At 42.3% G+C, this 57,671-nt stretch carries 47 protein-coding genes and 1 pseudogene (1 of these 48 cut by a window edge); 17 read left to right on the plus strand and 31 right to left on the minus strand.

From position 1 onward, the window contains the following. From A4V03_RS10455 to A4V03_RS10475, 5 genes are all read left to right on the plus strand, one after another. Nucleotides 1-99, plus strand: the 3' end of a protein-coding gene (locus tag A4V03_RS10455; RefSeq protein ID WP_065538855.1) for a hypothetical protein. Its footprint begins 663 nt before the window's first position; the window shows 99 of its 762 coding nt (coding positions 664-762); the start codon falls outside the window, past its left edge; the stop codon is at nucleotides 97-99. 148 nt (nucleotides 100-247) lie between these two features. After that, the gene (locus A4V03_RS10460; RefSeq protein ID WP_004303701.1) at nucleotides 248-604 is read left to right on the plus strand and encodes a P-II family nitrogen regulator; all 357 of its coding nucleotides are present in this window, start codon (nucleotides 248-250) and stop codon (nucleotides 602-604) included. A gap of 16 nt (nucleotides 605-620) precedes the next feature. Beyond that, the gene (locus A4V03_RS10465; RefSeq protein WP_065538856.1) at nucleotides 621-2,060 is read left to right on the plus strand and encodes an ammonium transporter; all 1,440 of its coding nucleotides are present in this window, start codon (nucleotides 621-623) and stop codon (nucleotides 2,058-2,060) included. Nucleotides 2,061-2,236: 176 nt separating this feature from the next. After that, complete coding sequence (locus tag A4V03_RS10470; protein ID WP_065538857.1) at nucleotides 2,237-4,426, plus strand: glutamine synthetase III family protein; 2,190 nt, start codon at nucleotides 2,237-2,239, stop codon at nucleotides 4,424-4,426. Between the two features lie 274 nt (nucleotides 4,427-4,700). Continuing rightward, entirely contained in the window at nucleotides 4,701-6,392 is a 1,692-nt protein-coding gene (locus A4V03_RS10475) for a transposase (protein ID WP_065537976.1), read from the plus strand. A 235-nt stretch (nucleotides 6,393-6,627) separates the two neighbouring features. Here the strand turns inward: A4V03_RS10475 and A4V03_RS10480 are convergent, their stop codons facing one another. Further along, nucleotides 6,628-7,206, minus strand: coding sequence for an HdeD family acid-resistance protein (locus A4V03_RS10480; RefSeq protein WP_065540372.1), 579 nt, complete (start codon nucleotides 7,204-7,206; stop codon nucleotides 6,628-6,630). A 1,218-nt stretch (nucleotides 7,207-8,424) separates the two neighbouring features. On the opposite strand from A4V03_RS10480, the gene trpB reads away from it, so the two are divergent. The 8 genes from trpB (at nucleotide 8,425) to A4V03_RS10525 (ending at nucleotide 16,205) form a co-directional block, all read left to right on the plus strand. Continuing rightward, complete coding sequence (gene trpB, locus A4V03_RS10490; RefSeq protein WP_065538858.1) at nucleotides 8,425-9,612, plus strand: tryptophan synthase subunit beta; 1,188 nt, start codon at nucleotides 8,425-8,427, stop codon at nucleotides 9,610-9,612. A 48-nt stretch (nucleotides 9,613-9,660) separates the two neighbouring features. Then, nucleotides 9,661-11,067, plus strand: coding sequence for an anthranilate synthase component I family protein (locus A4V03_RS10495; RefSeq protein ID WP_065538859.1), 1,407 nt, complete (start codon nucleotides 9,661-9,663; stop codon nucleotides 11,065-11,067). 50 nt (nucleotides 11,068-11,117) lie between these two features. Next, nucleotides 11,118-11,684, plus strand: a complete 567-nt coding sequence (locus tag A4V03_RS10500; RefSeq protein WP_089280792.1) for an anthranilate synthase component II — start codon at nucleotides 11,118-11,120, stop codon at nucleotides 11,682-11,684. A gap of 4 nt (nucleotides 11,685-11,688) precedes the next feature. Then, nucleotides 11,689-12,684 (plus strand): anthranilate phosphoribosyltransferase, encoded by a 996-nt coding sequence (trpD, locus tag A4V03_RS10505; RefSeq protein WP_065538861.1) that lies wholly within the window; start codon nucleotides 11,689-11,691, stop codon nucleotides 12,682-12,684. A 69-nt stretch (nucleotides 12,685-12,753) separates the two neighbouring features. Then, on the plus strand, nucleotides 12,754-13,536 hold the full coding sequence (trpC, locus tag A4V03_RS10510; protein ID WP_065538862.1) for an indole-3-glycerol phosphate synthase TrpC: 783 nt from the start codon (nucleotides 12,754-12,756) through the stop codon (nucleotides 13,534-13,536). 26 nt (nucleotides 13,537-13,562) lie between these two features. Beyond that, nucleotides 13,563-14,192: a phosphoribosylanthranilate isomerase gene (locus tag A4V03_RS10515; RefSeq protein ID WP_065538863.1), complete on the plus strand. Its 630-nt coding sequence runs from the start codon at nucleotides 13,563-13,565 to the stop codon at nucleotides 14,190-14,192. A 12-nt stretch (nucleotides 14,193-14,204) separates the two neighbouring features. Beyond that, nucleotides 14,205-14,975, plus strand: coding sequence for a tryptophan synthase subunit alpha (gene trpA, locus A4V03_RS10520; RefSeq protein ID WP_065538864.1), 771 nt, complete (start codon nucleotides 14,205-14,207; stop codon nucleotides 14,973-14,975). A 189-nt stretch (nucleotides 14,976-15,164) separates the two neighbouring features. Continuing rightward, nucleotides 15,165-16,205: an asparaginase gene (locus A4V03_RS10525; RefSeq protein WP_065538865.1), complete on the plus strand. Its 1,041-nt coding sequence runs from the start codon at nucleotides 15,165-15,167 to the stop codon at nucleotides 16,203-16,205. Between the two features lie 314 nt (nucleotides 16,206-16,519). On the opposite strand, the gene A4V03_RS10530 is transcribed toward A4V03_RS10525, so the two are convergent. The 3 genes from A4V03_RS10530 to A4V03_RS10540 all read right to left on the minus strand — a co-directional run bounded on the left by A4V03_RS10530 (nucleotide 16,520) and on the right by A4V03_RS10540 (nucleotide 19,012). After that, on the minus strand, nucleotides 16,520-16,699 hold the full coding sequence (locus A4V03_RS10530) for a transposase (protein WP_071807670.1): 180 nt from the start codon (nucleotides 16,697-16,699) through the stop codon (nucleotides 16,520-16,522). Between the two features lie 1,010 nt (nucleotides 16,700-17,709). Next, the gene (locus tag A4V03_RS10535; RefSeq protein WP_065538866.1) at nucleotides 17,710-18,318 is read right to left on the minus strand and encodes a helix-turn-helix transcriptional regulator; all 609 of its coding nucleotides are present in this window, start codon (nucleotides 18,316-18,318) and stop codon (nucleotides 17,710-17,712) included. Then, complete coding sequence (locus A4V03_RS10540; protein ID WP_065540373.1) at nucleotides 18,308-19,012, minus strand: hemerythrin domain-containing protein; 705 nt, start codon at nucleotides 19,010-19,012, stop codon at nucleotides 18,308-18,310. The genes A4V03_RS10535 and A4V03_RS10540 overlap by 11 nt, the downstream gene beginning before the upstream one ends. A 210-nt stretch (nucleotides 19,013-19,222) precedes the next feature. Between A4V03_RS10540 and A4V03_RS10545 the strand changes: the two genes are divergently transcribed. Continuing rightward, complete coding sequence (locus A4V03_RS10545) at nucleotides 19,223-20,398, plus strand: phosphoribosylaminoimidazolecarboxamide formyltransferase (RefSeq protein ID WP_065538867.1); 1,176 nt, start codon at nucleotides 19,223-19,225, stop codon at nucleotides 20,396-20,398. A gap of 230 nt (nucleotides 20,399-20,628) precedes the next feature. Further along, the gene (locus A4V03_RS10550; protein WP_065538868.1) at nucleotides 20,629-21,543 is read left to right on the plus strand and encodes a cation diffusion facilitator family transporter; all 915 of its coding nucleotides are present in this window, start codon (nucleotides 20,629-20,631) and stop codon (nucleotides 21,541-21,543) included. Nucleotides 21,544-21,836: 293 nt separating this feature from the next. Here A4V03_RS10550 and A4V03_RS10555 read toward each other — a convergent pair whose 3' ends face one another. From A4V03_RS10555 to A4V03_RS10580, 6 genes are all read right to left on the minus strand, one after another. Next, nucleotides 21,837-24,158: a TonB-dependent receptor gene (locus tag A4V03_RS10555; protein WP_065540374.1), complete on the minus strand. Its 2,322-nt coding sequence runs from the start codon at nucleotides 24,156-24,158 to the stop codon at nucleotides 21,837-21,839. 86 nt (nucleotides 24,159-24,244) lie between these two features. Further along, nucleotides 24,245-24,625 carry a hypothetical protein gene (locus tag A4V03_RS10560; RefSeq protein WP_065538869.1) on the minus strand — a complete coding sequence of 127 codons (381 nt, stop codon included), beginning with the start codon at nucleotides 24,623-24,625 and terminating at the stop codon, nucleotides 24,245-24,247. A gap of 46 nt (nucleotides 24,626-24,671) precedes the next feature. Next, the gene (locus A4V03_RS10565; protein WP_065538870.1) at nucleotides 24,672-26,270 is read right to left on the minus strand and encodes an aspartate:alanine exchanger family transporter; all 1,599 of its coding nucleotides are present in this window, start codon (nucleotides 26,268-26,270) and stop codon (nucleotides 24,672-24,674) included. Nucleotides 26,271-26,575: 305 nt separating this feature from the next. Then, nucleotides 26,576-27,244, minus strand: a complete 669-nt coding sequence (locus A4V03_RS10570) for a bifunctional 4-hydroxy-2-oxoglutarate aldolase/2-dehydro-3-deoxy-phosphogluconate aldolase (protein WP_024988008.1) — start codon at nucleotides 27,242-27,244, stop codon at nucleotides 26,576-26,578. A 49-nt stretch (nucleotides 27,245-27,293) separates the two neighbouring features. Then, on the minus strand, nucleotides 27,294-27,656 hold the full coding sequence (locus A4V03_RS10575; RefSeq protein ID WP_065538871.1) for a four helix bundle protein: 363 nt from the start codon (nucleotides 27,654-27,656) through the stop codon (nucleotides 27,294-27,296). A gap of 51 nt (nucleotides 27,657-27,707) precedes the next feature. Continuing rightward, a complete protein-coding gene (locus A4V03_RS10580) occupies nucleotides 27,708-28,733 on the minus strand; it encodes a sugar kinase (RefSeq protein ID WP_024988009.1) in 1,026 nt (341 codons plus the stop codon). Between the two features lie 252 nt (nucleotides 28,734-28,985). On the opposite strand from A4V03_RS10580, the gene A4V03_RS10585 reads away from it, so the two are divergent. After that, nucleotides 28,986-30,050: a LacI family DNA-binding transcriptional regulator gene (locus A4V03_RS10585; RefSeq protein WP_065538872.1), complete on the plus strand. Its 1,065-nt coding sequence runs from the start codon at nucleotides 28,986-28,988 to the stop codon at nucleotides 30,048-30,050. Between the two features lie 30 nt (nucleotides 30,051-30,080). Further along, a complete protein-coding gene (locus A4V03_RS10590; protein ID WP_065538873.1) occupies nucleotides 30,081-31,571 on the plus strand; it encodes a UxaA family hydrolase in 1,491 nt (496 codons plus the stop codon). 141 nt (nucleotides 31,572-31,712) lie between these two features. On the opposite strand, the gene A4V03_RS10595 is transcribed toward A4V03_RS10590, so the two are convergent. The 21 genes and pseudogenes from A4V03_RS10595 to A4V03_RS10695 all read right to left on the minus strand — a co-directional run bounded on the left by A4V03_RS10595 (nucleotide 31,713) and on the right by A4V03_RS10695 (nucleotide 57,615). After that, nucleotides 31,713-35,003 carry an efflux RND transporter permease subunit gene (locus A4V03_RS10595; RefSeq protein ID WP_065540375.1) on the minus strand — a complete coding sequence of 1,097 codons (3,291 nt, stop codon included), beginning with the start codon at nucleotides 35,001-35,003 and terminating at the stop codon, nucleotides 31,713-31,715. A 166-nt stretch (nucleotides 35,004-35,169) separates the two neighbouring features. Then, a complete protein-coding gene (locus A4V03_RS10600; protein WP_065538720.1) occupies nucleotides 35,170-36,684 on the minus strand; it encodes a TolC family protein in 1,515 nt (504 codons plus the stop codon). 123 nt (nucleotides 36,685-36,807) lie between these two features. Then, nucleotides 36,808-39,894, minus strand: a complete 3,087-nt coding sequence (locus tag A4V03_RS10605; RefSeq protein WP_065538721.1) for an efflux RND transporter permease subunit — start codon at nucleotides 39,892-39,894, stop codon at nucleotides 36,808-36,810. A 91-nt stretch (nucleotides 39,895-39,985) separates the two neighbouring features. After that, nucleotides 39,986-41,077 carry an efflux RND transporter periplasmic adaptor subunit gene (locus A4V03_RS10610; RefSeq protein ID WP_089280793.1) on the minus strand — a complete coding sequence of 364 codons (1,092 nt, stop codon included), beginning with the start codon at nucleotides 41,075-41,077 and terminating at the stop codon, nucleotides 39,986-39,988. Between the two features lie 8 nt (nucleotides 41,078-41,085). Then, on the minus strand, nucleotides 41,086-41,520 hold the full coding sequence (locus A4V03_RS10615) for a hypothetical protein (protein WP_065538874.1): 435 nt from the start codon (nucleotides 41,518-41,520) through the stop codon (nucleotides 41,086-41,088). Next, the gene (locus A4V03_RS10620; RefSeq protein WP_065538875.1) at nucleotides 41,510-42,691 is read right to left on the minus strand and encodes a DUF4221 family protein; all 1,182 of its coding nucleotides are present in this window, start codon (nucleotides 42,689-42,691) and stop codon (nucleotides 41,510-41,512) included. Before A4V03_RS10620 ends, A4V03_RS10615 begins: the two co-directional genes overlap by 11 nt. Nucleotides 42,692-42,760: 69 nt before the next feature. Further along, nucleotides 42,761-43,015 carry a hypothetical protein gene (locus A4V03_RS10625; protein WP_141243590.1) on the minus strand — a complete coding sequence of 85 codons (255 nt, stop codon included), beginning with the start codon at nucleotides 43,013-43,015 and terminating at the stop codon, nucleotides 42,761-42,763. 119 nt (nucleotides 43,016-43,134) lie between these two features. Continuing rightward, entirely contained in the window at nucleotides 43,135-44,781 is a 1,647-nt protein-coding gene (locus A4V03_RS10630) for an O-antigen ligase family protein (RefSeq protein WP_065540377.1), read from the minus strand. A gap of 24 nt (nucleotides 44,782-44,805) precedes the next feature. Further along, a complete protein-coding gene (gene lepB, locus A4V03_RS10635) occupies nucleotides 44,806-45,681 on the minus strand; it encodes a signal peptidase I (protein ID WP_065538726.1) in 876 nt (291 codons plus the stop codon). Further along, nucleotides 45,678-47,570 carry a glutaminase domain-containing protein gene (locus A4V03_RS10640; RefSeq protein WP_065538727.1) on the minus strand — a complete coding sequence of 631 codons (1,893 nt, stop codon included), beginning with the start codon at nucleotides 47,568-47,570 and terminating at the stop codon, nucleotides 45,678-45,680. Before A4V03_RS10640 ends, lepB begins: the two co-directional genes overlap by 4 nt. After that, entirely contained in the window at nucleotides 47,561-49,570 is a 2,010-nt protein-coding gene (locus tag A4V03_RS10645; RefSeq protein WP_065540363.1) for a transglutaminase domain-containing protein, read from the minus strand. The genes A4V03_RS10640 and A4V03_RS10645 overlap by 10 nt, the downstream gene beginning before the upstream one ends. A 154-nt stretch (nucleotides 49,571-49,724) precedes the next feature. Continuing rightward, nucleotides 49,725-49,919: pseudogene (locus A4V03_RS21325) on the minus strand (6-bladed beta-propeller); the annotation flags it as partial. 268 nt (nucleotides 49,920-50,187) lie between these two features. Next, nucleotides 50,188-51,240 carry a BF3164 family lipoprotein gene (locus A4V03_RS10655; RefSeq protein ID WP_071807662.1) on the minus strand — a complete coding sequence of 351 codons (1,053 nt, stop codon included), beginning with the start codon at nucleotides 51,238-51,240 and terminating at the stop codon, nucleotides 50,188-50,190. A 167-nt stretch (nucleotides 51,241-51,407) separates the two neighbouring features. Continuing rightward, a complete protein-coding gene (locus A4V03_RS10660) occupies nucleotides 51,408-52,277 on the minus strand; it encodes a DUF1573 domain-containing protein (RefSeq protein WP_065538729.1) in 870 nt (289 codons plus the stop codon). A gap of 125 nt (nucleotides 52,278-52,402) precedes the next feature. Continuing rightward, entirely contained in the window at nucleotides 52,403-53,422 is a 1,020-nt protein-coding gene (locus tag A4V03_RS10665) for a 6-bladed beta-propeller (protein WP_065538730.1), read from the minus strand. Nucleotides 53,423-53,573: 151 nt separating this feature from the next. Continuing rightward, a complete protein-coding gene (locus A4V03_RS10670; protein ID WP_065538877.1) occupies nucleotides 53,574-53,816 on the minus strand; it encodes an NVEALA domain-containing protein in 243 nt (80 codons plus the stop codon). Nucleotides 53,817-54,172: 356 nt separating this feature from the next. Beyond that, complete coding sequence (locus tag A4V03_RS10675; protein WP_065538878.1) at nucleotides 54,173-54,748, minus strand: redoxin domain-containing protein; 576 nt, start codon at nucleotides 54,746-54,748, stop codon at nucleotides 54,173-54,175. After that, nucleotides 54,738-55,811 carry a 6-bladed beta-propeller gene (locus A4V03_RS10680; RefSeq protein WP_065538879.1) on the minus strand — a complete coding sequence of 358 codons (1,074 nt, stop codon included), beginning with the start codon at nucleotides 55,809-55,811 and terminating at the stop codon, nucleotides 54,738-54,740. The genes A4V03_RS10675 and A4V03_RS10680 overlap by 11 nt, the downstream gene beginning before the upstream one ends. A 62-nt stretch (nucleotides 55,812-55,873) precedes the next feature. Continuing rightward, the gene (locus tag A4V03_RS10685; protein ID WP_065538880.1) at nucleotides 55,874-56,128 is read right to left on the minus strand and encodes an NVEALA domain-containing protein; all 255 of its coding nucleotides are present in this window, start codon (nucleotides 56,126-56,128) and stop codon (nucleotides 55,874-55,876) included. A gap of 202 nt (nucleotides 56,129-56,330) precedes the next feature. Further along, nucleotides 56,331-57,413 (minus strand): BF3164 family lipoprotein, encoded by a 1,083-nt coding sequence (locus A4V03_RS10690; protein ID WP_084081139.1) that lies wholly within the window; start codon nucleotides 57,411-57,413, stop codon nucleotides 56,331-56,333. Then, the gene (locus A4V03_RS10695) at nucleotides 57,385-57,615 is read right to left on the minus strand and encodes an NVEALA domain-containing protein (RefSeq protein ID WP_065540378.1); all 231 of its coding nucleotides are present in this window, start codon (nucleotides 57,613-57,615) and stop codon (nucleotides 57,385-57,387) included. Before A4V03_RS10695 ends, A4V03_RS10690 begins: the two co-directional genes overlap by 29 nt. Nucleotides 57,616-57,671 lie beyond the last annotated feature (56 nt).

Genomic DNA, 57,671 nt, shown 5'->3' on the forward strand with positions numbered 1-57,671 from the left:
ATTAAAATCACAGATTCCTTCTCTGTACCGACATTTGCCAAAGTAACAGTGAACCCACGCACTGAAGGAGCCTACTTTGCTTTCGGACTAAGTTTTTAAGAGAGAGAATTCACAATACAAAGAGCGTATAGGGATTAGAAAAGGTAGTTAGAGTTTAGATTTTATCGGTTTGTTGTATGGTAACCTGCTATGGCTGCCGCTACCCTATACCTCTTTCTTTTACAGGACACACTAATATTTAAGGTATATGAAAAAGATTGAAGCTATTATCCGTAAAACCAAATTCGAGGACGTAAAAGACGCCCTACTCGAAGCGGACATCGAATGGTTCTCTTATTACGATGTAAGAGGCATTGGAAAAGCACGGCAAGGACGTATCTACCGTGGCGTAGTATATGACACCAGCACCATTGAACGAATTTTGATCTCTATTGTCGTACGCGACAAGAATACCGAGAAAACAGTGCAGGCTATCATCAAAGCTGCACAAACCGGAGAAATCGGTGACGGACGTATTTTCGTCATTCCTATCGAAGACGCTATCCGCATACGCACTGCCGAACGTGGTGACATAGCCCTCTACAATGCAGAACAAGAACGTTAAATAAGATTATACTATTATGGATACAAAATATAAAAGCCATAGCTTCGTAAAGCTGTGGATAGCCACTACTATATTCATTTTGTGCTGTTTTACTGCTGATATGTCGGCACAAAACACGGCCGCTGCCGATACAGTTGCAGCAGTTACAGAAACAATTACCGAAGTCGTTACCGCTCCTGCCGAAGAAGCATCAGCAGCTCCCGATACGGTTGGTGAATTAGCTCTTGGATTGAATACTGTATGGATGTTGCTTGCAGCAATGCTCGTGTTCTTCATGCAGCCGGGATTTGCATTAGTAGAAGCAGGTTTTACCAGAGTGAAAAATACTGCCAACATTCTGATGAAGAACTTTGTAGACTTCATGTTCGGCTCTTTACTATACTGGTTTATCGGTTTCGGATTGATGTTCGGCGCAGGCGGATTCATCGGGATGCCCCACTTCTTCGACCTTTCTTTCATTGACAATGGTTTGCCAACCGAAGGATTCCTCATATTCCAAACCGTATTCTGTGCGACAGCAGCTACAATTGTATCAGGAGCCATGGCAGAACGTACCAAATTCTCCATGTATATCGTCTACAGCATCTTTATCAGTGTACTGATTTATCCGATATCCGGCCACTGGACATGGGGCGGAGGCTGGTTGATGAACAGTGAAGAAGGTTCTTTCATGATGAGTCTCTTCGGAACTACCTTCCATGACTTTGCCGGTTCTACGGTCGTTCACTCTGTAGGTGGATGGATTGCTTTGGTAGGTGCTGCCATTCTTGGTCCCCGTATCGGTAAATATAGTAAAGACGGCAAATCAAAAGCTATCCCAGGCCATAGCCTGACTATTGCCGCACTAGGCGTATTCATTCTTTGGTTCGGATGGTTCGGATTCAACCCCGGTTCTCAATTGGCAGCAGCAACCGAAGCCGATGCTATCGCCATCTCCCACGTATTCCTGACAACGAATCTGGCTGCTTGTGCCGGTGGTTTCTTCGCTTTGTTGGTGAGCTGGATGAAATATGGAAAACCTTCCCTGTCATTGACGCTGAATGGTATCTTGGCAGGGCTGGTAGGCATCACAGCTGGATGTGACGCAGTATCCCCCGCAGGAGCAGCCTTAATAGGTGCAATATGTGGTGTCGTAATGATATTCTCCGTTGACTTCATTGACAAGGTGTTAAAGATAGACGATCCGGTAGGTGCATCTTCTGTACATGGTGTTTGTGGCTTTTTAGGAACTATCCTTACAGGTTTGTTCTCCACCAGTGAAGGTTTATTCTATGGCTACGGTTTCGGATTCCTCGGTGCACAAATATTCGGAGCATTGGTAGTAGGTGCATGGGCAGCAGGCATGGGATTCATCATTTTCAAAACGCTTGATAAGATTCACGGACTTCGCGTTCCGGCACGTATCGAAGAAGAAGGTCTTGATATTTACGAACACGGAGAATCTGCTTACAACTAATTTAGTGATGAACGGTCTAGTGATTAGTGAAAGACAGCTACACACAACTTACTACTAATCACTACCCCGCTAATCACAGAAAAAACTTCCGGACAGGTTTGATCGCCTTTCCGGGAACCACATAACAAAGTAATTATTTACTCTAACATATTTAACAACAAATCAAATCAGGTATTATGTCAAAACTTAGATTCAGAGTAGTAGAGACAGCTTTCAAAAAGAAAGCTGTTGAGGTAGCAACACCTGCCGAACGTCCTTCGGAGTATTTCGCCAAGTATGTATTCAACAAGGAGAAAATGTTCAAATACCTTCCCAGCAAGGTATACAATGCACTGATTGACGCCATTGACAACGGTGCCCCGCTAGACCGCAGTATTGCCGACGAGGTAGCTGCCGGCATGAAGAAATGGGCCATCGAAATGGGTGTTACTCATTATACGCACTGGTTCGCACCGCTGACCGAAGGCACAGCTGAAAAACATGATGCTTTCGTTGAACATGACGGCAAAGGCGGTATGATGGAAGAATTTACTGGTAAACTGCTTGTACAGCAGGAACCGGATGCTTCTTCTTTTCCGAATGGCGGTATCCGTAATACATTCGAAGCCCGTGGTTACAGCGCATGGGACCCCTCATCACCTGCTTTCATTGTAGATGATACGCTTTGCATCCCAACTGTGTTTATCGCATATACCGGCGAAGCTCTCGACTATAAAGCTCCCTTGCTGAAAGCATTGCGGGCTGTAGATAAAGCTGCTGTAGACGTATGCCGTTACTTCAACCCGGAAGTGAAAAAAGTAGTTGCTTACTTAGGCTGGGAACAGGAATACTTCCTCGTAGACGAAGGATTGTATGCTGCACGTCCAGACTTGCTAATGACCGGTCGTACTTTGATGGGACATGACAGTGCCAAAAACCAGCAGTTGGAGGACCACTACTTCGGTGCTATCCCCACCCGCGTAGCCGCTTTCATGAAAGACCTCGAAATTGAAGCGTTAAAGCTGGGTATTCCTGTTAAGACCCGTCACAACGAAGTTGCCCCGAACCAGTTCGAGTTAGCCCCTATCTTTGAAGAGTGTAACCTTGCTAATGACCATAACTTGCTGATTATGTCACTAATGCGTAAGGTAAGCCGCCGTCATGGTTTCCGCGTACTACTTCATGAAAAACCTTTTAAGGGCGTCAACGGATCGGGTAAACACAACAACTGGTCGTTGGGAACTGACACGGGCATTTTATTAATGGCACCGGGTAAGACTCCGGAAGATAACCTGCGTTTTGTTACCTTCGTCGTAAACACATTGATGGCAGTTTATCATCATAACGGATTGCTGAAAGCTTCTATCTCCAGCGCTACCAACGCCCACCGTTTGGGAGCTAATGAGGCACCCCCTGCCATCATCTCCTCTTTCCTAGGGAAGCAATTATCGCAGGTATTGGATCACATTGAAAACAGTACGAAAGATGATTTGATTAGTCTTAGCGGCAAACAGGGAATGAAGTTGGATATTCCGCAGATTCCCGAATTGCTGATTGACAATACTGACCGCAACCGTACCTCTCCTTTTGCTTTCACCGGAAACCGTTTTGAGTTCCGTGCCGTAGGTTCCGAGGCAAACTGTGCGTCTGCCATGATTGCATTGAACTCTGCCGTAGCAGACCAATTGGTGAAGTTTAAAAAAGATGTGGATGCTTTGACTGAAAAAGGAGAACCTAAAGTGTCCGCCATTCTTGAAATTATCCGTGGATATATCAAGGAATGTAAAGCGATTCATTTTGACGGCAATGGTTACAGCGACGAATGGAAGAAAGAAGCAGCCCGCCGTGGACTGGATTGCGAAACCAGTGTTCCTGTTATCTTCGATAACTACCTGAAACCGGAAACAATTGCCATGTTCGAAGCTACCGGCGTAATGACAAAGAAAGAACTGGAAGCCCGCAACGAAGTGAAATGGGAAACGTATACGAAGAAGATTCAGATCGAGGCGCGTGTATTGGGTGACTTGGCTATGAACCATATCATTCCGGTGGCCACTCAATATCAGACGGATTTAATTAATAATGTCTATAAGATGCAATCTCTTTTCCCGGCAGAAAAGGCAGCGAAATTGTCTGCTAAAAACCTGGAGCTTATTGAAGAGATTGCCGACCGAACAGCCTTCATCAAGGAGCATGTAGATGCAATGATTGAAGCTCGTAAGATTGCGAACAAGATAGAAAGCGAACGGGAAAAAGCCATTGCCTACCACGACACGATCGTTCCGGCACTGGAAGAAATCCGCTACCACATCGATAAGTTGGAACTCATTGTTGACAACCAGATGTGGACGCTTCCGAAATACAGGGAACTGTTATTTGTGAGATAGAAAAAAAGAACGGTGAACGATAAACGGTGAACAGCAAACAAGTTGCATTGCAACACATTTACCGTTTACCACTCACAGTTCACCGTTATGAAATTATCTATTTCTTTTGTTGGTTGTTTTAAGTTTGCGGGGGAGACTGTCCGAGAACTCCTCTTTAAACAGAGGTTTGTCGTTGTCCCTCCGCAATAGCCCCTGTTTGTAGCATGGTTTAACATTAGATATTCATGCTTCTCATTCATTTTTCTTATCTTTACCTAAGCTAAGAAACAGAGTTATGGCATATAAGAAAGGTGAAGAACGACAACAGAAAGTACTTTTCCCCGATTGCATAGACGACTATGTTGAGGAGGATGCTCCGGTTCGTTTGTTTGATGCATTCGTTGATAGTTTGGATATGGGCAAGTTAGAGTTTATACGGAACATTCCCAAAGCCACGGGAAGTCCCGGGTACGACCCTCGTGACCTGTTAAAACTGTATATTTATGGTTACTTTTACCAAGTGCGTTCATCGCGCAAGTTGGCCCGTGAGTGCAAATGCAACGTGGAGGTGATGTGGCTACTGGGCAAATTATATCCTGATTTTCGCACCATTTCCGATTTTCGCAAGGATAATAAGGATAGCATAACTAAAGTATTCAAGGAGTTCAATAAGTTCTGCATGGGGTTGAAGCTCTTCTCCAAGTCATACATATCTATTGACGGAAGCAAGTTCAAGGCTGTAAATGCCAAGGATAACAATTTTACGCTCAACAAACTTGACGACCGTATCAAACGTTTGGATGAACATATCACTTTATACATGGAAGAGCTTGACTCATGCGATCGGGAAGAAGGTCGCAAACTTTCCAGAGAAGAACTTGAGCACAAACTGAATGTCTGTAAAGAACGCAAAGCCCGTTACGAAGCATACCGCACTACATTAGAGGAGTCTAATGAAAAACAGATATCGCTTACTGACCCGGATGCAAGACTGATGAAAGCGAATGAAGGTTTCTGCGTAGGCTATAACATGCAGACGGCTGTTGACGCGGACAGCCACATGATTGCCGGCTTCCGGGTCACTAACAGTCCTACTGACCATGGCCAAATAACAAACGTAGCTACAGATGTGAAAAAAGACTATGGGATTGACATCCTTGAGACTACAGCAGACAAGGGCTATGAATGCCCCGAAGACCATACCGACGCACTTGCATCGGGCATTGTACCCAATGTCATCCGGCGTGACGGTGGCTGCACCGAGCAGGTTGAGTTTGAGTACATTGGAAACACCATAACCGATGAACAGAAAGTTAGTACCAACCCCGAGGACTTGAAGGCATGTCTTCAAGCCGGAGTAATTCCCGATGTCTACAACGGAATCTTAACTGATATGGAAATTGTTGAGGTAAAAAAGCGTACATTGCCGACATCCGATTCAGCAGTGCTGGACATGACTTCCGAACAAATGCGTGCCAAAGCTCTTGAAGGCTTCTTCGTTAGGGATGCCGAACGTAACCTTGTCTATTGTCCGCAAGGTGAGATTCTTAGACAGAAATCCATTAAACGAAACGGCAATATACGTTACTGCAACAAGTTGGCCTGCAAGAAATGCAAATGCAAGTGTACCATATCCAAGTTCAAGGAAGCGGACTTTAGTAAGGATGATCTAATAAAGGTTGCTGATACCCGAAGGAAACAAGATGCAGCAAATGACGGCAATGCGAATCTGAAACCAACAAGAATAACCGTTATGAAAAAGGTGGTACGCTATGTGCTACATCTTGACCAAAAGAAAATGGATAATCGCAAATGTTTGTCGGAACATCCGTTCGGGACAATTAAAAGAACGCTCGGATACTACTATTTTTTACTAAAAGGTTTTGCAAAAGTAGGTGCAGAGATGGGATTGCTCTGTCTATCCTATAACCTACGTCGTGCTATAAGTCTCAAAGGTGTACCCGCACTGCTTGCCGCACTCCGATAAAAGACTTGCCGAGGTGCACATCCTTACGAATATAGGTAATAACCACATTTTAAAGTGCATTTTAAGCTTCTAAAACCGATTATCATGAGAGAATTTATTCTTTCAATTGAAAAACAAATTCCACCAGATAGTCTCTACGACCTCAAATCCGCTGCAAGAATGCCATCCTACAGCGAAAATCAGAGTTCTCGGACGGTCTGGGGGAGGGGTGCTGTGAAGCAGTCCTCTTCTTTATTTATTCGATTATCTTTGCATCCTCAATATCATCATCGTCATGTACCACCGGAGTCTTCGGACGACAGCGGTCAAACTTGAACCAGTTGATTAATTCGGTAAGCGAATAAACCAAACTACTCACACCAATAATTATAAATGCAGTATTACGTACTCCTGTCGGATTGAACAAAGCGATGATACCTGCAATAAGAATCAATGAAGGAACCAGGTAAAACACTCCCGGAACAGGCATCCACCGACGTGCCATTGATAAAGAAGCAATCTGTTGCACTCCTCCCATTATCAGGATAAATCCCAATAAAAACATCAAAACATCTGCAAAGAATTCAGGCATCACAATCAGCCAGAGTCCAAATAACAAACTACCGATCCCTTCTATCGGGAAACGGGGATCCGCTTCACCTTCCTGTCTTTTCCGGCCGAAATAGCCCAAAAGGCCGATAACACCGGGAATCAAAAAGGCAACGCCAACTGTAATGACAATGTAGCTGGCAGCCGCATTTGGCCAAATAACGAGCACCAATCCTATCACAAGTGCAAAGAGAATACGAATAAGAGAATAATTCATTGTTTTCATAAATTCTATATTTTTTAACCGGTTCTGTTCCAATACTTTTGCGAATATAAGTGTTTCTACTGATATATAAAAATAACAAATAAACATTGTAATAAGTTCGTAATAATATCGTTATGACGCTTACATTCCGCATTGATATTTTTGAATGAAAAAAAGAAATTGCATTTATAAACATTATACAGATTACGTTGAACTTTCCGAATACTACTATACAAAAAAAAGAATTGCATACTCTATACAACTCTTCATAAAAAAAACATGATTTATTCGAAGCCTGTCAGAATCAAGCAAATAACTGCTGTGCAACGGAGAACAATTCAAGTTGAAAATTGTTCTATATCAGAAAAATGAATGTTCAAGATTGAATATGTAAGAAAGTAATAACGGAAGCAAGTATAGATATGCTGTCTACCGTATATCATAAAAAAAGACGCGCGCTTCTTGCAAACGATTTTTCATTTTCGTTTCTCATATTCTCATGATCTTTAGATAAATATAAGATTATCAAGTAGATATCTTATGAGAACTACTTTCTAAAAACAGCATTTCTCATAAAACATCCCCTATTTTTGCTAAAAACAGACCTTATTCTCATAGTGTTTCGGGGTATTTCTCATAGTGTAGTGTGCCGGAAGCCGGCATTGGATAATATAGAACCATGTATTCCTTTTGCTTGTTTCCATATACAGTATATTAGTTCCACATATTGTGGGAAAAGATTCCCAACTGTTTGGGAAAGTATTCCCTCATATTGTGGGAATACTTTCCCACAATATATGGGACAATTGAAACCAATAAGTATCTTCAAGCAAAAACCATTATTTTATCTAAATAGCAGAGCTTTATTTCCTGATAAAAATAAGGTAAGTAGAAAGAAAAAAGAAAAGATGAATGGCTTTTGGCTATGAGAATTTCTTAAATGAAAAAGCCGTGGAGGCAAAAGAGAAAAAAGTCATATTTTGTTTGCTATTTCAAATAAAATGTCTATATTTGCCCACATAAAATTACAAAAGACAATGAGAACAATGTTAGTAAATACATATTGGTGGTGGCGCCCGTTACAACTCCGACAGTCGTAAGGGAGCAGTGCTCGTATGTATATACCTCATTAAAGATATAACAAATTTGAAAGAGCCCTGTCGCAACCTGCGACAGGGCTCTTTTTATTTACCCGTTTCAATACAGATTCAATAATAACATAAAAATACAGATAGGATTATGAAAAGTTTTTTAGTTGACCAGGATGGCTATTACGGAGAATTCGGCGGTGCTTACGTACCGGAAATCCTCCACAAATGTGTTGAGGAATTAACTAGTAAGTACCTCGAAGTAATTGAAAGTAAAGAATTTAAAAAAGAATTCGACCAGTTGCTACGTGACTACGTAGGACGTCCTTCCCCACTCTATCCAGCCCAACGCCTTTCTGAAAAATACGGTTGCAAATTGTATCTGAAGCGGGAAGACCTGAATCATACAGGTGCTCACAAAATCAACAATACCATCGGACAAATCTTACTGGCACGCCGCATGGGAAAGAAGCGCATCATCGCCGAAACCGGAGCCGGACAACATGGAGTAGCAACAGCTACCGTCTGTGCATTGATGAATATGGAATGTATCGTTTATATGGGAAAAACGGACGTAGAACGCCAGCACATCAATGTAGAGAAAATGAAAATGTTGGGAGCCACCGTTATCCCCGTTACTTCCGGCAACATGACGCTGAAAGACTCAACCAACGAAGCGATCCGCGACTGGTGCTGTCATCCTGCCGACACTTATTATATCATCGGCTCTACCGTAGGTCCTCATCCCTACCCTGACATGGTGGCACGCCTGCAATCTGTCATCAGTGAAGAAATCAAAAAGCAACTGCAAGAAAAAGAAGGACGTGATTATCCGGATTATCTGATAGCCTGCGTGGGAGGAGGAAGCAATGCTGCCGGAACGATTTATCATTATATCAACGACGAACGGGTAGGCATTATCCTGGCAGAAGCGGGAGGTAAAGGAATAGAAACCGGAATGACCGCCGCTACCATCCAACTCGGCAAAATGGGCATTATCCACGGAGCACGTACCTACGTCATCCAAAACGAAGACGGACAGATAGAGGAACCATACTCCATTTCCGCCGGACTGGATTATCCGGGCATTGGTCCGATACACGCTAACCTTGCCGCCCAAAGCCGTGCCAATGTGTTGGCAATCAACGACGACGAAGCGATAGAGGCTGCCTACGAACTGACCAAATTCGAAGGTATTATCCCAGCATTGGAATCTGCCCACGCATTGGGAGCTTTGAAAAAATTGAAGTTCAAGCCGGAAGATATCGTTGTATTGACTGTTTCGGGACGAGGAGACAAAGATATTGAAACCTATTTGTCGTTTAACGAACAGCTATAAATAATTAGTCAACCATCATTCGCAATCAATAATCAAGCAATTATAGAAATGAAAACATTCAATTATACTACCCATAGCAAACAAGTGCTCGGAGATATGCATACTCCTGTCAGCATTTATCTGAAAGTGCGCGACATGTATCCTCAATCCGCATTAATGGAAAGTTCCGATTATCATGCCGGAGAAAATTCCCTGTCATTTATAGCCCTTTGTCCCTTGGCAAGCATCGGTGTAAACGGTGGCATTGTCACTGCCAACTATCCCGATAATAGCCGTACGGAAGAACCGCTGACAAAAACATTCAATGTAGAAAAGGCCATGAACCGGTTTATCAATCAGTTTCAGGTGACCGGAGATAATAAGAATGTATGCGGACTTTACGGATACACGACGTTTAATGCCGTGAAGTACTTCGAGCACATCCCGGTGAAAGAAAGTCATGATGAGCAAAACGATGCTCCGGATTTACTATACATATTATATAAGTATGTCATTGTTTTCAATCATTTCAAAAATGAGCTGACATTAGTTGAAATGTTGTCCGAAGGAGAAGAAAGCGGTTTGCCGGAACTGGAAGCAGCCATCGAAAACCGGAATTATGCTTCCTACAATTTCTCTGTAACAGGCCCCGTAACCAGCCCCATCACCGACGAAGAACACAAAGCAAATGTGCGCAAAGGAATCGCACACTGTATGCGCGGAGATGTTTTTCAAATTGTGCTTTCCAGAAGATTTATCCAACCATACGCCGGAGATGATTTCAAAGTTTATCGCGCACTCCGCAGCATCAATCCTTCTCCTTATCTTTTCTACTTCGACTTCGGAGGATATCGTATCTTTGGTTCTTCACCGGAAACACATTGCAAAATCGAAAACGGCCGTGCCTACATTGATCCGATTGCAGGAACCACCCGTCGCACGGGAGACACAGTAAAAGACCGCGAATTGACAGAAGCTTTACTGGCCGACCCTAAAGAAAATGCAGAGCATGTCATGCTGGTTGATCTTGCAAGAAACGACCTTTCACGTAATTGCCATGACGTACGAGTGGTATTCTATAAGGAACCGCAATATTATAGCCATGTTATTCACTTGGTAAGCCGTGTCAGCGGTATGCTGGGTGAAGGCGCAGACAAAATAAAAACGTTTATTGACACGTTTCCGGCCGGTACGTTAAGCGGTGCCCCCAAAGTACGCGCTATGCAGTTAATCAGTGAAATCGAGCCACATAATCGTGGAGCCTACGGTGGTTGTATCGGTTTTATCGGATTGAATGGCGAATTAAACCAAGCAATCACCATCCGTACTTTTGTAAGCCGCAACAACGAACTCTGGTTCCAGGCCGGAGGAGGTATCGTAGCACGCAGCCAAGATGAATACGAACTGCAAGAGGTGAACAATAAACTGGGAGCGCTGAAAAAAGCAATTGATTTAGCTGTCAAATTAAAAAATTAACCGTCCAACAGAGATAGTATTTGAACAACCATTTTACAATGACCATAAAAATGAAAATATTACTTTTAGATAACTACGACTCTTTCACTTATAACCTGCTGCATGTAGTGAAAGAATTAGGGGCTACAGATGTAGAAGTAGTCCGCAACGACCAAATAGAGCTTGATGAGGTAGATCGTTTTGATAAAATCATCCTGTCTCCCGGACCGGGCATACCCGAAGAAGCCGGCTTGTTACTACCTATTATTAAGAGATACGCTCCAGCCAAAAGCATTCTAGGGGTTTGCCTGGGTCATCAGGCTATCGGCGAAGCTTTCGGAGCACGTCTGGAAAACCTCAAAGAAGTATATCATGGTGTACAAACTCCGGTTAGTATCATTCGTCGGGACCTGCTTTTTGAAGGATTAGGAAAAGAAATCCCTGTCGGAAGATATCATTCGTGGGTAGTCAGCCGGGAAGGCTTTCCTGACTGTCTGGAAATAACAGCAGAAAGCCAGGAGGGACAAATCATGGCCATCCGCCATAAAACGTATGATGTACATGGCATTCAGTTCCATCCCGAATCAGTATTAACTCCGCAAGGAAAAGAAATGATCAAAAACTTCTTAAACGATTGAACTTATGAAACAGATTCTATACAAACTTTTCGAACATCAATATTTGGGACGCGATGAAGCGCGCACCATTCTACAGAACATCGCGCAAGGGAAATATAACGATGTGCAAGTGGCCTCACTCATCACCGTCTTTCTGATGCGTAATATTTCCGTAGAGGAATTATGCGGTTTCCGTGACGCACTGCTGGAAATGCGTATTCCAGTCGATTTGAGTGATTTCGCTCCAATTGATATCGTAGGAACCGGAGGTGACGGAAAAAACACATTCAATATTTCTACAGCTTCCTGCTTTACAGTTGCCGGAGCCGGCTTCCCGGTTGTGAAACATGGCAACTATGGAGCAACGTCGGTCAGTGGTGCCAGTAATGTAATGGAGCAACACGGTGTCAAATTCACCAGTGATGTAGACCAACTGCGTCGCAGCATGGAAAAATGCAATCTTGCTTATCTGCATGCCCCTTTATTCAATCCGGCATTAAAAGCAGTAGCTCCGGTTCGCAAAGGATTGGCAGTGCGCACTTTCTTCAATATGCTCGGTCCATTGGTAAATCCGGTATTACCTGCTTACCAACTGCTAGGAGTTTACAATCTACCGTTACTTCGCCTTTACACCTATACTTATCAGGAAAGCAAGACAAGCTTTGCCGTTGTTCATAGCCTCGACGGATATGATGAGATTTCTCTGACCAATGAGTTTAAAGTGGCAACCAGCGATCATGAAAAGATTTACACTCCCGAAAGCCTAGGCTTCTCCCGTTATAAAGAGACTGACTTGGATGGCGGACAAACACCGGAAGATGCAGCTAAGATTTTCGATCATATCATGAATAATACAGCTACGGAAGCTCAAAAAAATGTAGTGATAGTCAACTCCGCTTTCGCTATCCATGTGATTCGTCCGGAAAAGACAATTGAAGAATGTATCGCTCTTGCCAAAGAATCATTGGAAAGCGGACGAGCATTAGCAACTTTGAAGAAATTCATTGAATTAAATAGTTAATTTGATTTACGATTAGACGATTTACAATGTACGATTGAAGTTAGTATTACTAAAAAAAACAACGAACTGATGAAAGATATATTATCCGAAATTATAGCAAACAAACGACTTGAAATTGACCTGCAAAAGCAGGCTATTTCTATCGAACAACTACAGGAAGGTATCAGCGGATCTCCGACTCCCCGCTCTATGAAGCAGGCATTAGCCTCTTCCGCATCAGGTATTATCGCCGAGTTCAAGCGGCGCTCTCCTTCCAAAGGATGGATAAAGGAAGAAGCATGTCCGGAAGAGATCGTTCCCTCCTATGCAGCGGCAGGTGCCTCCGCCCTTTCCATCCTTACTGATGAGAAGTTTTTCGGAGGAAGCCTGAAAGATATCCGCGCCGCACGCCCTTTGGTGGAAATTCCCATTCTTAGAAAGGACTTCATCATTGACGAATACCAGCTTTACCAAACTAAAATTGTCGGTGCAGATGCCGTACTTCTCATCGCAGCCGCACTAGAACTGGAGGAATGCAATGAACTGGCAGAAAAAGCCCATGAATTAGGACTGGAGGTCTTATTAGAGATTCATAGTTCCGAGGAACTGGCATACATTAACAAAGGAACAGATATGATAGGTATCAACAACCGTAATCTGGGTACTTTCTTCACCGATGTGGAAAACTCTTTCCGCCTGGCCGGACAACTTCCTCAAGATGCGGTACTGGTATCTGAAAGCGGCATCTCCGATCCGGAAATAGTTAAACGCCTTCGGGCAGCCGGATTCCGGGGATTCCTGATCGGCGAAACATTTATGAAAACACAGCGACCGGGAGAAACCTTACAGAATTTCCTGCAAGCCATTCAATAAACTAATTATTCAAAACGGACAGCCCTATGATTAACGGAAAAATTATCAAAGTATGCGGCATGCGAGAAGCTGAAAACATACAGGACATAGAGTCTATCGAAGGCATAGATATGCTGGGATTCATCTTTTATCCTAAATCTCCCCGATGTGTCTACGAGCTTCCGGCTTACCTACCCACTCATGCCCGGCGTGTCGGCGTCTTTGTCAATGAAGACAAGCAAGTGGTCAGCATGTATGCTGATCGTTTCGGACTGAATGATGTGCAACTCCACGGAAATGAATCGCCGGAATACTGCCGGTCTTTACATTCTACCGGATTGAAAATCATCAAGGCCTTTTCCGTAGACCGCCCCAAAGACTTGAAAAAGGTGTATGACTACGAAAAAGTCTGTGATCTTTTTCTGTTCGATACCCAATGCGAGCAATATGGTGGTTCGGGAAATCAATTTGATTGGAGCATATTACATACATACAACGGACATGTACCTTTCCTCTTGAGCGGAGGTATCAACTCATACAGTGCCAATGCCCTGAAAGAATTCAAGCATCCCCGGCTTGCCGGATATGATCTCAACAGCCGTTTTGAAACCAAACCGGGAGAAAAAGATCCGAAGCGTATCCGGACATTTTTAGACGAATTAAAATCATCACTTTAAAATTCCAGCGTCATGAATAGAATTAATCAACTTTTCAGTAGCAACAAGAAAGACATACTTTCTATTTATTTTTGTGCCGGCACCCCCACTTTAGATGGTACTGCCCATGTAATCCGCACACTCGAAAAACATGGAGTAAGCATGATTGAAATCGGTATTCCCTTCAGTGATCCGATGGCAGACGGCATTGTTATCCAAAATGCCGCTACCCAAGCATTGCGCAACGGCATGTCTTTAAAACTTCTTTTTGAACAATTGCGGGATATTCGCAAGGTCGTAAAAATACCACTCGTATTCATGGGATACTTAAATCCAATCATGCAGTTCGGATTTGAAAACTTCTGCCGCAAATGCGTGGAATGCGGTATTGATGGCGTCATCATCCCCGATCTCCCTTTCCGTGATTATCAAGAACATTATCGTATCATTGCCGAACGCTACAACATCAAAGTGATTATGCTCATCACACCGGAGACCAGCGAAGAACGGGTATGCGAAATAGATACACATACCGACGGATTCATTTACATGGTTTCCTCAGCAGCAACTACCGGAGCACAACAGAATTTCAACGAACAAAAACAGGCATACTTCAAGAGAATAAAAGATATGCATCTGAACAATCCGTTGATGGTGGGATTTGGCATCTCCAATAAAGCAACCTTCCAGGCAGCTTGCGAACACGCTTCCGGAGCTATCGTCGGCAGTAAATTCGTCACTCTGCTCGAAGAAGAAAAAGACCCGGAAAAAGCCATCCTCAAATTAAAAGAAGCGGTGAAATGAATTATGATTTGTGATTTATGATTTATAATTTATGAATTATGAATTATGATTTGTGATTTGTGATTTATGAATCATGATTTATGCAAATCAGCAGTTAAATCATTCGAAAATTCATAAATCATAATTCATACACCATAAATCACAATTATTTCGTATCTTTGCCAACGTTTTAAAAGCAATTCAACAATTATGAGAGCAGAAACCCCTTCCGTTTTGTTAATTTACACGGGTGGAACTATCGGAATGATAGAGAATCCGGAAACAGGTGCCTTAGAAAACTTCAACTTCGACCATTTGCTTAAGCATGTACCCGAACTAAAAAGATTCAACTACCGCATCTCTTCCTACCAATTCGATCCCCCTCTCGACTCTTCGGATATGGAACCTGCTTACTGGGCAAAGCTAGTAAAAATCATCAATTACAATTACGATTATTTTGATGGCTTTGTCATCCTTCACGGAACAGATACAATGGCTTACACAGCCTCCGCATTAAGTTTTATGCTCGAAAACCTAAGCAAGCCCGTCATCCTCACCGGTTCCCAGCTGCCGATTGGGACTTTGCGCACAGACGGAAAAGAAAATCTCATCACAGCCATTGAAATCGCTGCCGCTAAAAACCCGGATGGTACGGCCGTCGTTCCTGAAGTTTGTATTTTCTTTGAAAATCATTTGATGCGTGGCAACCGTACCACCAAAATTAATGCGGAAAACTTCAATGCTTTCCGCTCTTTCAATTATCCCCCCTTGGCACGGGTAGGCATCCACATTAGATATGAGCCCCATCTTATCCGGAAACCGGATCCGACAAAGCCCCTAAAGCCGCATTATCTATTTGACACTAATGTGGTTATTCTGACCCTCTTCCCTGGTATTCAGGAGAGTATCGTAACTTCCCTGCTTCATGTTCCCGGATTAAAGGCAGTTGTCATGAAAACCTTCGGTTCAGGAAATGCCCCGCAAAAGGAATGGTTCATCCGCCAACTAAAGGAAGCCACCGATCGCGGAATTATCATTGTCAACATCACTCAATGTGCCTCCGGAGCAGTAGAAATGGGACGTTATGAAACAGGGATGCATCTTTTGGAAGCAGGCGTAATCAGTGGATATGACAGCACTCCCGAATGCGCCATCACAAAGCTCATGTTTTTACTGGGACATGGATTATCCAATAAAGATATCCGATATAAAATGAACTCCTGCTTAATAGGAGAAATTACCAAGTCTTAAGTAAAATCCACCCTGGAGATTAGGATATGACATAAAAGCATACGACTTCGAGGCTAAAGGATGGAAAAAAGTAGAGAAAACGCCTGCCGCTAACCATAAATAGTGAGAACTACTACATAATATACCTCATAAAGGTGATTGTGACTCATACTGAAACGCATTATCTTTGCAACATCAGAATTGAATTAATTAGTCATAATTTTATTACGTAGCCACATTTAAGTAAAAGATGAAATAGAATCCTGCCGAAGCGATTTCGTCAGGATTTTGTTTTTATGGGCTCACCTGTAAAACCCTGTGGGTATAGCCCGAATTTACACCGTTAGTCTGCATAATCCAAACATAAAGAGAGGTATATTTCCTACTCCCCTGGGCTGTATTCCGAATGCTTTAATTTTTGCATCGAATGATTCTGCAAATGCATTCGTCTCCCTATTGACGAAATAGTTCAGTATGGTTTCATAATGGTTCTGCATGGTTTCATAGTTCTGCATGGTATTTGTGATGGTTCTGCATAGTATTTGTGATGGCTCTGCAACATCCGTACCCAAAGTTCTCCATTCGGCGGTTCACTCCGGACGCTTAATCTTGGTTAACAGACTGATAAAAAAACGAAAAAACAAACTCCTTCCGGAGCCTTCCCGAAGATTCTGATTTTTTGTCTTTTCCTCGCTTCTCCGCTGCTTTTTCGTCACTTCTCCGTATCACCTCCGTATCACCTCCGTTTCAAGTCCGTTTCACCTCCGTTCTAAAATTGAATAAATATTTACTTAATATCCGTGAAGAAACGAAAATGAATGCTTCATAAAGCGAGGATAAAGCGGAACTTGATGCTTAACCGTTAAATGATGTAAATCAGCAGGCGACTTGTTGCGTTTTTCAAAATGCGGACAAACTCTCTTCTATTGCGTTTGCATCCGTTAACAGAACGGGGCGCCTGTCGGAAAACTTTCTCCCGCCGGTGATTGTTGACTGCATTGAAGCATGATTACAGCGCGGTTGAGCCCATTTAATCAAGAACGGCATCGGATGGAAACAAACAGGTCAGTCTGAAAACCCTGCGGGTATGTTGTGTTAATTCAAGTCTCGCAAGTGCTCTGCATAGCTCCTCCTTCTAGAAGGTTGCTCTCCCCCAATAACGGGGGAGTCGGAGAAGGTTAAACTTACAGCTATATAAATAAAAAAACGAGCTAATCCTTTTTACAGAATCACTCGCCACCGCGTCAGAAAAGCCCAAAGGCTTTTCTATAGTACCTCAAATTTCCTGAAAACTAATCTTCTTTTTACCTAAAAACCTCTTACCTATTGTTATCCTTTTACCTTCTATTAAAAACTTTCCTATTGAACTAAACTAATAATACCTTAAATTCTCTATTCTAATACCTTTTTAATATTTTCTTTATACCTTTTTATAAACTATTCAGCAATTTCCCAACTGCACTGCAAAGGTACGAATATTTTTCGTGTGCGCAAACGATTTTATGTTTTATAACACTTTTGCAGGCTACAATCCCTTCACTTCATTCAATGTAACCAACTTATTTACAATAGCATAAATAGTCAAACCAGCAGCACTATGTATTTGCAATTTTTTGCTAATATTCCTCCGATGCGTAATAACCGTATGAATCGACAAGAACAGCTTTTCCGCAATTTCCTTATTCGTCATCCCCTTCACCACACAGACGACGATCTCTTTTTCCCGCTGACTAAGTGTATCCTGGTTATCCGTCTCTTCTTCCTCAGAAGCTACATTCAATAAACCGGCAATTTTCCTAGAAAGAATATCCAAATCATCGAATATTGAAATAGACTCATCATACTTACCTAATAATGAAGCATCTACAAAAGAAGTGACCAAAGCTATTAAACGTATCCTATTCGAAATTTCCTCCCGGAATTTAGCAACATCAAAATAATTACCAAAAGCAGGATTGACAATCAGCATCTCGGGACATTGCGTTCGAACACAATCGTGTAAAGCCTCAACCGACAACAATTCTATCGGTTGCACTTTTACGTTGGGAAGACGCTTCAACGCAGCAGTCAATCCACCACGAACAATCACAGAGGTTTCTGCAATAGCAATTCGAACGACTTCATTACTTTTCATTTTCCCTCATCCTCCTTTCCAAATTCAGAATAGCAGGAACAAAAATATAATCCTCCACCTTGCAATGAAATTCCAATCCGGCTTCGCAAGCATATATATCAAAAAGAGCCGCATTCAAAAGATTCTCATTTGCCTTGGCGGGACAATATTTTATAATGATATTTTTTAGTTCTGTCAACTTCTCCCCTACCTGATCGTGATGTTTGGAAAAGGTACTGATCTGGTAGTTTGTGGGAGCATTTCCTTTAAGCAATGAATCGACATACTTAAAGACGGTTTTCTCTTCATAATCCATGTGCTTACGCACTTCCCGTGTATACTCGTCAAAAAACTTGAGAATAAGAAAAGCCACATCGTCCTGCGAACAGTCGATTGCCTCGATCAGCTTACGACGAATAGCCGGAAGAGAAAAATCAAGAAAATAAATATGCGCCTGCCGCAGATAATCAATCAATGCAGGTATGGAAATATCATCTTTATCCCCATCGAGCCGGGAAAAGCCTTCGGCCATAAAGTTGACTACAATCAGAAAGGTCCGACAGTCCACCCCATTCAGTTCACAAACTTCTTTGACTGTTTTGTCACCAAACCCCAACGAAAGTCCAAAACGACTCATCACTTGCAATAAAGAATAATTATCGCTGATGAGATCAATCATCTTATCAGTTGGCTTGTATTTCTGTAAATTATCCATCATACCTATGTATATTAGCGATTGCAAAGGAACGGAATATTTTGCTGAAATACAATCATCATTTATAGGTATTTTACCTCCTCATTCGTTGGCAAATACCAATTATATGCTACTATTTTGTGGCACAACTTTAGGCAAGCTAGTCTTTTTTTCGTAATTTTGTCGCTATCAACTTTGTAATTAGTAACTCGTAATTTTATATTTAATAAAATGGCAAACGAACTCGAGCTGAAATACGGCTGCAACCCTAATCAAAAGCCTGCCCGTATCTTCATGAAAGAAGGAGAACTCCCCATCGAAGTATTGAACGGACGTCCCGGTTATATCAATCTGCTGGATGCGTTCAACAGTTGGCAATTAGTGAAAGAACTGAAAGAAGCTACCGGACTGCCGGCTGCCGCTTCTTTTAAACATGTCAGCCCTGCGGGTGCTGCCGTTGCGGTAGAAATGAGCGACACGCTGAAAAAGATTTATTTCGTAGACGACATGAAACTGTCTCCATTGGCCACAGCATACGCACGTGCACGTGGTGCAGACCGTATGTCATCTTACGGAGATTTCATTGCATTGTCCGACACTTGCGACGAAGAAACAGCACGCATCATCAACCGTGAAGTGTCCGACGGCGTAATTGCCCCCGACTACACACCCGAAGCGCTGGAAATTCTGAAGAATAAAAGAAAAGGGACTTATAATGTAATAAAGATAGATCCTGCATACCGTCCGGCTCCTATCGAACACAAAGATGTATTCGGTGTGACTTTCGAACAAGGAAGAAACGAATTGAAAATCGATGAAAGTCTTTTGAAAGAAATGCCTACGCAGAACAAAGAAATCCCGGCTGATGCAAAACGTGACTTAATCATTGCCTTAATCACTTTAAAATATACACAATCCAATTCGGTATGTTATGCCAAAGACGGACAGGCAATCGGTATTGGCGCAGGTCAGCAGTCGCGTATCCACTGTACGCGCCTGGCAGGAAACAAAGCAGATATCTGGTATTTACGCCAACATCCGAAAGTGATGAACTTGCCATGGATTGAGAAAATCCGTCGTGCCGACCGCGACAACACCATTGACGTTTACATCTCGGAGGATTATGACGATGTATTGGCAGACGGCGTTTGGCAACAGTTCTTCACCGAAAAGCCGGAGGTGCTGACACGTGAAGAAAAACGGGCATGGCTGGATACAATGACAGGTGTAGCTTTAGGATCGGACGCTTTCTTCCCATTCGGAGATAATATAGAACGCGCACATAAGAGCGGTGTCAGCTACATTGCACAACCGGGTGGCTCCGTACGTGATGACCATGTGATTGGAACTTGCGACAAATACAATATGGCAATGGCATTTACAGGCATCCGTTTGTTCCACCATTAAAAAACAGCGATTATTTTTATTCCATACATCCCCATTTATAATGAGAAGGAAACAAATCTTCCATTATAAATGGGGATTTCCTATCTCTTCAAGCCGCTCCATCTTTGGTACGTCACATTTAGTGTCAGCCCGAAAAAAGTTTTTTCGCGACTAGCCACCACAGACTCTTATAAATGTTTATCTTTGCCCGCCAATCCCAATCAAACAATTAATTATAAAGAGTCACTTCAATGTCAAGAGAGAATATCTTAATCAAAACCTCATGGATTAGCACCATTGGCAATGCAATTCTGTCCGCATCAAAAATCATCATCGGTTTATGGACCGGTAGTTTGGCGGTAGTGGGCGACGGTATCGACTCGGCAACCGACGTCGTAATCTCTATCGTCATGATTTTTACGGCACGCCTCATCAACCGCCCTCCTTCAAAGAAATATGTATTCGGTTACGAGAAAGCGGAAGGCATTGCGACAAAGATTCTGTCACTGGTGATATTTTATGCCGGTGTACAAATGTTGATATCGTCCATTCAAAGCATTTTCTCAGATGAAGTGAAAGAGATACCATCGTCTATCGCTATCTATGTCACCGTGTTTTCTATTATCGGTAAGCTCTTGCTGGCTTTATACCAATACAAACAGGGAAAGAAGATCAACAGCTCCATGCTCACGGCAAACGCTATCAATATGCGCAATGATGTCGTCATTTCAACCGGTGTTTTGCTGGGATTGATATTCACTTTCATCTTCAAATCACCCATACTCGATTCGGTTACGGGATTGATAATCAGCCTCTTTATCATCAAATCTTCCATCAGCATTTTTATTGATTCCAATGTGGAGCTAATGGACGGGGTGAAAGATGTCAATGTATATAATAAGATATTCGAGGCGGTAGAGAAAGTGCCCGGTGCCAGCAATCCACATCGCGTCCGGTCACGAATGATAGGAAATCTCTATATGATTACCCTTGATATAGAAGTGAATCCGCAAATTACCATCACACAGGCACATGAGATTGCAGGTGCGGTGGAGAAGAGCATCATTAATTCGGTGGATAACGTATATGATATTCTGGTACACGTGGAACCTGCCGGTGAGTGTCAGACAGGAGAAAAATTCGGGGTCGATAAAGATATGGTTTGATTTATCTCTACACAGATTTTTTTTCACTTTCCTCTATCACCTATCACCCTGCCTGATAAATCAATTATCAATAAAGAAAAAGAATGAATCTCTATACGATACATTCGTTTCAACTGCTTGAAACTTTAGTTTCATTAGTGTGAAACCATAGTTTCCCCATAAGGAAACTTTAGTTTCACCTACGGTGGAACTATGGTTTCTCTATGGAGAAACTAAAGTTTCAAGGCAGGAAACAAACAGTTTCAAGGCTTGAAACTGAAAATGCCGTGCCGGGAGACTATTTTTTTGACCGGTTAATAGCTGATCTTTACCCCTGCAAAGAAACTTCTTGGCAGTGACGGACCATAGATATAGCCGGAGTCACGGTCAGCTCCTTTATCGAAGTCGTTCTGGTAAGCATTGAAAATATTCTGTATGCCGGCATTCACCTGGAGATTCATCGACTTGTAAAGTTTGAAGTCATAAGCAGCTTTCAAACCGATGTCGAAAAAGTCTCTGGTATTCACCGTTATCGGATTTTCAAGGAATCCCGGAACCGGTTCGTGGGGAACCAGCATCGAACCGGTATAGGTACCGGAAAGAGCGATAGATAACGGTTTTATCGGGGTGTAGGTTGCTGTAAAATAGCCGTAAGTATTTGGCGTACGCATCATTTTCTTCACCGCTGGAGCTTCTTTGTTCCAGATGTGCGGTTTGCTGTAATGGCTCTGTTGCAGAGTGACTCCTGCCTGAACCTGGATTTTATTCAGGTAAGCCATCTTTCCTTCCAGTGTCAATCCCATAACTTGCGCTCCTGATGCATTGTGACGAGTACGTGTCAGGACTCCATCCACTATCTCTCCGTCGGTAAGGGCAAAAACATCCGACAACTTTGTATAGAATCCTTCTATCAGGAAGTTAACCTGAAACGCACCAAAGCGATGATAAATATCTGCCGAAGCACTCAGGCTCTGTGATCTTTCTTCTTTCAGATTATCCGCCAGTTCAACCATTGCTACATTACCGCCTACATTCTCCACATGCAAATCTTCATCGAAAGCCTGCGGAGCACGGAAGCCGGACGAATAACTGAAACGAAGATTGATGTTTTCTGTCGGATTATAACGCAGATTGGCACGCGGACTGAATATCAGATGGTCAATCAGATTATGCTTATCCAAACGGCCGCCAATCAGAAATCCCCAATGCTCATTTTTCCATTCATTCTGAAGGAAAGCACTACCAATATTCACTCTCTGGTCTACCGTACGGTGGTAGCCCCACATGTTGTCTTCCAGTTTATCCTGATTGAATTCTATGCCGGCAGTCAGGTCGGAAGGCATGAAGATACATTTTCCGAAGCTATAAACATATTGCGATCCTGCCATCCAGTTCAAATCGGTGGTATTTCCGTAAGCATTCGGATCTTGTCCGCCACCATAATAGCTGTCACGGTTGATGTGTTGCGCGGATGCAAACACATTGAAACGATGTCTCTCGTTAGGGGAAAAATAATCGAACTTCAGTCCTCCGCCATTGATGGAGTGTTCGGTCTGCTCCGCCACATTCGCTTCGTGAGGCGGGCGGTTCAACAAGTCTCCTCCTCTGCGGAATTCTTCCATGTGGTGATATTCAAAAGTAAGTTTTGAATAGGTCGTTGTTTTCAGGAACGAACGGAAACCAATTGTCTGACCGTGCAATTTGGGTATTTCGGAATATCCGTCGCCATCATGGTCATACGCAGAACGATGGCGGTTCTGACCGAAGATATACAGACCTGCACGCTGGTCGTCCGTCACTAATGAAGCATTCAATGCCGTACTGTTGTCGAAAGCGTCGCCATCGCCAATTCCCGTAATCGTATGGGATAACATACCGGAGTTATGCATCGGTTCCTTGGTGATGATATTGATTGTACCGGCAATGGCAGATGAGCCGAACAATGCCGATCCGCCTCCACGCATCACTTCCACACGTTCTATCATGCTGGCAGGAATCTGTTCGATACCATACACACCGGAAAGCGCGCTAAAAATGGGACGGGAATCGAGCAGGATTTGGGTATAAGGACCATCCAGCCCATTGATACGTACTTGCTGGAAACCGCAATTCTGACAATTGGACTCTACACGGACGCCCGGCTGAAAGCTCAATCCTTGCGCCAAAGTCGTGGAATTGGTATTCTCAAAGATTTTCAAATCTACTACATTCACCAGTGTCGGAGCCAGACGACGGGTGGTTTCATTACGATTGGCAGATACGACTACGCCATCCAAAGCAACCGCATCTTCTTCTATCTCGAAGTCTTCTTCCAATGTACGCCCTTTCTTCAGTGTCACATTCCGTCTGACGGTTTTATATCCTACCGAACTAACCTCCAGCACAAAATCACCTTCGGGAAGATTCTTCAAGAAATAATGCCCGGTAGCATCGGTCACAGTTCCGATGGTCGTACCTTTCAAGGCAACTGTAATATAGGATAAATGCTCTTTGGTATTTTTATCAAGAATATGACCAACAATGTTGGCATCTGACTTACGTAATTCGGGATGATCAGGATATTCATGGGCTTGTCCTTTGAGGGCAGGCAACAATGCACAGCACAGGCAGACAAGCGAAAAGATGTATTTCTTCATATTTTCGTTTGTTATTCGTTTTCGATAAGTATTTACACAAATAGACAGATAATGCCCTACCTTCATGCAAAGTACGGTATCATCATTCAAAGAATAGAGAAACGAATAACTGGGGGTGCCCTAAGTCCCACTACCCCATGATACGGACAATGATAGTGAGTGTGTTGCAAACGTCCGGGCAACAAGCATAATAAGAAAGGAATGAAAAGGGAAAGAGCAAAAACAGCCGCCGCACCGTCTGCCATTAAGTGAGACAGAAAATGAATCAACTGTAGTTCGACTGTAGAATGTTTATGTGCCGCCCCTTTCTTAAACGGGTGTGAATGGACGATTGTCACGCCATTGACCACATGCAAGTGGGCAAAGAATGTAAAGCTTACCAAATACGATACAAACAGTATCGGCAAGAAGTAGCGTGTAATATTCAATAACAATCGTTTCACCTCATTTTTTCTTTGAGGCGGCAAAGATACGAACTATTTATTTAACAATCAATTATTATATAAAATTCTGTTAATATACAGCCGAAGCTATTACTTGAATAAACAGAATCAAGAATACCATGGCAATCGGATAAACAGTTGCGTAAGCTACGCTCGGAATATTGCTATCCACCATAGAGTCGGCGGCAGCAAGTCCCGGAGTACTTGTCATACCTCCCGTAATAGTTCCCAGCAAATCGAGCAGACTGATTTTAAATACGAAATGTCCGACAATGGCTGCAACAAACATTGGCACCAATGTGATGGCGGCTCCTACTCCGAACATCAATAATCCGCTTTCCTGAAAAGTAGCTACCAGATTCTTACCGGCAGAAGTTCCCACTTCGGCAAGGAAAAGAAGCAGACCTAACTGACGCAACAACTGGTTGGCAGGTCCGGACATAGACCAGATAATGGGTCCTGTTTTACCTATCGCACTCAACACAAGAGCTACCATCAAAACTCCCCCGGTCAGTCCCGGTGAGAATGACAGACTATCAGAGAAAGAGATATTTATTTTGCCGAACAACACGCCCAATACAATACCCATTGCAATGGGGAAAAAGTCCGTATCAGATAGTTTCTTCGCATTGTTTCCCAATAGGCGGGCTACTCCTTTAAGTCCCTCTTTCTCACCTACTACCATCAGTTTATCACCAAACTTCAAGGCTAGATCAGGAGACGGAGATAGATCAATTCCGCTTCGACGAATACGAGTCACTGTACAACCAAAGTTTTTCTGTAAGTTCAAATCACCCAGTTGTTTGTTTATCATGTCTTTTTTGGTCAATAGCAAAGATTCTATTTCCTGCGTTTTATCCAAAGGCAGTTCTCCTTCTTCTCTCTCGCCTACCAACACAGCCAGTTGATCCAGTGATTCTTTGCTACCTACGGCTTGTATGTAGTCTCCTTCATGCAACACCGTATGGGCGGTAGGTATGGATATTTCATCATTGTGTTTCAGACGTGAAATGACAGCTCCTGTCATAGCGCGCGCATTAATTTGCACCAGGCTGCGATCGAATACATTCGCATTAGTGACGCGATAAATACAAGTGGTCAATTCCGGGAATTGTCCGCGACGTTCTATCTCCAGGCGACGGGCTTCTTTATCTAAATCCACTCGCATGATTTTAGGCAACAGCTTGACAAACAGAATCACACCGATCACTCCAAACGGATATGCGATACCATAAGCAATAGAGGCCAAAGGAGAATGGGTACTGTCGATGGCAACAGCCAAACCCGGTGTACTGGTCAGCGCTCCGGCAATCAGACCGACAACACTTGGTGTATCGATATCAAATGCATATTTCAGCCCGACTGCGGTAAGACAAGCGGAACAAATAATAAGCATAGTGATGAGGATAAGTGTCTTTCCTTTACTGCGGAAAGAGTCAAAGAAGCCGGGACCTGCCTGAATTCCGATGGTAAAAATGAAGAGCACCAAACCGAAGTTTCCTAATTCTTTAGGAATGACAACTCCAAAATGCCCGAAAAGAAGGGCAATGAAAATAACTGCCGACACATCGAGAGATAATCCTCTGATTTTTATTCTTCCCAGCATAAACCCTAATGCGACAATTAGGAAAAGGGAAAAATAAGAGGAATGCAATAAGTCAGTAAACATAAAAATAAAGGTTAGTTAGTTTAAGGTCGCGAAGGTACGGATTTTATTTAATCCTCACAACATTCCTTGCGGCAAGTACTACTTTCAACCGTATTAATAACTCCCCTCTCCCCCAAAAACAAGCCACCGAAATGAGTCGCTCATTCCGATGGCTTATCCCCTTTAAACACCTTTAAACAAAATGAAAATATGCCTCATTTACTAACTAAACTAACTAACCCTTGAGGCATATTTTAAAAGAGGCTGTCGCATCAACCTCTTTTTATTATAGACAGCTTTCGCTCTCTAACCTTAATTTATGAGTCTTATTTACGAGCTTCGGCAATATAACCGAGAGCTTCTTCACATTTTGCAGTTACATAAGCCCAGTCTTCTGCTGCCACTTTATCTTTCGGGAACAATTTAGAACCCATACCTACGCAGAATACACCAGCTTTGATCCATCCAGTCAGGTTCTCTTTAGTAGGTTCCACCCCACCTGTTACCATCAACTTAGACCATGGCATCGGAGCCATTAAGCCTTTCACGAAGTTAGTTCCGTAAACATCACCCGGGAATACTTTGCAAAGATCGCAACCTACTTCCTGTGCAAAACCAACTTCTGATACAGAACCACATCCCGGAGTATAAGCTACCGAACGACGATTACATACCTTAGCAATTTCAGGATTAAACAACGGACCTACTACGAAGTTAGCACCCAGCTGCAAATACATAGCAGCAGTAGCCGGGTCAACGATAGAACCGATACCGATTGCCATTTCAGGACATTCTTTTGCTGCGAACTTAACGATTTCAGCAAATACTTCCTGTGCAAAGTCACCACGGTTGGTAAATTCGAAAGCACGAACACCACCGTCATAACATGCCTTTACTACTTTCTTTGCAACTTCTACATCTTTATGATAGAATACAGGAACCATTCCTGTAGAGCCGATCTTATTCAATACAGCTATTTTATCGAATTTTGCCATCTTATTATTTACTATTTTATTATTTGCAATTTACTATTTAATACTTTTGCTATTTATTATTCATCCGGCCTTTCATTGTGGCTATCGAGCTAACTATTATTTTTAAAAGTTCCTCATTTTCTTTGTATAAATCAACTAACAATTCTGATTTAACCAATTGAACTTCCATTAATAATTCTAGCCAATATAAAGTCTCATCCAATTCTTCTTCCACCATCTTCAATTTATTAAGAAAATCTTTATCTGATTTTCCTAAACATGCAGCTCTATAATTGGCAGCAGGAGATGTACCCGAACGAATGATTTGATTACCGATAGCTCTACCAGCAGGAGTATTGGGCAACTTATCTACTAATCGAATAATACGTATTGCTAATTCCTTTAGTCTATTTTTAAGTTCAATAGTTGTCATTACGCAAAAGTATTAAATCGTAAATAGTAAATCGTCCAATCGTAAATAAGCTTATCTCTGTACGCGACCGCTTGCGTCACCACCAGCCAAAGCTTCAACTTCTTCTACAGAAACAAGGTTGAAGTCACCATTAATAGTGTGTTTCAAAGCAGATGCAGCAACGGCAAATTCAAGAGCTTCGCCCTGGTTAGGTTTAGTCATCAAACCGTGGATGATACCACCGGAGAAAGAATCACCACCACCTACGCGGTCGATAATCGGGTCGATATCGTAACGTTTTGAAGTATAGAATTCTTCACCGTTGTAAATCATAGCTTTCCAGCCGTTGTGAGTAGCAGAGAAAGATTCGCGCAAAGTAGAAACTACATATTTGAATCCGAATTCTTTCATCATCTGTTGGAAAATGCCCTTGTAGCCTTCAGCGTCGGTGTGGCCAGCCTCAACGTCTGCGTCCGGTTTGAAGCCCAGGCAAAGTTCTGCATCTTCTTCATTGCCGATACATACGTCAACAAACTGCATCAACGGTTTCATGATAGACTGTGCTTTTTCTTTTGTCCACAGTTTCTTACGGAAGTTCAAGTCAACAGAAACAGTTACACCGTGACGTTTTGCTGCTTCACAAGCCAGACGAGTCAACTCGGCAGCCTTGTCAGAGATAGCCGGAGTGATACCAGACCAGTGGAACCAGTCAGCGCCTTCCATGATAGCGTCAAAGTCGAAGTCAGCAGCATCGGCTTCAGCAATAGCAGAGTGAGCGCGATCATAGATAACCTTGCTGGGACGCATAGAAGCGCCAGTTTCAAGATAGTAGATACCTACACGGTCGCCACCACGAGCAATAAAGTCTGTCTTTACACCATACTTACGCAATGCGTTAACTGCAGATTGTCCAATTTCGTGTTTCGGTAATTTAGTTACGAAATAGGCGTCATGTCCGTAGTTGGCACAGCTCACTGCAACGTTAGCTTCTCCACCACCATATACTACATCAAAAGAGTCAGATTGAACAAAACGAGTATTACCCGGAGTTGATAATCTAAGCATGATTTCGCCTAATGTAACGACTTTCTTTCCCATAATCTTATGTTTTAAATTCTAAGTTGTTAATATTATGAACTTTCAATTTATCATTTTACACCCATTTCCCAGGTTAACACACTGATAATACGTACATTAAACCATTAAAAGGCTAACATTACATACCTTTCGTGTGCGGGCACAAAGATACAACAATTTTCGTAATTACAAAAATTGTTATATATTTGTATCGAAAATATTAAGATTATTATTGTGTGCGAGCACATATACCTATATAAATAAGGTTATCGTATGAATAAATTGCCCGAAAGGATTAGAATCAAAGACATCGCCCGCCTGGCGGATGTATCGGTGGGAACAGTAGACCGTGTCATTCACGGACGCAGCGGAGTATCGGAAGCAAGCAAAAAGCGCGTAGAAGAAATATTGAAGCAGCTTGACTACCAACCTAATATGTACGCCAGCGCCTTGGCATCCAACAAAAAATATACATTTATATGTCTTTTGCCGGAGCATTTGGAAGGTGAATACTGGACAGCCGTGGAACTGGGCATCCATGAAGCTATCGCTACCTATTCGGACTTCAACACTTCAGTGAAAATCAACTATTACGACCCATACGATTATCATTCATTTGTTGACGCAAGCGAAGCGATTCTCACTCTTCAGCCGGACGGGGTGATGGTAGCTCCCACCGCCCCCCAATATACAAAGGGGTTCACAGATCGGCTGCAAGCATTGAATATACCTTATATATATATAGACTCAAATATCAAGGACGTTCCTCCCCTCGCCTTCTTCGGTCAGAACTCACGTCAAAGCGGATACTTTGCCGCACGGATGATGATGCTACTGGCACGGGACGAGAAAGAAATCGTCATTTTCCGCAAAATCCATGAAGGAATTGTAGGTTCTAACCAGCAGGAGAACAGAGAAATCGGTTTCAGGCAGTACATGGAAGAGCATCATCCGTCTTGTAATATACTGGAGCTTGACTTGCATGCCGAACGCAACGACGAAGACAACGAGATGCTGGATGAATTTTTCCGTGCCCACCCGACGGTGAAGAACGGAATCACATTTAACTCTAAAGCCTATATAGTTGGAGAATACCTGCAAAGTCGCGGAAAGAAAGATTTCAGTCTGATAGGCTATGACCTTCTGGAACGGAATGTCACCTGCCTGAAAGAAGGAAGTATCTCCTTCCTCATCGCCCAGCAACCGGAACTGCAAGGCGCCAACGGTATAAAAGCTCTTTGCGACCACCTCATCTTCAAAAAAGACGTGACCTGCATCAACTATATGCCTATCGACTTGTTAACGGTAGAAACAATAGACTATTACCATAGCAAATAACAACAAAGTACAACTTTACAAGTACATTACATGGAAACAAAGTATTTAAGAATTAATCCTGCCGACAACGTAGCCGTTGCCATTGTTAACCTCCCGGCAGGAGAGCATCTTTCTGTAGATGGCATTGAGATTACATTGAACGAAGACATTCCCGCCGGACACAAATTCGCATTGAAGAATTTTGCTGAAGGCGAAAATGTAATCAAGTACGGTTATCCTATCGGACATGCACGAATGGCAAAGAAACAAGGTGACTGGATGAACGAAACGAACATCAAAACCAACCTCGCCGGATTACTGGAATATACCTACAACCCTATTCAGGTTTCTTTGGATATTGCCCGCAAAGACCTTACTTTCAAAGGTTACCGTCGCAAAAACGGTGATGTAGGCGTAAGAAACGAAATATGGATTATCCCGACCGTAGGTTGCGTGAACGGTATCATCGGTCAATTGGCTGAGGGACTGCGTCGCGAGACTGAAGGCAAAGGTGTGGATGCCATCGTCGCTTTCCCGCACAACTACGGCTGCTCACAACTTGGTGACGACCATGAAAATACGAAGAAGATTCTTCGCGACATGGTGCTCCATCCCAATGCAGGCGCCGTATTGGTAGTAGGCTTGGGATGCGAAAACAACCAGCCGGACGTATTCCGTGAATTCCTGGGCGAGTTTGATGAAGATCGTGTGAAGTTCATGGTTACTCAAAAGGTAGGTGACGAATATGAAGAAGGAATGGAAATCCTGCGCGATTTGTATGCAAAGGCTTCTAAAGATGAACGTACCGATGTTCCTTTGTCCGAACTTCGTGTGGGATTGAAATGCGGAGGTTCCGACGGTTTCTCCGGTATTACGGCAAACCCGCTACTGGGTATGTTCTCCGATTTCCTGATTGCACAAGGCGGTACAAGCGTACTGACCGAAGTACCGGAAATGTTCGGTGCAGAGACTATCTTGATGAATCGTTGCGAAAACAAAGATTTGTTCGAGCAGACCGTCCATATGATTAATGATTTCAAAGAATACTTCCTGTCACACGGAGAGCCTGTAGGCGAAAACCCTTCTCCGGGAAACAAAGCCGGCGGTATCTCTACATTGGAAGAAAAAGCACTGGGATGTACCCAAAAGTGTGGAAAGAGTTATGTATCCGGCGTGATGCCTTACGGCGAACGTTTACAGAAAAAAGGTCTTAATCTGCTTTCTGCCCCAGGCAATGACTTGGTTGCAGCCACCACCCTTGCTGCAAGCGGATGTCACATGATTCTTTTCACCACCGGACGCGGTACTCCTTTTGGTACTTTTGTTCCAACCATGAAGATTTCCACCAATTCGACGCTGGCTAAAAACAAACCGGGATGGATTGACTTTAACGCTGGTGTGATTATAGAAAACGAACCGATGGAAAAAACTTGCGAACGCTTCATTGATTATATCCTCAAAGTAGCAAGCGGTGAATTCGTAAACAATGAAAAGAAAGGTTATCGCGAAATCGCTATCTTTAAAACAGGCGTAACCTTATAAGGAACTCTTTATCTGATAAAACAAATATATCGAAGATAAAAAGAAACATTGTTAGAACTATAGAGTTGCTATCCTCCACTCAATGATAAGTTGAACAAAAAAGCGTAGCTTTATCCTATCTAAAGCTACGCTTTAGCATCCTTAAAGCATAGCTTTAGATGTCGCAAAGCTCTTCTTTTTCAACGTCAGCACCGGTAAGAAAATAAATACCCCGATTACGGACATTATCAATCCCCCGATAGTGCCTGCCGCCAACGGGAACCAGAAACCTTCTTTCTCCGCTCCCGCCATGAAAGGGATAAAGCCCAGGATAGTGGAAGCAACCGTCAGGAAGATAGGTATTACTTTCGTGTTCCAGGCTTTCACATAAGCCCGGAGCGGCGAAAGCCGCGGAAAACGCCTGCGAACGGAATTATATTCATTCAGGATATAGATACTTGCATTCACTGTAATACCGCAGAGCAGGACAAAGGAAGCAAAACCGCCCTGGTCGAAGTTCAGTTTGAACCAGTAGAACGTCAGGAACACGCCGATATAGGATACCGGAATCACAAAGATAATCGCCAACGGCTGTTTCAGAGAATTGAACAGGATACTCGTGATAAAGAAGATGATGGCAATCACTATCAGGAGCAGGCGATACTGCCTGTTGTCCTTTCCACCCCACGACCAGTTGTAACCCTCCGCCTGGGCAGTATATCCCATCGGAAGAAGTTCGTTGAACTCTTCCAGGTCTTTCTTCAGCAGTTTGTTTCCCTGTTCCGAAGAGCCGATATACTCATATTGCAGGCATAGCCGGTACTGCTGGTTCTCCTTCGCCACTTCCTGCGGCATCTGTCTCTTTTCCACGGTTGCCAATTCCGAAAGCTTATACTCTTTGCCGCCCGCCTCGAAAGGGTAATGCTGCATCGCCCATACATCCCGTTCTTCCGACTGCCGGGAAGAAAGCTTTATCTTTTCCGTGCCCTCTTCCGTCACCACCGAACCGATTTCCATATTCCGCCCATATACCGGACGGATGGCGGAAAACAGTCTCCCGGCTCCAATCCCTTCCTCCGCCATCCGCCGTTTGTCCAGATTGAAATAGAATTCCGTATAATCATCCTTCCACCAGGAGAAATCGGAACCGATGGTCACTTCCCGGATACGGCGGTGGGACAACAGCTTTTCTTTCAACTTTTCCGCCTGTGCATACAACTCGTCATAATTGTACCCGTACATCTTTACCCGGAAAGAGCCCGCATTCTCACGCACGTTGTTACTGAATCCCTGGTCCTGCAATCCGTAGATGCTCCAGTCGCCGCCGCCCAGTTGGAGCGCCTTGCCGATCATATTGGCCTTCAGCGTATAGGGAAAACCGCTTTTCTGGTGTTCTTTCGTGAAATAAATATGGATGGATGCCCTGCGGGCACTCTCTACAGAGGTCTGAAACTGCCTGATTTCCTTAAAGCCGCTCAGATAGGTTTCCATCTTCTTAACCAGTGCATTCATCTGTTCCAGTGTACTTCCATTCGGCAGATTGGCATTGGCGTGGAGCACCACCTCTTCATTGCGGGTAAAGTAACTCCCTTCGTATACCTTCTGCACAAACAGCCTTAACGTTCCTCCCAACGCCTTGTCAACCACCGGTTTCACCTTTTCCTTATAAGTGGAAGTACCCAGCGTCTTATTATAAGCTTCCGCCCACTTGCCGTCCCCTTCCATCTTTTCCGGAAGCAGAAATACCGGCAATCCGAAAGCCAGCAATAACAGTATGCAGACCGCCACCCGCCAACGGCAGAGAACCCGTATCAGCCACCTATAAAAGCGGCTGAAGTAAACCGGAACACGCCGCATCTTCGAACGTATCCACATAAAGGGACGCACGCTGCCCATCCGCTGTCCCGATTTCAGCTTCAGCTTCAACTTTGGTTTTGAAGGAGAAATTCTTTTCCGCCGTTCCAGTCCGATTTTATCAATCAGGGAAGGGACAAAAAACAGGGCGACCAACAAAGAAACTCCCAAATTGATAATCACCACAGCGGCAAAGTCCTGCAAATTAAGACGTATCTTCTCATCCAGGAAGAAAATAATAACCAGTGCCCCTATCGTTGTCAACGTAGCTGCCAGCACGGACATGAACACCTTCCGGTTCCCGCGCCTCAGATAGTGGTCGCTCATCACAATGGTATTGTCAATCACAAGATTCAAAGAGACGGTGATGCCTGCCAAAGAGTATAATTGCATCTCCAGTCCGAACGCATAATAAAAAATAACGGCTATCGCCATATTGACGGACAGGCTGACTACAATCAAAAACAGATATTCGGGACTGAAAGTAATCAGCAACACAAACAGAAGCAGAATGGCTACCGTCACTCCCGTACGCAGATAAATCCTGTTCAGTTCTTCCCGGATAAACTCTGTCGCGTCATAACCGGTGTGAATCTCATATCCTGCCGGAAGCTGTGACCGGATGCCGTCCATATACGCTTTCACTTCCTTGCTCAACGCCAACTGGTTAGCCGTTTCCTCCGCCACGACAGACAGGTAAATCGAATTCAGCCCGTTAATCCGGTAATAGCTCTGAGGCTGCTCTTCCACACGGGACACCTTCACCAGCTCATTCAGGCCGATCATTCTCCCGTCTTTCATCTTTACCTGTATGCGTCCCGCATCAAAATCCCGGCTTTCCGGTTCGAAGTCTTTGTTTTCAGATTCGGGAACCAGCGCCAGACGTATCCACTGCCTGTCCGAAGCGCCCTGTTCCACATCATAAGTACCCATGAACTCTTTCTGATAATGCAACCGGACCGCCTCACGGATATCATCCGTGCTTATCCCGAGCGTGCGCAACTGTTCGGAATCATACTCCAACCGCCACTCCATCGGGGTAGCACCGCTAAGGTTAATCTTATAAATCCCCGAAAGCTGTGCCAGGCGTGTTTTTATATGTTCTTCCGCGTACCGCTGAATCAACACAGGCGTAGCGGGCGCATTGATGGTAAACGTCATGAAAGGAGACTGGCTGCCCTGTCCCGGGCTCTGCATCTGAATATACGGGTAGCTCACCCCGTCCGGCAGTTCCGGCCACGTCTGGCGGATAATGGTGGAAGCTTCAAAGCGGGCGACTGCCGCATCCACATGCTTGTCCAAATTCACGCTGATACTTCCCCAACCGTTTCCCGAAGTGGAGTAAATTCCCCGAATCCCTTTCACGCGGGCAAGCATCGCCTCCAGTTTGCTGGTAGCCGTCATCTCCACCACACGAGCCGAGGTGCCCGGCATGCTGAAACGTACCGTGAAGCCGGGCAGCGTCCGTGACGGGTTCAGTTTGACAGGCAACAGCGGGACAAGCGCCAGCCCGACCAGCGCCACACAGACAAAAGCCACAATCAGCGTAAAGGCGGAAGCCTTCGGGGATTTGTTTATTTCAGATTCCATAGTTTGCATTATCATCATTCATTATATTTCACCACAGAGGACACGGAGGGCACAGAGGTTTAATCTTTTTTATTCACTATAGAGCAACACAGAGCCTCACACATTTATCGCCCTGTTTTACTTGCGGAAAGAGAACGGGAAGACCTCTGTGTCCTCCGTGTCCTCTGTGGTGAACTCATTTAACCAGCTTTCCCCCATTGAAATCGAACCTGTCCGAAAGGGAAAGCTTCGCGGCGAAGTCGAACAGGGTAAGCCGGCGTATCTTGTAATAATTCAGCCAGTAGCTCTGCAAGGCGGAAATATAATTCCGTTGAGCCTGCTGCTGACGGTTAAGTGAAAGAGTCAGGCTGTTAATGTCCGCCTTGCCGATGATAAAACGCTGTTTCGTCTCATGATAAGCAAGTACGGACAGATCCAGCGCCTCTTCCGCGCTTGCTATCAGCTGCTGCTGGATATTGAAATCGCTCACTGTCATAATCACTTCCTCTTCGATACTAATCTCATCCTGGCGTGCCGAAATCTTCACCACGTTCAGGTTATTGCGCGCCATATTATACCTGCCTTTGCGGACGCCCCAATCCAACAACGGGATAGAAACACTGACAGCCACCAGGTCCTGCTGCATCGGTTTATGATACACATCCCCGAAATTATCCGCCACCTGGTTGAAACCGACGCTCGCGTTCACGCTCGCGTTGAAACGGGACTCTTTCTTTGTCTTGTCCACATTCCGCTGCGCTTCCAGCACGTTCTGCTTCAATTCCAGCAATTGGGGGTTGTTGCTTCTCCCCCAGCTCAAAGCCTCGTCCACCGGAATCTCTATCATGCCCGGACGGGAAGGGAGTTGCAGTTCGATTTGCGTATTCTTGTCCAGATTGAGGAAAGACGCCAGGGAGAACATCGCCCGTTTCAGGTCGCTCGCCTTGTTCCGAAGGGTGTTCTGCGCGTTGACACGGTCCAGTTTCAATGTCAGCAGGTCGGCTTGTGAGATGGCGGCTATCCGGTGGCGTTGCTGCCCGATGCGGTAGAGCGTGTCCGTAGACGCCAGGTTGTCCTTGGCGAGGTTGTATTCGGCCTGCGCCATGGCGAGGGAAAAGAAATAGTTCGTGGCCGTTTCCGAGACTTTCTCCACGTTATAAAGGAACTCCTTCTTCACGCGCTCGTATTTCAACGGTTCGATTCGGCGCTCCCACTTGAAAGGATTGTATCCTACCAGGCTCTGCGAGTATCCCAACCTTATAGGGACACTGGTGAGTTGTGTCGCGCTGTTCGCCCCGAAGCTGCGCATATAGGCAAGGTTCGATTCCAGGTAGAAGGTACCACCGGTCAGGTCGAGGTTCTGACGCACGCTCAGTCCGCCATAAGCATAGAACGACTGTTGCGTGCGGTATACGTCCAGGTTGGACCCCGAATCGTAACGCTTCGTTATATCACGGTTATATTGTGCCGGGGTGAGGTCCAGCGTCAGGCTGGGCAGGCGGTTCGCCTTGTACGTCCGGTATTCCCAATAGCCGGAGAGATACATGTTCTGCGTACGGAACGACTCCAGGGAGCTGTCGTTGGCAAGGGCGATCGTACGCTCCAGGTCGAGCACAAGGCGCTGCTGCGCATGCAGCCCTTGCAAACCGGTGCAGGAGAAAAACAACCCCGCAAGCAGGATTTTTTGGATGAGACGGAATGGATGGTTCATGGTTATCACTTTTTTATATAAGAGTTGTCAATGTTACAAACAAGAGGCATGGTTGTGCCAGGTAATGAATACGATAGTGCCAGACTATGGAAACTGTTGTGCCAGGCTATACGGACCGGAGTGTCAGGCCGGAGGCGCCGCCTTACGGCGGTAAATGAACCAGTAAAGCAACGGGATGATGAACAGACTGACAGCAGTGCCCACGGCCATCGTCCCTATCATGGCAACGGACAACGGCTTTTGCAGTTCCGAACCCATATCCGAAGAGAACAGGAGCGGGACCATGGCGGAAACCGTAGTCAGCGAGGTCATGATAATGGGACGCAGGCGCCTGCGTCCGGCTTCATGGATGGCTTCCAGCAAAGGGACGCCCGACTTGCGCAGTTCGTTGATGGCGTCCAGCTTCAGGATGGAGTCATTGATGACGATACCGCAGGTGACGATTAGCCCGATGGCCGACATCAGGTTCAGCGTATGCCCGCAAACCCAAAGCAGCAGAAGCGCGAATGCAACGTCTATCGGGATTTCCGCCAGGACAAGCAGGGGTTGCAGAAAGCTCTCGAACTGTGCAGCAAGGATGAAATACATCAGCAACAGGGAAACAAGGAGGATCACTACCAGTTCGTCCAGCATTTCCCGGTTCGAGAAGAAGCTGCCCGAAAAGCCGGTGTCCCACTCCCCGGTGTGTCCGGCTACCCGCTTCACGTCTTTTATCAGCTTCTCCGCATCGCGCACTCCGTAAAAATCGAAGGGCACAAATTCCCCGTTACGTCCGGCGGTGATGCTTTTCAGGTCTTCGGCGGGAGACACCTTCACCAGTTCCCGGAGCGGGATATATTCTATATTGCCCCGGCTATCCGGCTGTGTCTGCACCAATGTCTCCTGCAAGACCCTGTTCACGGTCTTTTCACTCCCCGCAATAGTAATCGGAAGATACTGCTGGTAGGAATGCAGCATGGTCACGCTGTTTTCACGGAAAGCCGTTTTCAGGACACGGTAAAGTTCGTTATAGGAGACACGGTAAAGCAGCAGTCTTTCCTTGCTGACGCTCAGGTCCAACTGGTTCTCAAAAGCGATGCCCGTAGGATTGGTTCCGGTTTCTTCTGCCAGCTCATGCTCCAGGTTGCGAATCGTTTCCGCAACAGGAGCCTGTGCCCTGTTACGGGCATAAAACTCGGCTGTGATATCCGGCTCACCCGTCACGAAGAGCTTCTCGAATACCGTCTCCGGTGGAGAGAAAGAAATGACAGAAAGCGGATAACGTTCCTTCAATCTCCGGTATATCTCCTGTTCCAATGGGGCAATCTCGCCGGAAGTTTCCGTACGGAAATAAAGTTCCGCTTCGGAAGAGGAAAGCTCCCTCTCCCGGTTCAGGATAAAATCCTGCCTGCCGACAGAAGCCGTCTGTTCCAGAAAACGGCCGTCCAGTTCCTTAAAAAGCGCGTCCACACGCTTCCTGTTTTCATCCACGTGGATATTCTCATTCCATTCTATGCGGACAACCAGCTCGTTTTCTTCGATACCGGGCATCCGCTCCTTGTCTATAAAGAAAAAGAAGAATACGCAGAGCGGAATGGAAACGGCGCAAAACAATACGCTGAACGTTTTATGACGGAACACCCGGTCCACTCCGGTGTCATAGAAACGGTCCAGTGTATGGTCTTTTACCGGGTTATTGAATGTAAAGGAGAGCCACTTCCGTTTCCGGGTACGGATACCTGCACGGTAGACCAGCAGGTAAAGGACGGGAAGCAGCATGATACCGGTAAAATAAGACACCAGCAGCCCTACCGTGACGGAGAAAGCCTGGTCGTAGAAGATGGCTCCGGCAATGCCGCTCATAAAAATCAGGGGGGCGAATACGGCGATGGTGGTCAGCGAGGAGCTCAGCATGGGCGTCACCACCTCGCTGGTCCCTGTGATACAGGCACGGCGCAGGGAATATCCCCGTTCGCGGTATTGCGAGATATTCTCGGTCACGATAATCGAGCTGTCAATCATCATTCCCAAGGCAAGAATCAATCCGGCAAGGGAGATGATATTCAGTGACATATGGCAAAGGTAGAAGAACACGAAACTGATGACGATGGAAACCACCATGCTGAGCCCGATGACCAACGGGGATTTCACGTCACCCAGGAACAGGACCGCTACCAGGCAGATAAAGAGGAATCCTAAAGAAAGGTTCTGCTGAAGATTGGAAATCGTGAAGTCCAGCAGTTCCGTCTGGTTGCGGCTGATACTGAAATCAATGTCCGGATAGACCCGCCGGAAATACTCCATCGTCCCTACCAGCGAGTTCTTCATCTTGTCCATATTCTCGTCCGCCTGCTTGATGACGGCCAGTGTCACCGCACGCTTTCCATTCGATAAGGAAACGCCCTTTTCCTTCACGGGCACGATATTGACCTTGCAGAAATCCTTCAACCGCACAATGCGGTCGTCCTTGCGCAGGTAGATATTCTCCACATCTTCCGCCGTACGCAGCAATGTCGAGAATCTGATATTATATTCGTAGTACCCGTCACGTACCGTCATGCTGCCCGGTTCTACATTGTTGGACGACAGGGCGGACTCGATATCCCCGATGGCAAGTCCCATCATGGCAAGCCTGTCCTCATCGGGCACAATCTGCACCTGGCGTTCCACCAGTCCGGTCACGTCCACCATGGCCACCTCTTCAAGCTGCTCTATCCGGCGCTTGATAACCGATTCGGCAAATTCACACAGGTCAAGAAAGGACTGCTGTCCCGTGGTAGTACTATAAGCGCTGTCATTCTTCAAGGTCAGGTTCAGGTAGAACACGGGGATGTCCGTCGCGCTCGCCTTGATGACTTTCGGACGTTCCGTTTCCTTGGGGAGATAGTTCATCGCGGCGTCTATCTTCTCGTTGACCTCGATAAAGGCAAGGTCCGTATTAGTGCCGAACTCGAAAGACAGGCGGATGATGCCTGCCCCGTCCCTCGATTCGCTATGGATGTCCTTCAAGGTGGAAACCTGAATCAGTTGGCTGCGCAGAGGTTTCACAATCGTGTTTTCCAGTTCGCGGGCGGAGGTATTGGCGGCGGAAACCTGTACGGTAATCTCCGGAATGGCGATATCCGGAAGCAGCGATACCGGCAGTGTGGAATAAGTCACCAGACCGATTATAAAACAGGCGGTGAAAGCCATCAGCACGGCGATAGGACGCCGGAGTAAAAATTTTATCATGCTTACTTTAGTTTTAGTCACGGATTACACGGATTACGCTGTTACTTTATGTTATCACAATTCTACAATCGTGTAATCCGTGACTTTTTTATTATCTTACATTTACTTCCGCTTCATGCGCCAGGTTCAGGTTTCCGGTCACAATAACCGTGTCTCCTTCCAATAAACCGTCTTCGACACCCTTTCGGGATTTGTCGGAAACAACATATTCCGTTGCGTTCTCCAGTCCCGTATGCACATAGTTCCACATGGCCCTGCCTTCTTTCAATGTAAACACCACTTGCTTGCCGGAACGCAATACCACAGCCGTCTTGGGAATCACCAGCTGTTCACCCAGGTTTCGCCTGACACTGACCCGCACATTCATACCGCTGAACAGCTTGCCTTCACCGTTCACGTCAGCCTTCACCTTCACCATTCCATTGGTATCCACCAACGGATTGACTTCGGATACGCTGCCCTCAAACGAGCTTCCCCCCGCATAAGGAATAACCGTCACCTTATCACCTTTTTTAATAAAGGCAAGTTCATTCTCCAATACGGTAAATTCTGCTTCCATCCCTTTGGTATCAAGAATAGTACAGAATACTTCCGAGGTATTGGCCGGGTTATATGGCTTCGAGAAAAGATTAGCCACCACCCCGTCAAAAGGCGCGGTAAGCGTCGCGTGTTCCGTCTCCCTTTTTGCCAGTTCGTACTGGGATTTCGACTGCTCATAACCGCTCTTCACTTTCGCAAGTTTCATTGTCTCCACAGGAACCTTACTGAAATCATCCGGCGTATATCCCTGCCCGATAAGCACATCTTTCAATTCCAGCTCAGCTTTCAACAGAGCGTCTTCCGCCTGGGACAGTTTCTGCTCCAGACGGAATTTGTCCAGTTCAGCCAGCTTTTGTCCTTTATGTACACGGTCGCCGTTCTTCACATAAATACGGGCAATGACTTCACCCGTTTCAAAGCGTAGGTCGGCTTTGCTGCGGGCGTTCACCTTGCCGTTGCTGACCAGTTCATGGGCAAAAGTACGCTTCTTCAGAATCTGGGTGGTAACTTCATTCTTTACGTCAGGAAGAACGGTGGAGACACCTTTCTCCTGTTCATCAGCACTATTTTTCTTGTCAGAGCAAGAAGGTGTCAACACGAATGCCAAACATAGCATCAACCACATACGATTACATTTTTTCATTATATTTCCTATTTATAGGTACTCAAAAGAATATCCATATTCTCTAATTTATCTATAACTCCATTCTTTACTTTTGCAACCACAGGATACATGGATTCTTTACACTCTGGAAAGAAATACAGATTTTCATAATCCAAACACACATTTTTCTTTTGCAGGTTACTCTTACCAAGCCGGATTGCCAACTCTTTACGCGAATATATTCTTGTGAAAACGAATTTAATTTTCATATCATCCACATGAGACTTAAAAAAATATTCCGCCTCTGAAATGCAACCTGTACAACCACTATTCGGTATAAGAAAAATATAGTCATATTCTTTCATTTCTTTCCCTAGTTGATTGGTCAACGCATTGCTTATTTTATCAGAATAATCGTTAATACAACAACTACACACTAATAAACTTACAATAGCCAAATATAATAATATCTTAATTTTCATTTATAACCACCTTATATTGCTCAAATATTAATTTATCTTCATCATCAGTCAAAACCTGTATATTAAGCCCATCCTTTGAAACAAAACAGTTATTTATACGGTAATTACCTTCTTTTGCTGGAGGAAGAATTTCTTCACCCAAATAATGCAATTGACTATCTAACACAATAATAATAATTGGCTTATTATTTCCTCTATTCCCAATTTTATAATTAGTGTCCGGAAGTCTGGCTATCCTATAATATAATTCTCTATACTTATCATAAAATACACCTTCATAAGAAGGAGTATTCATATACCACTCAAAAACACGATATTCGTCCATAATAGAAACTTCTTCTTTTGATGTTGCATACGGTTTTATATATTCAATCATCTCACTACCAGCATACAATGAATCCGTCCGATTACTTATCAAATTGCAACGCCACAAATTATGGTCAGCCGGAAAGCTAATAAGAAGATTTCCCTTATTATCCAAACCAGTGTATGGCAATCTATGCGTTAATCCACCTCCCCAGTTGTATTCAACATACTGTATCGGATAATGATTTAAGAACTCCAGACTCGACTCATCTATATTATATAACATAGTAACCGGACGATTCTCTTTAGTCTCATAACTTGTTTCTCCTGATATAAACCCATTCAGAATCAAATTTCCATCTACATACTTCATAGGATTATTAGTCATCAGATAAGGGTCCGGATACATCATTTTCTCTTTTCTTTTAAAATTTTCAAACAATGCTTTAGTCCACAGAATCTCACCTTTACAATTTGTTAAATGTATAACAGAACTCCCATACTGATAAACAAAAATTGAATCACTGTTAAGAAAATAATACCCTTGTACCTCACCAACACCATTGTTACCTTCTTTATCATATCGGATAGTATCAACTAATAATCCATTGCTATAATCATACATGTATATCATATTTGTTGGATAATTGATAAACGAAATAATATTATTAACACTATCATTTATATATTGTAAATATTCCACCATTACAGATGTTCGTTCGTCCAATGCAAGCTCTTTCTTTCCAACGTATTCCAAATTACATTTATCTTCAAAATGCCCTATCTTGCTGTTTGTTACAACCTTTTTCTGACATCCAACCAGAACCGTTGTCAAAAATAAGATAATCAATATAAATCTCCACATATTTAAAAGGATTAAAAGTACTGGCTAAATCATTTTTCAGACTTCAACCAGTACCTGATAAATTACAATTTACTTATAACAATCATTGGTTTCATACCAAGAAGAAGTCACACAGGAAGCTCCACTTCCGTCTACTTTCAACTTGCATTTTCCAGTATTACTACCCGGCATATTTCGACAATCGGTTTCAGGAGTTGCTAAAGCTTCCAACTTTGAAATAACCAACTTTGAAAAGAAATCAGTCTTTTGGGTAGAATAAATATTATGCCCACATACCATAGCGCATGCTATAAATGGTATTATTACAAATAATCTTTTTTTCATGACTCATTTTTTAATTAAACTTCAAAATAGTGCTGCATTTATCATTTCAGCAGTAAACCATACTTTTTCACTTCATTTTTTCTTTTATTTCAACATTTACACCTCATTTTTATTTATACTCAATTTACCTTCATATTATAGTCGACTATTATTTTCTTTACATCTTCTCTCATTTCACGAATAGCTGTCGATTGCACTTTTGGTTCTTTCGTCAACACTATTTCAGCAGCATATTTTAATTTTTCAGGTTGCCGATATTGGGGCTCCGCATAAAGTTTCACCAACAGATAATACGGATAAATCCGCCCCGGAAGCCGATGTGTAGAGCGAATCAGGTATTCTTCCGCTTTCTCATAATCTCCTAACGCTTGATAATTCTTGCCGATGATATTCAGAATCATAGGATCATTGCTATGCGCCATTGCTTCCTCCAATATCCTTGTCGAGTTATCATATTCTTTCAATTTATGAAGAGAATATCCGTATTCAAAAAGAAATGCCCCACGATTCGCTAATTCCGGGTATAACTTTCCGTAGTCTTCTTTAGCAGACTGATAAGCTCCTATATTATAGAGCATCTTACTACGATACCAATCCTTACATGCAGCATATTGATTGTTTCTCCAATAATACGTTCCCAATAGAGCCATCATCGAAATAAAAAGGAATAATATTACTTTAGAGCGCCCGATAGCACAAGCCGCCAACAGCAAATAAAATGTCACTGCAAATCCGGGAATCTGCATCGGATAAGAAGAAAAGGAAAATACCAAAAATGAAATTACTCCTCCACAAATACCTATTCTCCCTTCGCTACTCCCCTTCCAAAGACAAAATGCAATTACCAACGAGACAACCAATAAGAAAGGAATCCCATATTCCATCGCCACTTGCAGATATTCATTAAATGCATACTCCGGACTACCTGCCACCAACTCTTCTGTCTCCGAAAATTCCCCATTTGCAAAATAGTTTTCTTGCGCTCTGCCATAAGCTGAAACAAAGTTCCCTGTGCCATGTCCTATAACCGGACTTTCGGCAATTGCCATACTACTTATTTTCCACATGAACAAGCGTCCGTTGGCAGAAGTAGCTTTTAACTGAAAAAGAGCATAACCTGCCACTATGATCATAACGCTGCCTGCAATGCAAGCCAGTACTAGTCTTTTCTTATATTTTCGTCCAAACTCCTTTAATCTACTTCCCCATGAAACGCGCATTCCATATACCCATGTACCCGATATTGCGGCAGCAATCCATGCCGAACGGCTCATTCCGGCAGGCAGTACACAAAGAATCAACAGCATAACTCCTAATGCGATGTAATACTTTCCCTGTTCCGCCCATGTACGTCCTGTTTTTTCTTTCAAGCTTAGCCATTCATACAGGCAAAGCGGAAATATCATCGCCAAATATCCCGAATAAGGTCCCGGATTATAGAAAGAGCCTGTAAGTGCATATAAAGAGTGATTGGAAACAGCCAGGCCGTATATCTGCCTCAATCCCCAGACAGCTTCCATTCCACCCAAGACAATCAATACCCATGTCACGATGGTTGGAAAAGACAAATGTTTTTTTCTATTCAGACAGAAGGATAATAGACAGCAAACGACGAAAACAAAAAGCATGCGTCCCAACCATAGTTTTTGATATGCCATTTCACCGACAGGAATATCATTCGAAGTAGCAAAAACTACTACGCTCAAGATTGCCGCAACTCCTGTAAGAGTTATCACATCCGCCATATTCTTCTGTGTCATCCGCATCAATTCCAACTTTATTTTCGTTCCTTATTTGATTTTCTGCATAATTCTGTCCCAACGGGGTTTCTCCGTAAATTTATCTTCCGAATACCAAATACGGGTAGCCTTACCTACAATGTATTCTTCAGGCAACATCCCCCAGTACCTTGAGTCCTGCGAATTTGCCATATGATCACCGGAAACAAAATAATAGTTCTTTTTAAAGCGATATTGGGTAATCACACTGTCTCCCAATACTATTTGTCCGTCTTTTATACGTAGCCTCTTCTTCTGTTCCCACCCTATCAATTGCCTGTACAAAAGGCAGTTCGTACGGTTCATCATTACTATCTGACCTTTCTTGGGAATCGGCAAAGGTCCGAACTCGCGGATCGTCCAGCCCAGTTGTTTGTCATAAGGAAATGTACCTACCACAATGCCATGCTGTTCCGGATGCTTCAGATTCGCCAGATATTGCTGGGCATCGTAGTTTCCCAACTGTTCGTCACAACCACGTACTTTATAAAATCCCCCACGAATCTCCAATGTATCCCCCGGCAAAGCAATACAACGCTTTACGTAATATTGCATTACATCCATCCGGACACTGTCCCAACGATTCATTTGATAAGGGAAATTAAAAACCAGTATATCATTTCTCTGGAAACTCCCCCATCCGGGCATCCGGTGGATAGTGACATCCTCATTATCCAAGGCTGCAAACACATCGAACAGGCGAGCCCCTTTTATCATCTTATTAACTAATATCCGGTCGCCATCCTTCAATGCCGGTTCCATAGAGTCCGAAGGTATCCTGAATGAAGTAAAGCAGAACAGTTGCATCAAGAACAGAATAACCACCATACAGAATATGAAGAAAGCCAGATTCTCCAATATCGCCTGAATTCTCTTTATCATGCTCATAAGTTTCCCTTTAATTGAATCAATTTATAATAAGCTGCCAACCCCAACACACATTTCACACGTTCGTCATTTTCATCCAACAACCCGATGATAGGATATGTCTCTTTCTTCATCTTCTGTTGCAGATAATCCGCCCACACCTCCAATTGCTCCCAATGCATACCAGCATAATCAAAGTCCTGTTCCGCTTCTACAATAGCAGTTGTCATCATCAGCATATTGGCAGCCGCTTCTACGGCACAGTTTTCTAATCTCACCTGTTTACTGGCAACAGGATACAAGCCGATATCATACGGCGGGTATTTCTTGCTCCAATGAATATCTTCACAGTACTCGAATATGGGATCCAACAAACCTCTCATCCAGTCGGTACGATGAAAGAATAACAATGCCGGAAAACTCTTATAAGCTTCTCTGACATTACCCAATGTATCGCCCAAACAAAAAAGCTTATTATCCGAAGATGATATAAATCTGTGAGAAGATATAAAATTACGATAAGCAGGAAGCATTTGTTCCGCCAATGTCTTATCCCCCGCCTGAAACGCTTTGGTATTCCATCGGTTATCCAAAATATCACATTCCGCCTTAAGTTCCTTATATCTATTTCCTACGGATTTCATTAATTCTTTTACCTCCCTTGTCCCATCACTATTCCAAAGAGGAGACAGAGCCTCGCCATCATATTGTAGCACCTGTCCTTCTTCATATCCGACAAGTAATACCCCACTACTATCCTTATCCCTTTCATTTCCCACGTACAGCTTTTGAGACAAGATGGCATGACCATCCATACATGAAAAGGTTGTTTCATCCGCTGCCATAGCCAAATACAAGCTGTCGGACTTCACAAAACGCCAATCCTTATCGACCCAACTATCAATTTTCCTCTTGCCAAACATCCATTCCATATCCACGTCGAACAAAACCTCCACCGCATGTTCCTTTCCGCTTTCCGTACGAACCTGATAGGTAAGAAAACCGACAGGCCAGCCTGTCAGATCCCACTTTTCCGACAAGGAAGGTGAGACAAAGTCAACCTGAAGATCCACCTCTCCACATTGGAAAATAAATTGAGTCTGCGTAGCTTGCACATCCATCTTTTTCAGAGTTGCAGGTTTCGCTTCAGCATACGTTTTATTTTCTATATATAAGCCGAAATCCAACAAAGCAGGACCTCCCGTATTCCGACAATATGCAGCCAAGATATTATTATCTCCATCAATAATTTGACTAATCGCTTCATCAGTCAAACGCTGGCATTTCGTTTTATATGTATATCTACTCTCTAACAAATATTTTCCATTACAAAAAAGCTTTAGCCAATCATCGCATACATAACGGACATAAATTTTATGATTCCTCAAAGCGTCTTTATTATCCACCTTGACATGCCTGCGGACATAAATATTTTCCGCTCCCCACAAGGTATGCGCCGGATAATACCCTTTTACCGGACCAAACGCTCCTTTCCCTTCACTCCACCAAGAATCGTCATACCTCCTCTGCTCCCATCCTTTTCCCGGAAACAAGAAAGAATATTTTCCCGTCCACCCGACAGTATCCTCCGAGAGAGGTGCTAAAGGAGATATACGTAAAGAATCACCTCCCATGAAACGATAAAGTATACCGTCTACACGTAAAATACCAGTTATCGGAAATGCCTCTCCGGTTCTCAACTGCGGATAACTTTTATTTAATGTATCCCCCGTTAATTGGAGACTTAAACTAGGGGTAACAGCCAACAGTGTATGTCTGGAAGGAGCAATAACAGACAGATGCGAAATCTTCTCATCCGGACAAGAGCAAGCATATACCAAAGAAATGATACCTAAGATGATAATCATTCTCCATGCCACGACAAACCTGATATACGTTCTTATTTCCATAGTTGACTCCCGTTTTCATAAATAAAAATTCTCTCGTCCTTTCCACGAGTATGGTTCCGTAAAAATAACAATGCATTTTCCGGAATATCCCGAAATACTAATGAGTCGGCAGTCGCCTTGATTTTTCCGGCAGACTTCCAATCTTTGTCACAATAAAACAGCTCATATACATCACCAGGCCGAACATAATTGTCCCTGTTGCGTGGAGTATAGACTATACGGTCTACTTTTACTTCTCTTCCTAAATCCAATCCCGCCCATCCACCAGTGGGTTTGGAATAATCAAAAGAAGTCCATGTTTTCCCGTCAAACACATTGGTATATTCATGCGTTCCGTCATGTTGGTAACATCCGGGAGTACCTATGATTTTCCCTGATAAAGCCACGGTATCATCCTTCTCATAAAAAGCGACTTCTGCAACATTACATGCGCCTTTGGGAGGACCAAAATATCGTAGATAACGATACCCTTTATCAGACCAACTTTTTACAGTTGTATTCAAACGATTAGGTATGCCCTGTATAATAAACAGTGTATCTTCATCCGAGAAATCAGAACGATTACTTCCAGTAAAAATCCCCCCTATCATTCTGTTTCTAAAACTATTTTCTTCTTTAAGATTAAACTTAGCATACAAAACCATATCTTGCGTCTTTTTCCCAATAGAATAATAGTGAGGGAAATTAGTTTCTTTATCCAGATAAAAAGGATCAGTCAAAAAACATAGTGTTCCATCCTCATAAGTAGCAACTCTCATAACTGAACCATTACGAACATATCGGAAAGCCAGACGACTGGCATCATAGACTGTCCAATCAATCGGAATCCAACGATCCCTATTACTAGCACATAAATAAGCAATTCTCCCACTCCTTTCATCCTTATATTGCTTTTCTAAAGGGATAACCAGTTCTTTTTGGTATGAATACGCATAATCAGAAGTAACATCTTCAAACTTGGGAATACGCCAAAATGAATACACTTCTTCTCCATACTGTGCCATTTGCTTGTGTAAGTCCCTATTCGCACTAAAAGTATTTCTGTATATCTTGGCGGCTCCCTCCTTTTGATACAGGGAACATTTGCGAACACGTATTAAATTCTTCATGAAGTCAGAGATATATCCTTCCCCATTTTTATCCCAAAGCATTACCCAAAAGTGACCGGCATTGCCATCACCACGTACAGGCAAGTAATCTATCGCGCTAGGAATACCTAAAGCACGGAATAAATAGACTGCGAAATCCGTCAACTCTCTGCAACTGCCAGACTGATATTGCACAAATTCAGGTCCTATGTGTCCGAAAGAAAAGGGAGCTATAGAAGTAAAGAATGTCTTTTTATCCGGCAATCTCGCCATTAAATACCTGGCTGCCACTAATGGATCTTCTTTATCCAAGGTGTCAGACATCCGCAATGAATCCAGCAATGAATTGTATTTCTTATAATATGTCTCACGCCAATAAGCTAACGGTTCATCACCGATTCGATAAGGCAACAAGTATTCGCAAAATATTTCAAATGAGATATTCTTTCCCCAAGGTTGTTCCTGCCAGACTTTGAATGCCCAATCAATGTTATGGCATAGATAAGCAGAATCTATTTCCATGATATCGCGTTTTTTCTGAGGTTCTTTCATTGGACCAAAAACTTTTTTGACTGAATCGGCAACTTGTTGCGCTGTTTTACCCTTACGTACTTTTAGCCAAGCATAATAAGACTTATAATTCTCTAATTGTTCTCCATAGGAATAGGTATAAAAAGGCATATTTTCTATCAGAAAGCAAGCAGCTTTATATTTCAAACTATCAGCAGGATTCTTTTGATAATGACAAAGCACCTTTTCCAACTCTTTTCGGTTGTTGTCAGCAGATTGCAAAGCAACTTCGAGAGGAGTTATCGTTTCCTCCCTAAATGCTATCCTGTCTATCATTTGCCATCCTAGCCAGACAAGTAGCACCAGAACTATAAGTTGGATATATCGTAAGTGCTTTATCATATTCCTATTCATTTTGCGTTTCCACTAATTTTCAAATGAAATAGAGAACCTTCTGCATTCCATTCATTAACAAAACTGGTTATTCTATCTTGTTCTGACTCTTTACCAGACAATAACAATATAGCAATAAATATCAAACTAACTAAACGTGTCATTATTTCAAATAGTATTTCAATATTACAGGATTATCATCTTCTTTTAATGCCTCCATTTTATGAATTTCTTCAGATGACATAAGATTGCGATCTACAACTTTACTAACAAAATCCGGCTGACAAATAGAGAGCAAAACATTATCTACTATACCAAAGCAAGGATACATGATAAAAGGTTCTCCTTCTTTACATAAATAACCTTGTTGGTTCTATAAAATAAAGACGAATCATTCGTTTCGAGAGGAACAAGTTCTATTTTCTCCAAGAAAGACGAAGCATCCCGTATAGTCTCATGTACATCAACCGGTATTATTTCGATTTCTTCCGATAGTTTTTTATGACTATCAGAACAAGCGCAAGCAACGATTAATAAAATTATTACACTTATTTTTCTCATTATACTTATTCTTTAATATTAGAGATTGTATTGTCTTACATGAGTCGTATGTACTTCCACTGAATCTATTCCCACTGTGGCAATGGAAAATGCACAAGAACCGGATCTAAATCACAGACAATAGCATACATTGTTTTCCCATCTTTTGCCACACATATTTGTTTCAACATCTTATCGCTTTTTATCATCGCAATTTTATCACCATTCCAATTATACACATATATCATATCACCTGAAAATGACGCCAAAGCATTCTGACGGAATTTTTTTCCGGAATACAATAGGTACACATAATCTTCCGAGCATGTAGCCCACAAATAAACGAGTGGTGAATCTCTCGAGGCACCCGAATAATCTGTCGGATTATTTCTATACTCATAGTCCGGATAAGTAACAATAGTTTCCTTTCGCAAATGTAGAGAATCGTTTTCTAATTGATAGAAAGACAGCATATCCGCTGACATAAGATAAGCAACGAATTTCGTTCTTGAAGGAGAGGACGCTATACCAAACATATAAGCCTGCGAACGAACAATACCGGAAACAGTCTTTTCATCCTTATCCCTATAAGGCCATTCCCCAAGCGTACTATGCACCTGTCCATTGGAATCCAACACACAATACCTGTATTTTTCATAAATACCAGGAGCTATAAACTTCCCGTTAGCCATAGGATGAACTTCAAGTGGCAATCCACTGTCTATGCGAAAAGCAGGAGTAAACCGCACAGTGCCTGCGGTTGTTGAATTTGTATAATAAAACTTTTTTCTATTTATATCGTAAAATGAAAACGAACTTTCATTATGTGATTCTAAAGAAGAAAGTACAGTAAATTCAGATGGACCTTGCCCACGCATAGCAGCCTTTCCTAAATATTTTCCGGATTTTACATCAAAAAAAAGCAACATGGAATCAGACTTAGCATCCATAACCGCTAAAATTGAGTCTGATAATGCCATCTCTCTTGGGCTTCCTATTATATAATTATCCTCACAAATAATAGGTTGGCAGATGATATTCTCCACCCGAATAGTCTCCTGGTTACTTGAGCGACAAGATAATAGAAGAAGTATCAATATTCCCCCTAATAGTGGCATTTTATTCTTTGTATCTATCATATCTATATCAATTTTTAAGCTAACGGTTCATCATCAATTCGGTAAGGTAACAAGTATTCACAAAATGTTTCGAATGAAATGCTATCCTCCTATCATTTGCCATCCTAGCCAGACAAGTAGCACCAAAACGATAACCCAAATGCTTCATCAAACTTCTTGTTATTTACTCATTTCGCGGTTCCACTAATTTTCAAATGAAATGGAGAATCTTCTGCATTACAATACACGGTAATCGTTTTATTGAAATGTTCAGGTCGTTCTGCCTTATATTTCACCTTCACTTTCAAATTTCCACTTGGTTGAATAGGTTCTTTAGAATATTCCACTGTAGTACAGCCACAAGAAGTATAAATTTCTTCTACAACAAACGGATTATCACCTGAATTAGTAAATGAAAATTCAACTAGTTGCTCTTGCTTCCAATCAAAAATCCCCATATTCAATTGGGAGGTAGATAAAACAGCCGTTGTAAGTAATTTATCATCAACCTTTGCTGAATGACTCTTTCCTGTAATAATAGCTAGATAAAGCTCTCTTATCTTGGGATTATGAACGGGATTGCCAATAGCAACCACTTTATTTTTTTTATTCAATAAAAATGTCTGAAACATCATTTCAGTTGGAATATGATTTAATATATTCAACGAATCTTGTTCATCTATACAAACTGGATATTTAAAACGGTCAGTTACTAAGATGTTAGATATTTCTGTTTTATTTTTAGGAAAAAAGAAGAATAGAAATTGAACTGAATTAGAAGCCAATGAATCAACTTGCGACATAAAGCTTTTCCATGCAGGTAAACGCAATTTACAACTCGTACAACCTACTGAATCAACATAAACTACAACTTTATATTGACTCTGGCTTGAAACAGAATAGTCTACAGAATCCTTCCCGTTAATGGTAAAATAAAGTTCTGAAGGAAATATTAATTCTTTAGAGTTCCAATTTTGCAATACATTTAGGGCATGTTCTCGTTTATTATCTTTACATGACACTAAAAATAATAGTAAGATGGCAATTATATATTTCATATTCTTAAAGAAACCATTAAAATTATTTTTTCAACAACACCGAAGTTTCAGGAAATTCACCAAGGAACTTATACCAATCAGGTTCATATTTTATTTACGATTTAAAGATAATAATCAAAACGCTACTAAATAAGACCACTTAAATCCAAATAAGCAAATTGCATATCATCATCTAAACTCATTATGATTCGGTTATTCTTTTCATCATAACAAAAATTTAATATTTGACATTTAGTTTCTATAGTCTGAATGTAATTACCATTCATATCAAAAACTAAAAATTTAGTCGGACGATCTACTTTCATTCCACCAGAGCCACTATTATAAAAAGTCTCCTTACCTGAATAAAGCGCAACTATTTTATCTTTACAATAGGCTACTCCACCATAAAAACTAACTCTATTTGTTGATTTATCCCATTCCGGACCGTATATATTGTATCTTAAATTTCCGTTGAGATCACAAATCGTCATTAAATCATGATACAAATAGCATTCTACATAGCATCCACCCTTTATTGATAAATCAAAATCAACACGTTTCTTCTTTATATCAGGATGTTCATAAAGCATATTATCCATTTCTCCGGTTTTCATATTCCATTTAGTTATATTTTCATTATAACCTGAATTTCCTGTTGGTTTTATTATTAAAGCAAGATATAAAGAATCATTTATAGATTTATATTTATTAGGAAATGATCTTTCTGCCATTTTCGCTTTTACGGTTGGCTTATACAATGAATCTGAAAGAATACAATCTATATCATAAGCAAATATCTTTTGTTTACCATGATCCGATATACAAAATATGTGACTCATTCCATCTGTTCCAATATATCCCATATTAGTTATTTCATCAGGACCTTCACCTCTACTCAGTACACTTGTCAAATAGCTAAAATCATTCTTATTAAATATATGAATCAAATTATCTTGTGATTTAACATCACCTATTATTAAATACTCACCGACTATACATAATGGGCTTATTGGACCTATTAAAACATCATTAATTGCAATTTCTTTCACTCTATCTTGAACATCCAAAATATTTGCACGTTTATTTTGATATACTTCAGTCTTTGAATTTTGTGCACAACTCCAACAAACAGTTAGAAGCAAAATGTATAAAATTTCCCTCATAATATAACCTTTGGATTAATATTTATAAAAATGCTACATCATATTTGAATTTGAACATCTCTCTTAATGGGAAATGTCATCTTACTAAATAGATTATTATACTATTTACCCCTGCTACTCAATTGTAGCAGGGGAATTTATTTACGTAAACTCAATTCCACCAATAGTGTTCTTGAAAATACGGATACCACTGATAACAGTAGCAACCATTACCATTATCTACACAACCATTTACACAATCAAATCCTCCTTCACTAGGGTCAGCCAATGCTTCCACATTTGATAATGCTAAATCAGACAACTTTCCATTATTATTCTGTGAAGTATATACATTATATCCCGCAACAGTAACAATAGCAACAACGGCTATAAGCCCCATTATTTTCTTTTTCATCTTTGAATCTTTTCTAATTAATACTTTCTTTTTCTTCTGTATCTATCATTTCAACAGAATAGCAATAGTTTGCTACATTAATTTTTTATTCTTATGTTTGTAGCAGAATAACCTCCTTTCTTTTTAGGGGTTAAAGGAGCAGATGAAATGTAGATCCACCAAGACCAACAATACTCATCATCATGCTCCTTTTTTTAACCAGAATTCATTCTCACGTACAAAATTCAAGACAAATTCAAAGGTTGTAACCTTCAATTACATATTAAACTTTACGCTCTACAAAAGGACAATCCACACCGCCAATCCCCCAACAATAAATCATTCCTCCTGTAGCTTCTTCATCCGCAGTCAATGCCTCAATTTCTATGAGAAATAGTCTTATTGGTAGCTATATCAAAATACAAATCTTCTATATAAGGATTATAAATTGGATTTCCTATGACAACAACTTTATTTTCCTTATCTAACAAAAATGTTTGAAAACGACGGTCGTCTGGGAAATTATTTAATTTGTTTATTTGACTCAACGAATCCATTACAACAGGGAAAGCTATAGCATTATGCCTAAGCAATGAATATATTTCCTTCTTAAATTTCTTATTATTAGAGAAACCAAAGATAAATACTGGCATAACAGACATTCCTTTGTCCTGCAACCTTTTATATAATGCATTCCATTCCGTTAGTTTCAAATCACAACTAAGGCAACCTATAGAATCTACATAATTCAGTATTTTATAATCGCAGCATTCATAATCTGCCTTTTTCACGATTCCTTCTTTAGGTATATATACAGTATCTGGTAAAACGACAACTCTATCCACCCATTCTGTTAATATAGAAGCAACCTTTTTTTGTTGTTCCGATTGTTTACATGAAAAGCACAATAACAACAGAATGCTACTGCTTAGCAACAACAGTCTATTTTTCATAAAACTTAAATTTCAAAATAATAGGATTTGCATCCTCATCTTCCACATAAGACTGAACATAAGGATACAGCGGCGACTCCTTAGACAAATATTCAGGATATACTAAACCATACAGAAAACCTTCGCAGGAAGCAAAAGTCATCATACCAAGTTGCATATCTGCCGGGCCAGACAATATTTTTCCTGTTTTCTTATCCCAATAAATGTCATAATACGTCCTCGAAGGGCCAACAGAACGTACATACAAGAATCCATCGTCTTCAATGACACTCACAATGGATTTAAAATAGTCATCTGTATGCTCCAGTTTATCAAACTGCTTCCATGTTTGGGGTAATTTATCTTCCGGCAATGCTTGATTTCCAAAATCGATATGATATTTTGGCATAAGTGTCCCGTCACGATAGATATCAACTACATAATTACCGTAGTCTGGCAACACCATGCAATGACCGTCATAATGATAAAACCGTTCTGAAACCAATTGGATTCCATTCCGCTTTCTCAAACCCTCTAATTCACCGTTGGTGAATTTATAAATGGAATAATCCTCCATATCCGAGAAAAGAAGATAACTATCCTCCGATGTATGCGAAAAGCGATGACATCCAAGCATCTTTATACCATCAATATTTTTCTTTTCTATAAAATGCCCGTCTTGCATACTAAATACAAGAATCCCCGTTGCATCCAATAATTCTATTGATTGTTGATCTGGACTAATCGTTACATCACGCAATTCAACACATTCATTCTCAGCACCTCCTAACTTTCCTACAGTAAATAAAAAAACACCTTGTCGATTATATACATACACAGACTTCAATTTGTAATCCCAAAAAATGATACGGTCGTTTGCCAACACGCACTTCTGTGCTATGGACAATAAAGAATCTTCATTGATACCCAACTGAATAACAGAATCTACTTGAATGATTGAAGCCCAATCTTTAAATTGTAGATTTTCCACATTCAATACTGTTACACCTGTTTGAACTTCCGTTTTATGGGAATTACAAGAAATTATGACAAAAAGACAAATAATTAACAGATTAGTTTTCATAATACATTTATTTATATAAGGAATTAACAATTATATAATTGTTAATTCCTTATTTTTATATTTTAACAATCACTAGGATAACATTCATCATGTCCTCCACTGGTACATGATACCGCAGTTTTATACTCTACAGGAATAGGACATTGATATGTATATCTATGATAAAAACCTGTGCCAATTTCAGGAAATGCCAATGCATCCATGTTAGACAAAGTCAAATCCGATAACTTCATATTGTTTTGTGAAGCACATACATTATATCCTGCAATAGTAGCAATAGCAACAATAGCTATAAGCCCCATTATTTTCTTTTTCATCTTTGAATCTTTTCTAATTAATACTTTCTTTTTCTTCTGTATCTATCATTTCAACAGAATAGCAATAGTTTGCTACATTAATTTTTTATTCTTATGTTTGCATTGGAATCTTTTTTAAAGGTTTAGGAGCAGATGATATGTAAGCAAATCCGCCAAGATGAACAAACGCATCATTCTGCTCCTTTTAATCAAGTTAATTATCTCATACGCTACCAAAGCTAAACTTTACTATTGGCTGATCGCTATTTACGTTTGTCGCCATTATCGTTTTAGTAGCTTCATCTACCCAAATACCATATATATAATGGTCGAGTACATATTTACACATCGGTTCTCCTTTCAAACTAAATACATAAATGTACTTTCCGCCGTCAGGAAGTTTTCCGCTTTGCCTTGCTATCTCCTTAAAAGATGTTCCATGAAACACCGCATAAATGGCACTATCCGTTACTTGGACATCACTGAATCCCATGATGCCTGTTGGTATACCATATCCATCAGATACTTTGAATTCAGGTTCGTCATGCTCACCGATACGAATTACATGAGTACGGTCTTTCAAATTATAGATTTCAACCACCTCTCCCAGTTGAGTGACAGCAGCTAAAACGCCATTACGAGAATTATAATCTAAAAAGCTACGCCATGCCTGTGCTAATGCCGGACGGGCTTCTTGCAAAGCTTTCTCATTCGCTGTAGGTATAGCGCCTATCTTCTCTATAAGTTTACCTTTGCAATTAACCTTCAAAAAACGGCTCTCACCTGAATAGTCAGGAATGACAAATGTCGTATCATTATATATGGCAAAATCAAGTGGTCGAAGTATATCTTCATCCAATGTTACCGTTTCCTCACGAAACAGTGAATCACCGGATGAAGAAAAATCTAACCTAGTTAATTCGCTTTTGTTAGCATCTAAAGTCCATAATTCATGATTATACAAACGGAAGTTTTCCATCGACAACATTTCCGTTGGAGAATCGCCTCGCCTGCCAAAAGAGGATAGATACTGGAAACTTGGGTATTGAAATAAGTGCCCATAATAATCGGAACTATGTAAATCCATCACAATGGCTTTATCTCTCTCTATCCGTATCCGAAAAGGATAACGAAACAAGGCTGTATCAAGCTCTATTACCTGTGCCAACAGATGTTTCTCTTCTGGAAAATCTAAATATTTAATCCCCAAAAAAGTTTTTGGGGATTGTGAACACGAGGATAATATTCCAACCACCAATATTAGTAGCAGAAGCTTACTAATCCAAGATAAATGGCTCGAAAACATACTTTACTTTTACATGATTTATAGGACAATCCACAGAGCCGAAGCCAATACACCTAATCATAGGACTCTCATCGGCAGCCAAAGCTTCCACATTATTTAATAAAATAACATTTTGTAGTTTGTTGTGCTCAGCTTTTCTACAAAAGAAAATAGAAACTAATACGATAAAAGAAAGAGTTCCAAACTTTAAATACTTTTTCATACTATGATATAAATTGATTAATATTTGCTCGAAAGTAGGCATCCTATTCGAACACG

Source organism: Bacteroides caecimuris (assembly GCF_001688725.2).
GTDB lineage: Bacteria > Bacteroidota > Bacteroidia > Bacteroidales > Bacteroidaceae > Bacteroides > Bacteroides caecimuris.

Bases quoted from the DNA above. Each gene is read 5' to 3' on its own strand.
- A4V03_RS10545 (WP_065538867.1), top strand. From the start codon at position 19,223: ATGGCAAACGAACTCGAGCTGAAATACGGCTGCAACCCTAATCAAAAG.
- A4V03_RS10620 (WP_065538875.1), bottom strand. From the start codon at position 42,691: ATGTGGAGATTTATATTGATTATCTTATTTTTGACAACGGTTCTGGTT.
- A4V03_RS10495 (WP_065538859.1), top strand. From the start codon at position 9,661: ATGAAAACATTCAATTATACTACCCATAGCAAACAAGTGCTCGGAGAT.
- trpD (WP_065538861.1), top strand. From the start codon at position 11,689: ATGAAACAGATTCTATACAAACTTTTCGAACATCAATATTTGGGACGC.
- A4V03_RS10555 (WP_065540374.1), bottom strand. From the start codon at position 24,158: ATGAAGAAATACATCTTTTCGCTTGTCTGCCTGTGCTGTGCATTGTTG.
- A4V03_RS10665 (WP_065538730.1), bottom strand. From the start codon at position 53,422: ATGAGGGAAATTTTATACATTTTGCTTCTAACTGTTTGTTGGAGTTGT.
- A4V03_RS10550 (WP_065538868.1), top strand. From the start codon at position 20,629: ATGTCAAGAGAGAATATCTTAATCAAAACCTCATGGATTAGCACCATT.
- A4V03_RS10675 (WP_065538878.1), bottom strand. From the start codon at position 54,748: ATGAAAAATAGACTGTTGTTGCTAAGCAGTAGCATTCTGTTGTTATTG.
- A4V03_RS10465 (WP_065538856.1), top strand. From the start codon at position 621: ATGGATACAAAATATAAAAGCCATAGCTTCGTAAAGCTGTGGATAGCC.
- A4V03_RS10565 (WP_065538870.1), bottom strand. From the start codon at position 26,270: ATGTTTACTGACTTATTGCATTCCTCTTATTTTTCCCTTTTCCTAATT.
- A4V03_RS10615 (WP_065538874.1), bottom strand. From the start codon at position 41,520: ATGAAAATTAAGATATTATTATATTTGGCTATTGTAAGTTTATTAGTG.
- A4V03_RS10690 (WP_084081139.1), bottom strand. From the start codon at position 57,413: ATGTTTTCGAGCCATTTATCTTGGATTAGTAAGCTTCTGCTACTAATA.
- A4V03_RS10500 (WP_089280792.1), top strand. From the start codon at position 11,118: ATGAAAATATTACTTTTAGATAACTACGACTCTTTCACTTATAACCTG.
- A4V03_RS10695 (WP_065540378.1), bottom strand. From the start codon at position 57,615: ATGAAAAAGTATTTAAAGTTTGGAACTCTTTCTTTTATCGTATTAGTT.
- A4V03_RS10580 (WP_024988009.1), bottom strand. From the start codon at position 28,733: ATGGGAAAGAAAGTCGTTACATTAGGCGAAATCATGCTTAGATTATCA.
- A4V03_RS10460 (WP_004303701.1), top strand. From the start codon at position 248: ATGAAAAAGATTGAAGCTATTATCCGTAAAACCAAATTCGAGGACGTA.
- A4V03_RS10475 (WP_065537976.1), top strand. From the start codon at position 4,701: ATGGCATATAAGAAAGGTGAAGAACGACAACAGAAAGTACTTTTCCCC.
- trpB (WP_065538858.1), top strand. From the start codon at position 8,425: ATGAAAAGTTTTTTAGTTGACCAGGATGGCTATTACGGAGAATTCGGC.
- A4V03_RS10610 (WP_089280793.1), bottom strand. From the start codon at position 41,077: ATGAAAAAATGTAATCGTATGTGGTTGATGCTATGTTTGGCATTCGTG.
- A4V03_RS10630 (WP_065540377.1), bottom strand. From the start codon at position 44,781: ATGCGGATGACACAGAAGAATATGGCGGATGTGATAACTCTTACAGGA.
- A4V03_RS10525 (WP_065538865.1), top strand. From the start codon at position 15,165: ATGAGAGCAGAAACCCCTTCCGTTTTGTTAATTTACACGGGTGGAACT.
- A4V03_RS10515 (WP_065538863.1), top strand. From the start codon at position 13,563: ATGATTAACGGAAAAATTATCAAAGTATGCGGCATGCGAGAAGCTGAA.
- A4V03_RS10470 (WP_065538857.1), top strand. From the start codon at position 2,237: ATGTCAAAACTTAGATTCAGAGTAGTAGAGACAGCTTTCAAAAAGAAA.
- A4V03_RS10530 (WP_071807670.1), bottom strand. From the start codon at position 16,699: ATGCAGAACTATGAAACCATGCAGAACCATTATGAAACCATACTGAAC.
- A4V03_RS10660 (WP_065538729.1), bottom strand. From the start codon at position 52,277: ATGAAATATATAATTGCCATCTTACTATTATTTTTAGTGTCATGTAAA.
- A4V03_RS10535 (WP_065538866.1), bottom strand. From the start codon at position 18,318: ATGAAAAGTAATGAAGTCGTTCGAATTGCTATTGCAGAAACCTCTGTG.
- A4V03_RS10590 (WP_065538873.1), top strand. From the start codon at position 30,081: ATGGAAACAAAGTATTTAAGAATTAATCCTGCCGACAACGTAGCCGTT.
- A4V03_RS10640 (WP_065538727.1), bottom strand. From the start codon at position 47,570: ATGGAAATAAGAACGTATATCAGGTTTGTCGTGGCATGGAGAATGATT.
- trpC (WP_065538862.1), top strand. From the start codon at position 12,754: ATGAAAGATATATTATCCGAAATTATAGCAAACAAACGACTTGAAATT.
- A4V03_RS10625 (WP_141243590.1), bottom strand. From the start codon at position 43,015: ATGAAAAAAAGATTATTTGTAATAATACCATTTATAGCATGCGCTATG.
- A4V03_RS10570 (WP_024988008.1), bottom strand. From the start codon at position 27,244: ATGGCAAAATTCGATAAAATAGCTGTATTGAATAAGATCGGCTCTACA.
- A4V03_RS10645 (WP_065540363.1), bottom strand. From the start codon at position 49,570: ATGATAAAGCACTTACGATATATCCAACTTATAGTTCTGGTGCTACTT.
- A4V03_RS10595 (WP_065540375.1), bottom strand. From the start codon at position 35,003: ATGCAAACTATGGAATCTGAAATAAACAAATCCCCGAAGGCTTCCGCC.
- A4V03_RS10575 (WP_065538871.1), bottom strand. From the start codon at position 27,656: ATGACAACTATTGAACTTAAAAATAGACTAAAGGAATTAGCAATACGT.
- trpA (WP_065538864.1), top strand. From the start codon at position 14,205: ATGAATAGAATTAATCAACTTTTCAGTAGCAACAAGAAAGACATACTT.
- A4V03_RS10600 (WP_065538720.1), bottom strand. From the start codon at position 36,684: ATGAACCATCCATTCCGTCTCATCCAAAAAATCCTGCTTGCGGGGTTG.
- A4V03_RS10605 (WP_065538721.1), bottom strand. From the start codon at position 39,894: ATGATAAAATTTTTACTCCGGCGTCCTATCGCCGTGCTGATGGCTTTC.
- lepB (WP_065538726.1), bottom strand. From the start codon at position 45,681: ATGAGCATGATAAAGAGAATTCAGGCGATATTGGAGAATCTGGCTTTC.
- A4V03_RS10670 (WP_065538877.1), bottom strand. From the start codon at position 53,816: ATGAAAAAGAAAATAATGGGGCTTATAGCCGTTGTTGCTATTGTTACT.
- A4V03_RS10655 (WP_071807662.1), bottom strand. From the start codon at position 51,240: ATGATAGATACAAAGAATAAAATGCCACTATTAGGGGGAATATTGATA.
- A4V03_RS10540 (WP_065540373.1), bottom strand. From the start codon at position 19,012: ATGGATAATTTACAGAAATACAAGCCAACTGATAAGATGATTGATCTC.
- A4V03_RS10685 (WP_065538880.1), bottom strand. From the start codon at position 56,128: ATGAAAAAGAAAATAATGGGGCTTATAGCTATTGTTGCTATTGCTACT.
- A4V03_RS10480 (WP_065540372.1), bottom strand. From the start codon at position 7,206: ATGAAAACAATGAATTATTCTCTTATTCGTATTCTCTTTGCACTTGTG.
- A4V03_RS10585 (WP_065538872.1), top strand. From the start codon at position 28,986: ATGAATAAATTGCCCGAAAGGATTAGAATCAAAGACATCGCCCGCCTG.
- A4V03_RS10680 (WP_065538879.1), bottom strand. From the start codon at position 55,811: ATGAAAACTAATCTGTTAATTATTTGTCTTTTTGTCATAATTTCTTGT.